The organism is Rhizobium sp. R711 (assembly GCF_002211365.1).
In the GTDB taxonomy this organism is placed as follows: Bacteria; Pseudomonadota; Alphaproteobacteria; order Rhizobiales; family Rhizobiaceae; genus Rhizobium.
The window spans coordinates 56,584-114,254 of the sequence record NZ_LOKZ01000009.1; the positions used below are offsets into that span (position 1 = coordinate 56,584).

Consider the following 57,671-nt stretch of genomic DNA (forward strand, 5'->3'; position numbering starts at 1 on the left):
GTGGCGAGGTGATCCGGCATCTGCTGGTTCCCTGAGCCTGGGCAAGGAGCGCAAATTTGACCGACTGGAAAGTCCTGGCGATACATTACGGCACTGCGGTTCGGCCCGTTGGCGAACTCGGCCTGGAAGCTGGAGATCCCCACGACGCCCAAGGCAGGATCGAGTATTTTGTTTGGTTGATCCGCCATGGGGAACGTCTGATCCTGGTTGACACCGGGTTTAGCCCGCAAGAGGCCGAAGGGCGCGGGAGGACCATGTTGATCCATCCGGTCGAAGCACTTGGCCGGGTCGGGATTTCCGCATCGTCCATTACCGACGTCGTCATCACGCATCTTCACTATGATCACGCGGGAAACCTTGCGGACTTCCCCGAAGCCCTGTTCCACTTGCAGGATCGGGAGATGGCCTACGGTACAGGACGATGCATGTGCCATGATCGTCTTCGGCGTCCCTTTGCTGTGGACGCCGTCGTCGATGCGGTCCGCCTGACCTTTTCCGGCAGGATGCGCTTCCACGACGGGAACGGCGAGATCATCGAGGGGCTCACCATCCATCTCGTCGGCGGCCATTCCCGAGGCCTTCAGGTCGTGAGGCTGGACGATGGCGATGAAGTCGTCGTTATCGCGTCGGACGCACTCCATTTTCAACGCTATCTGGAGCATGACGACGTCTTTCCGCTTTTCGCCGATTACGCTGACGTGCTGGAAGGATACCGAACTCTACGTGAGCTTTCAGGACCGTCCGGAATACTCGTTCCAGGCCACGATCCCGCAGTCCTGACTGGTTTTCCACCGCTGTCGCCCGATCTCGCTTTTGCAAGGGTTCTACGGTAATGGGGGAAGCAAGGAATGTCCGGTAAGAGACCAGGCTAGGGTGTTCTTCGCTTTCGTCAGACAATCGGGTTGTCTCATCGGGATAACCCACCATATAGTACCATGACTCGCGCGGCCGGTTCCGGCCTTGGTAGAACGGACTTTTGGATCCGATGGGTGATATGGATTTACAGATTGCACGACAGAGTGCGACATTGCGCACTCAGGTAGAAGATAAACTGCGGCAGGCGATTTCCAGCGGCCGTTTCAAGCCGGGTCAGCGCCTCGTTGAGCGAGAACTGTGCGAGTCGATCGGTGTCGGACGGACATCGATCCGCGAGGCGCTTCGACAACTCGAGGCCGAGGGCCTCATTACCAGCTATCCGCACCGCGGTCCCGTCGTCAGCACTATCACGTACGAAGAAGCCGCTCAGCTCTACAGCGTCAGGGCTTTGCTCGAGAGCTACGCCGGAAAGGAATTCGCTGAAAACGGAACCGCCCAGGATATCCATACACTCAATGAGGCGGTTGCTGAGTTCGCCGAAGCCGCGGCAAACGGCGGCGGGAGCAGGCTCATCAAAGCGAAAACCGCGTTTTACGACTGCCTGATGCAAGGGAGTGGAAACGTCTTCGTCAAGCAAATGCTGACATCGCTCCACAATAGGGTGACGCTCCTGCGCATGACGTCGATGACACAGCCGGGGCGCTTGAACCACAGCGTGGAGGAGATAAAGGAGATCGCTGCGGCCATTACCGACCGAAACGGACCGAAAGCCGCCGCAGCCTGCAAGTACCACATCGATATGGCGGCTAAGGTCGCGCTGGACTACCTGCGTAAAACCTCCGAAAACGACGGCGATTGAAGAAGCGGCACCCAGCCGCTATTGACAGATTGTCTGATAATCTGCTTATTCGAATCCATGGCGCTGCCGACGCGAGCGGCTTGGCGCTCGTTCGAACAGGGAGGTTGCTTTGGGCACTTTTGATGAATTGCGGTCCCGCATGTCGGGGGCTCTCGGGGATCAGGAATTGCCCCGGCTCACTCCAGACCTAACGATGAGCATCGCCTTCTACATTGGCGATCAGGTGATCGCCCTCAATTTCGCTGAAGGCGGGGCGGCGATCTCGGGGGAAAGCGATGACCCCCAGGTGATAGTGAGGGCCACTCCGGACGCCTGGGAGCAGGTTCTGATGACGCCGCCGCCGGCGACCTTTCACTCCTTCACGGCGTTGCAGCTTGCAAACCCTCTCTTCGAGATCGCCGGCTCACCGCTCGCCCTCGCGAAAGCACGCCCGGCCCTGGAACGGGTGTTCGAGCTCGTCGTCACGTCCCCCGAGATGAAAGCGGAGCGTGCGCAACGCGACCCGCGTCAAATCCGGGGGCAGTATGCCGTCGTGGATATCGATGACGTCCCCCATGAAATATATTACGAAGAAGCAGGCGAGGGGGTGCCGGTCCTGTTTCTTCACACCGCCGGAGCAGATAGCCGCCAATTCATGCCTCAGCTGGCGGACACCGAGCTTGCGAAAAACTACAGGCTGATCGCGGTTGACTTACCATTCCACGGTCGGTCCATGCCGCCGGTGACATGGGACGGAGCACGCTACAAGCTCACGGCATCGCTCTACCTGAAATGGTGCACGGCCATACTCGCACAGGTCGTTCGCGAAAAGGCGATTGTCGCAGGTGGGTCCATGGGCGCAGCAATGTCGCTGGTTCTCGCCGCGGAACGACCGGAGCATGTCCTCGGAATCGTGGCGATCGAGCCACCTTTCCGCTCCAAGGGACGCCGGAACCCATACCAGCACAACGTAAACGTACACGGCTCACTTCATAACTCGGCGTATGTCAGAGGAATCATGAGCCCACTCAGCCCCGCAGGGGAGCGCAGGAGGTCAAGCTGGATCTATTCGCAGGGAGCACCCGGAGTTTACCCAGGCGATCTTTCCTTCTACAGCGACGAGTTCGACGGAGCAGTGACAGCTCCCCGTATTGACCCATCACGCACCCCGGTGGCGCTGCTCTCGGGCGACTACGACTACTCAGCCACGCCGGCGGATGGGGCCAGGCTCGCCGAACTTATTCCGGGATGCCTCCACCTCGTCATGGGCGGTCTGGGTCATTTCCCCATGTGCGAACACCCGAATTTCTTTCGGAGCTATCTTGTAAAAGGGCTCGAGTTCGTACGGCAAGCCGCGCGCTAAGCGGTCGCACGGACTCAGGTCGCTCGGTGCGACACGCCGGGCGATCAAATGCGAAAGTGGGCGGGCGCATACCGAGGCTTCGCAATTGGCGTCCCGGCGATGACACAGCCGGCATCGCAGGCGGCATCCCTCACGCGCTCCCGAGAAATTCCGGTATAACATTGGGAAAATTCCCGCGATATCTGAGTGAAGGGTCGGGCGCGGCGATGCTATAAAGCGCCGTAGCGGCGTCTCATCGCAGGGCCCTGATCACGCAGCCTTGCGCGTGATCTCTATCTTTTCCCACCGCGGGTCTCTGTGTTTCCGACACGTAGTGCCACAGTAAAGGTGCCTCCCGTGGGTCAAGAAGGAAGGAGGCACCCGTCAGCACCTATGTGCTTTAGCGCACCAAGTGGTTCCCGATCGACGATCCTCCGTCGACGGTGAGAATGCTTCCGGTCGCAAACCGCGAGCGGTCCGAGGCGAGAAAAAGCATCGCCTCGGCGATTTCTTCCGGGTTGCCCATCCGGTGCAGGGCTGCACGGGCGTTGAAGTCTTCCCGCAGGGCTTGCGGGTCTGCCGCTTCGGCGAAAATCTTGGTGAAATAGGGCGAGTCGATCGTTCCGGGGGCGACAGCGTTGACGCGGATACCGTCTTTTGCGTGGTCCAGTGCCATGGCTCTCGTGAGTGCCGAGATCGCGCCTTTCGACGCCACGTAGGCCGTGCGGTTAGCGATGGCTGACACGGCGGTGTATGAGGTCGTGTTAATAATCGATCCGCTGCCTTGTTCCGCCATAATCGGAACCACGTATTTCGAGCAGAGGAAGATCCCCTTCACGTTCACCGCCATGATCCGGTCCCAGTCGGATTCGGCGATGGTCGTGACGTTTCCCGTCATTCCGAACCCCGCGTTGTTGACGAGAACGTCAATACGCCCCCATTTTTCCTTAACTGACCTGACCAACGCCTCGACGTCGGCGGACGAAGACACATCGGCTTTTAACGCGATCGCATCTGTCCCGATTTGTCGGGCGACGTCTTGTGCGGCATCGATGTTAACGTCGACAACGCCAACCTTAGCGCCCTGACGCGCAAACAGTTCAGCTGTTGCGCGCCCGATCCCGCTGCCAGCCCCGGTCACCACACAGACTTTCGTTTCCAGATCCATAATCGTCTCCTCTTTCGCTGTATCGAGAAAACATTTTCGCAGACAATCTGTCAATGACGAATAAAACGTGTTGACAGATTGTCTGCTAATCTGCTTATCTTGAGCAACGAGACGATCTTGGGGGAGGTAACCATGGCTGGTGCTGAAATAGCAGCGCAAGCGGCGTTCAAGACCGCTTTACGCCGGTTCACATCGACAATTTGCCTGATCACAACGGAATGGAAAGGTGCCCGTTACGGCATGGCCGCAACCGCCGTCCAGTCGGTGACGGCTGACCCGCCGACCCTCCTGGTTTGCATCAACCAATCTGCTTCGATCAGCGGCCCGCTCAAGCTTACGGGAAAATTCGCGGTCAACATGCTGCATCTTAGCCATGCGCCTTTGGTTCCGCTGTTCAGTGGAAAACTGAAGGGGGAAGAGAGGTTCGCTCACGGTGAGTGGATCACGGCTGGCGGAGTTCCCATCCTCGGCGACGCCCAGGCCGCATTCGTCTGCAGCCTCAACTCTGCCGTTACCGTCGGCACCCATGACGTCGTTCTCGGCGAAGTCATCGAGGCCCGGTTTATCGAGAATATTGCCCCGCTCCTCTACGAGGACGGGAAATTGGTTCGATCGGCAGCGCTGATCGATGCTGCCGCCTGAAACGTTTGGCCGAGCATTTTCGGCCTTTGACATCCACCAAATGCCTTTCGGCCGATAATGAGGAGTTTGATCCGTGACTATTGCCACCGATGTGAAATCGCAAGTGAATGGGCGTCCCGTCAGTGAACGGTTCGAAAAGGGTCTGCAGACCCGTCGGGAGGTTCTCGGCGGTGCATATGTCGACGCTTCGGTAAACAAGGCGACCGAGTTCAACTGGCCGATGCAGGAGCTTGTCACCGAGTATTGCTGGAACGAGATCTGGAACAGGCCCGGCCTCGACCGCCGTTCGCGCAGCCTTCTCAATCTTGGCATGATTTCCGCCCTTAACCGCCCCCACGAGTTGAAGCTGCATGTTCGCGGCGCGATCAATAACGGCCTCAGCAAGGACGAGCTTCGCGAGGTCTTCCTACAGGTCGCGATCTATTGCGGCGTGCCGGCGGCGATCGACAGCTTCCGCGTCGCGCAGGAAGTCTTCGAGGACATGGGCATCTAATCGGTACCCCGGCTTTCGGGTCGGGAACATACCAACTCTGTGGAGGAGACTTCAATATGACGACCAGCGATGATTTCCGCGCCGCCGGAAACCCTATGTTTAACGGCAACAAGCTGAAACTTGGCGTATTCGGAACGAATTGTTCGAGCGCTTGCGCCATCACCACCGCGGAATCAACGTTCGAACCGACTTTCGAACACAATGTCGAAATTGCCAAAAAGCTCGAAGCGGCCGGGTGGGAATGCATGGTGCCGATCGCCCGGTGGCGCGGTTTCGGCGGGCCGACGAACTTCAACGGCGTGAACATGGACACGTTCACCTGGGCCGCGGCCCTGGCCGCCGTGACGACGAAACTGCAGTTTTTCTCGACGACGCATATCCCGACCCTGAACCCGATCGTCGCGACGAAGATGGCGACGACGATCGACAATATTTCGAAGGGCAGATACGGCCTGAACCTGGTGACGGGTTGGTTTACCCCGGAAATGGAGATGTTCGGCGTTCCTATGATGGAGCACGACACCCGTTACGAATATGCCACCGAATGGATGGAAATCGTTGACACCCTGTGGAAGAAGAACGGCGTCACCTATGACGGCCAGTTCCTGAAGGTGAAAGACGCGTTCAGCGAGCCGAAGCCCTACAACAAGGAAACGGGTCGCCCGGTCCTCATCTGCGCCGGTTCCTCGGGCAAGGGCCTGCACTTCACCGCCAAGTTCTGCGACTTCAATTTCGGCTTCATGCAGGACATGGAATCGGGCGCAGCCTGGGTGAAGAAGGTAAAGGAATTGGCTCGCGAGGAATACAAGCGCGAACTGGGAACCTTCACCGCATGCCCGGTCGTCGTTCGCGAGACCGAAAAGGAAGCCCGGGACTACTACGACTACTATGTGAACAAAAAGGGCGATTGGGAAGCCTGCGAAAACATCTGCGAGGTTCTTCAGGTTCAGTCACAGAACCACTCGGCGGAGATGTACCAGAAGTTCAAGGAGCGCTTTATCGCCGGCTGGGGCGGCTACCCGATCGTCGGAACGCCGGAACAAGTCGCCGACAAGCTCGTCGCATTGAGCAATACCGGCGTCGACGGCGCGCTTCTCACGATGGTCGACTACAACGAAGAGCTGCCGTTCTTCAACGACCGCGTGATGCCCCTGCTGAAACAGGCCGGCCTCAGGAACTGACCGTTCCGCGGGCGGCGCAAGCCGCCCGCCACCAATCCGAAATCGAAACACGTTTCACCAAATCCCTGGCTCGACGCGAACGGCGTCGACTGCTGTAGCGGATGCAAAGAGGGGAGGAGACCCTACACATGCTGAAGAAGGTTTACACCGCATTGAGCGTGATCATCGGGCTAGGCCTGATGACCACCGCCGCATTCGCGGACGGCTTAGACTCGCTACCACCGGACCAGAAGCAGCTTTACCAGCTCGTGGACCCGGCAATTCCCCTCGGCGGTACGCCGCTCAAGGATTTTGTTGCCAAGCGGCCGCCGCCGTGGAAAATCGGCTACGCGTCCACTTATGCCGGCAACACGTGGCGTGCCCAGATCCTCACTGAAATGAACGAGGTTCTGCTTCCGAAATACAAGGAGGCTGGACTGGTATCTGACCTTGTCGTCACGCAGTCCGACCTGAAGGACGCGACGCAAATCCAGCAGATGCGCCAGATGGTCGACGACGGCGTCGATGCCATCATCATCTGCTGCTCGAACGTGACGGCCATCAACCAGACCATCGAATACGCGCATTCTAAGGGCGTTCCGGTTTTCTCCTTCTCGGGTTACGTCACATCGCCGTACGCGATCAATGCGACCGAAAACAACACCCAGGGCGGCTACACGGCCGCGAAATGGCTGGCGGAGGAAATCGGCGGCAAGGGCAACGTGCTGACGGTCTCGGGCATTCCGGGCTTCGCATCGTCCGACAGCTTCAATGTCGGTGCCAAGAAGGCGTTCGACGAGTACAAGGACATCACCGTCGTGGGCGATGTCGCTGGCAAGTGGACCGATCAGGTCGCCCAGGTCGAAGTCCAGAAATTCCTCGCGACGAACCCTACCGAAATCGCAGGTATCCTCGTCCAGTCGGCGTCCGAAAACGGTGTGGTCAACGCGGTCCAGCAGTCGGGCCGCGACATGATGCCAATCGTTCTCGGCGGCGAGGCGTCGGCGGCGTGCTACTGGCGCAACAATCCCGACTTCATCAGCAAGAGCTTCCACTTCTGGCCGCCGCGGGCCGACGCCCGCCTGGTGTGGGACGTGATGATGCGGACGCTCCAAGGCCAGGGGCCGAAGATCCAGTCGATCCTGCGACCGGCTCTTCCCTACACGATCGACGATGTGAAGGAAGCAATTCCGGAAGATTGCGATCCGAACTCCACGGCGTGGATCGAGCCCAAGGGCGATGCATGGTGGCCCGCGGACGTAGCAGCACAGTATTTCGAGCGCCCGGAAGATCCGCTGGCCTGGCGGCCGAAGAAGTAATCGACGACCTCCCAAGTTGTCCCGCGACCTCCGCGCCGGCTTCATCCGTCGGCGCGGAGGACCTACGATAAGGAACCAGAAGTTGGAATTCCACAAGATACAGCGTTTGCCCCCTTACGTCTTCGACCAGGTGAACCGTCTCAAGTCCAGCGCGCGCGCGGCCGGAACCGACATCATCGATCTTGGAATGGGCAATCCCGATCTTCCCACGCCAAGCTGGGTTGTGGACAAGCTATGCGAAGCGGTGCAGCACCCGCGCACGCACCGCTATTCGGCTTCCAAGGGCATTATCGGGCTTCGCCGCGCCAAGGCTGCGTATTACGCCCGCCGGTTCAATGTGAAGCTTGATCCGGATACCCAGGTTGTTGCGACGCTCGGGTCCAAAGAGGGGTTTGCGAACATGGCACAGGCCATAACCGCCCCCGGGGATGTCATTCTCTGTCCGAACCCTTCCTATCCGATCCATACGTTCGGTTTTCTCATGGCAGGGGGCGTGATAAGGTCGGTACCGGTCGAGCCGGATGAGACCTTCTTCCAAGCTCTCGAAATGGCGGTGCGGCATTCGGTACCGAAGCCTCTGGCGCTCATCATAAGCTACCCGTCGAACCCCACCGCTCGCGTCGCGACGCTCGACTTCTATAAGGACGTCATCGCCTTCGCGAAGAAGCACGATCTCATCGTTCTGTCGGACATCGCCTACGCTGAAATCTATTTCGACGGTCCGCCGCCGCCGTCTGTTCTCGAAGTCCCCGGCGCGATCGACGTGGCCGTCGAGTTCTCCTCGATGTCGAAGACATTCTCTATGCCCGGTTGGCGCGTTGGGTTTGCGGTGGGCAACGAACGGCTCATCCGAGCGTTGACGCGCGTGAAATCGTACCTCGACTACGGAGCATTTACGCCGATACAGGTCGCCGCCGCTCATGCCCTAAACTCGGACGGGGAGGACGCCGCGCGGGCCCGAGACATCTACAAGACGCGCAGAGATACACTGATCAAGACCTTTGCCGATGCCGGGTTCGACGTTCCAGCTCCTGCGGCGACGATGTTCGCATGGGCGAAGATACCCCCGGATTTCCGACACCTTGGCTCGCTGGAGTTTTCGAAACTCGTGCTCGAGAAGGCACAGGTCGCGATTTCGCCTGGCATCGGTTTCGGCGAGATGGGTGACGAATACGTACGGCTGGCGTTCGTGGAGAACGAAGACAGAATCCGGCAGGCTGCACGGAACTTGAAGCGGTGGCTTTCTCCGAGCGCGCGACTGCCACAACACGATAGAGCGATGGAAGGATTTTGAACATGCCGATCCTCGGATCTTGCCAATGTAAAGCGGTCCAGTACGAAGTGTCGGAACTGGACGGCCCGATGTGGAACTGCTTTTGCCAGACGTGCAGAAAGTCCCATGCGGCCGATCACAACACTGCCGCCAAGGTGAAGAGTGAGAACTTCAAGCTGATTTCCGGCGAGGACGTCCTTCGCAGCTTTGAGTCGACCCCGGGAAAACTGAGGTGGTTCTGCTCACGCTGTGGTTCGCACGTTTATGCAGAACGGCCTGCCAACCCGGAGATGAAGGTGCTGCGGGCAGGCACCTTTGACACTGATCCTGGTTCGGTTCCTATGTCCAACGTCTGGCTGTCGCACGCCAGACCGTGGCTTGCTCACGACCCCGCGAAGGAAAACTTCGAAGAGTTCCCGTGATCCTTTCACGGTTGCGCGCGGCTCGGGGCTGATCGAGAATGAGTTCGATCTGCCCCCAGCGTGGAAGGGCTGGATGATCGAGTGGCACTTGCCGCGTTCGACGCGTGGAGGTTGGGATGTTCCGTATGCCCCAATCGAAACGGTCGCCTTCATCAGAGTGGGTGCGGATGGTCATTCCGATTACCGGACACCTTCAATAGCGCTTTGGTCCTGGCTTGATGGCGAAGGCCGCCAGATCGTAGAACCTCTGACCGACCTCAGGCGTGTGACGTGCGTTTACAACTTCAGGGCGTCGAGCAACCAACCCATTTCATCGAAACCAACTCGACATCCCGATAAGGGCATGGCGGCTCTATTGACAGATTAGCAGACAATCTGTCATTCTATAGTTCACCGAGTGAATTCTCGGAGCGTTCAAAACGGCAGTCACAATCCAGCAAGAGGCCCGGGCATTCGGATGCCCTGGCGCGGTTTGCTGCTGCCTAAAGGGAGGATGGGCATGACGAATGACGTCGCCGTAAGCATGACGGCCGTTGCCAAATCGTTTGGCGAAACGAAGGCTTTGAAGACATGCGATTTTGTCGCCCGGGCAGGAGAGGTGCACGCGATCGTTGGCGAGAATGGCAGCGGCAAGAGCACCATGGCGAAGATCATGTCCGGCGTTATCGCTGCCGATGCAGGATCTGTCCTGATCCTTGGTAAGACTATCAATTCGCCAGTCGATGCCAAAGGGGTTGGTCTCGCTACAATCTTCCAGGAAGTCCTTGTCGCCGATGAGGCGAGTGTCCTCGACAACCTTTTCGTGGGAAGCGAGGACATGTTCTCGTTTCGGAAGTCCTCCAAAGAACGTGAAAGCGTTGCGCAAAGCCTTCTGCACCGTCTGGTCGGAAAGCATGTCGATCTCAGGCAGAACGTCGGCGATCTTCCGCTCAGCATCAAGCAATGGATCGTGATTGCCCGAGCCGTTTTGAGGAAACCCAAGGTCCTGATCCTGGACGAGTCCTCGGCTGCACTCGATCTGGACGCGACTGTCCGGCTCCACGAAGAGATCGATCGGCTCCGGTCCGAAGGATGCGCGGTTATCATCGTCACGCACCGCATCGCCGAGCTCGTCCGTATAGCCGATCGGGCGACAATACTGAGAGACGGTTTCACTGTCGGTGTCCTTGAGAAATCCGAGATCACCGAGGCCAACCTCCTGCGCATGATGACCCCTCAAGACCGCCAGATTTCCGCCGCTGCTTCAAAATCTGCACGGGGCCTGTCAGGTGATCGCAAGGAGGTTCTATCCGTGCGTGACGCGCGCCCCCAAGAGGCATCGCAACCGTTCGACTTCGTCCTTCCGCAGGGATCCATCGTAGGCGTTGCAGGACTGGACGGCCAGGGCCAAGACGCCTTCGTGCGACTGGTCGCAAGGATCATGTCACCGTTCGGAGGAGCGGTCCGGATCCTGAACAGGGAAAGCACCGGTCTCGTCGAAGTCAACACGCTCGACGACGCCGCGAACAAGGGCATTGTGTATGTATCCGGCGACCGGAAGAGGGAAGGAATTTTCCCACAGCAAAGCATTTTCGAGAACCTCGCCATCGGTATCTACCAAAAGAACCTGGGGCCGTTCGGTGTCATCAGGCGGAAAAAGCTGAAGCAGACGTTTGCCCGGGAGGTCGAGCGGCTCCGCGTCAAGATCGGGCACCCGGACAACCGGATTACATCCCTTTCCGGTGGTAACCAGCAGAAGGTCCTGATCGGTCGTGCCTTCGCCAATGATCCCAGAGTGATCGTTCTTAACGACCCTGCTCGGGGCGTGGACCTCAACACCAAGCGCGACCTGTATCGCGAGCTTCGGCTGTTTGCCGAAGGTGGCGGCTCGGTAATCTACCTTTCGAGCGAGATCGAGGAGTTTCTCGGTTTCGCCGATCGCGTCGATGTCTTTCACAAAGGGAGCATCCATCGCTCCCTCGACGGCACCGACATCAACGAAGAAACCATTCTCGCTGCAATGTTCGGCCGCTCGGTTGCCGAAACTACGGAATTCTCCAAAGAGAGAAAGGCACACTGATGTCGCAACGTTTTGTTCCTCCGCTCGACAGGTCGCTGACCGTACCGCTCGTTCTTTTCGGAGTGTTGCTCGTCGCCGCAGCCGTGCTCTCGCCGCGGCTGTTCACCGCAACCGGAATGGGCGGAGCAATCATCGTCGCAGCACCTTTGATCCTCACGACGCTGGCCCTGACACCGATCGTGATGGCAGGCCGCGGTTCGGTCGACCTTTCCGTTGGCCCACTGATGGGTTTCGTGAACGTCACCCTGATCGGCTGGCTCTCGGCAAGTGGTTACACGTCTCCGCTCGCGGTGATTTGCTGGGTGGTGGCAGTCGGCGCACTGTACCAGTTGCTGCAGGCGCTCATCATCATTTACGTCCGGGTCGCCCCCATCATCGTCACGCTTTCCAGCTTCCTCGTCCTTTCAGGCGTGAACCTCATGGTCATGTCAAGGCCGGGCGGCGTCGCGCCGGACTGGATGATGACGTGGGGAGCAGGAACCACGATTTTATCTCCGGTGCTGATCATCGTCCTGGCGGCGTTCGCTCTTTGGGCCGTTATGCGCCGGACCACCTTTTACTCCCACCTCCGCATGACAGGCGCCGACGAACGGATGGCCTACACGAGCGGAGTGAAAGTCGACACCGTACGCATCTGCGCCCATCTCCTCGGCGGCGTCTTCGTCGGCCTTGCCGCGCTCAGCTATACGGCATTGATCTCTTCGGGCGATCCTACCCAGGGGAGCAGCTACACGCTCCAGGCGATTACCGCCCTGGTGCTCGGTGGCGCAAATTTGGCTGGCGGGAGAGGGGGGGCTTTGGGGTCGACGCTTGGTGCGCTGAACATGTTCCTCATCTCGTACCTGCTTTCCGCCTTCAGTTTCGGAAGCGTGACAGGGTTCGTGACGCAAATGGCTTTCGGCCTGATCCTCGTGGCATCGCTCCTCGTCAACGTATTCATGACGGCCCGGCGCCCGGCTTTCTAGGGAGGACTTGTAATGACTTCACTCGCAACGGAACAGACGATGAGCCAAACAGGACGATCGGTAAAGCTGCAGCGCAGCATAGTGATTGGCTTTGGTCTGCTTGCCGCACTTCTCGTGCTGGGTACGATCCTTGTGCCGGGGTTCATCTCGCCCCGTAACGCGCGTTCGATATTGCTGCTTGCCGCTTTCCTGGGGCTTGCATCGTTGGGACAGACGCTATGTGCCATGGTCGGCGCGCTTGATCTCTCCATTCCCTATGTCATCGGGGGAGCGAACATTCTCTTCCCAAGCCTGTTGGTCACCGGCATGCCTGCCTGGCTGGCCGTGATAGTGGTCGTTCTCCTGGGAGCAGCAATCGGGGTCGCGAACGGCTTTTTGAGCTTCAGGCTGCAGGGCCAGGCTCTCATCATGTCCCTGGGGGTCGGCTTCGCATTTGTCGGTGCGGTACAGCTCTACACCTCCATCGGTTCCGACTACGGCGGCACGGTTTTCGCCCCCGTACCGAACTGGCTCCGGAATTTCGCCGCGTTCAACGGGAAGACCTTCGGGCTATCCCTGCCGCCGGTGGTGCTGGTTTGGCTGCTCATAACGCTTGCGACCATCTGGGCTCTGTACAACACCTGGTTTGGCCGCTCCATCTACGCGGTTGGGGGCAGCAGGACTGCAGCGGCACGGCTTGGAATTTCCGAAACCAAGGTCTGGACCAGCATTCACGGTATCAGTGGGGCCATGTCGGCGCTGACGGGGGTATTGCTGCTCGGGTTTTCCGGCGGCGGCTTCGTTGGCGTCGGAGACCCCTATCTCTTCACCACCGTTGCGGCCGTTGTGATCGGCGGCACGTCGTTGCTTGGAGGCGCAGGCGGATACGGGGCAACCGTTCTCGGGGTACTCGTATTGACGGTAATGACGTCCCTGCTGGTCGGGCTGGGCCTGAGTTTTGCCGCGCAACAGGCGATCGTGGGTCTGCTGATCGTGCCGATGGTGGCCGTCTACGCTCGCACCCCGCATATCCGCAACCAGATCTGATCGGAGGGTCGCCAAAATGAAGATTGTCGCGATAACCGGCAATGTCTCGCGCCCCTCGAAGACGCGGGCGCTCGGGGAATACGCACTCTCGAGCGTCCCGCCCGGCCACACCCGGTATCTGTTTGACCTGGTCGATGTTCTCCCGGTGTTGGGAACCACCCTGTGGCGTTCGGAGGCTCCTATTGGACTCGCGAACGTTCTCGACGCAATCCAGTCTTCAGACGTCCTCATTGTGGGGACGCCGGTTTTTAAGTCCTCGATGACCGGCCTTCTCAAGCATCTTTTCGACCTCTTCGAAATGACAGCCCTGCAGGGCAAACCCGTTTTGATATTCGCAACGGGTAAGGCTGAGGCCCATGGCGAGCATGTCGAGGCCCACCTGCGCTCGTTGATGGGCTTCTTCAAAGCCGAGGTTCGCGGCGACTTCATTTATGCGATGGACGGCGAATTCCCGGATTCGGCGCCGTCTGCGGACCTTCGGGAGCGGGTGGATCGCCACGCACTCTGGGCCATGTTTAGTTCAAGGAGAAGACCATGAAGTTTGCTTCCATCGAGAGCGCGATTAAAGCAATCGCCGCCGGAGAGATGATCATAGTCGTGGACGACGAAGACCGGGAAAACGAAGGCGACATCCTCGTTGCCGCGGACAAGGTGACGAACGATCATGTTGCCTTCATGATGCGCTATGCGCGCGGCCTGATCTGCGTTCCGATGACCGGGGACCGGTTGGACGAACTGGATATCCCGCTCATGGTGGAGCGCAACTCGGATTCCATGCAGACGGCGTTCACGGTCTCAGTGGACCTGATAGACGGCGTATCGACCGGGATTTCCGCAGAAGACCGCGCCAAGACCATCAGGGCGCTCGCTGACGCATCAACGGTGCCGGAGGAACTGTCCCGGCCGGGCCACATATTCCCCCTAAGGGCAAACCCGTCCGGTGTCCTCGGACGCCCCGGCCATACGGAAGCCGCGGTGGATTTCGCGCGGCTGGCCGGGCTCGAGCCAGCGGGTGTCATCTGCGAAATCGCCAACGACGACGGCACTATGGCGCGTCTTCCCGAGCTCAGCGAATTCGCCGAGCGGCATGGCCTCCTCATGGTGACCATCGAAGCCCTGATCGAATATTGCCGCGAGATCGATAAAAGCAGCTTTCGTGCAGATCACGCAGCCGCGGCGGCGATGTCCAACGTTTCGTATCTGACGGGCAGACGTTCCACGTGCCCGCAGAGGGAGAGCGGAACTCCTGAGTTGGTGGCCTCCGATACACCAGACTATCTGACGGCCAGCTCGAGGAACGTGCAATGACGCGGATATTCCCACGCGGATGTTCCCACGAAGACAATTCAGCGGTTGGATCTCGTGGCGCCGACGTTTCGCTTAATACTTCGCGCAGGTGCATGCACGCCGTTCCGCGGGAGCTCATTTTCTCAAACTGTTAGACGTAGAAACCATTGGCCTCTTCCAAGACATTCATCGCGTCGGCTCCCCAAAACCCGGGCCGCCAATCGGATCGAAATCGGGAGGGACCGGGGAACTCCGCACATCCCGGAAACGTTGTGCCGTTACGTCAGGAAGCACTAGAAACGCGCCTGAGACAGGCAAGCAGCCGGCATGATTTTCAGGAATTTTTTGAAGTCCTACTACAGTCATTTAAAATGAGTTTTGGCGCTATAGTGCCTAAAACTACTGGTTGCTTCTCTCCCAGGGCTACGCCAATTGCGACCGCGGGTTCGGCGTCCGGAATTGATCTTCTGGACAAACACCGGAAAGAGCTTTCAGAATGGATCTCCTCAAGCGGTACGATCAATGAACCCGCTCACTGGAATTTTGATGAATACGATGGCAGTCTTTCAGTATCGCTCGAGGCAATCGGCATATGCAGCGGATTAACTTATGCAGACGGAGGGCGACGCTACGTAGTCTTGTTGGGTGGACAGCACTCCACGCTCGTGAGATCCGATTTCAATGAGATCTGCGTTATCCTGTCCCGCGCGATGAATTGTATCGACAGGCTCGGTCTGGCGCTGCCCTCCGGGGTAGCGTTGTCGCCCCGCGAGACGGAGGTGCTTGGCTGGATCTCTGAAGGCAAAAGCTCGGCGGAAGCGGGAATGATTGTTGGGCTCTCTGGCCATACAATCACGGCCTACCTGAATAATGCCATGAGGAAGCTAGACTGCGTGACCCGACCTCAAGTGGTCGCAAAAGCCTTGAGACTAAAGCTCATCGAGTAGGGCTTCCTAAACGATGTCCGCCGTCTCAAAAAGTAAACCGGCGGTCACGCCGAAGGTCGCTGGGGGTAGACCTGCCAACGCCAGAGGAGTGGGAAATCATCTCCCCAACGAAACCATCGCTGGTCGTCTGATAGTCGGTGGAGTCCTTTTCAAGTTGCGCGACGAACTTTTGTGACTGCTGTAGCAGGCATTGAACAAGAACCTTTCCACAAATAACGAAGCGGTACCGAACGAGGTCGCCAATCTTATGAAGGCCGTATCCTGCCCGTCGAGGAAAATGTTGCCCGCCGCTGGGGACAAATGCTCCGACAACCCGAAAACACCGACGGGATGGGGCTTGAGACGGCGTGCAGGTGAATGGGTTGTCATCGTCGCCCGAAAACGTCGCTGACTTTCAGAGGCGCGATGTCAAAATCCTGGATCCGCTCAGGGTGGCTGAAATCTGCGCGCTCCCGAGACGTAGCGTGATGAATTCTACAACGATTTAAGTTATGTTTCAACAGTTTAGCAGACATTAGATAAGGAGAATCGATCTCATGGCTGCAGCAGTACTCCAATCAAAGTGTCGATCGTTGAAATGTACAGGCGATGGGGATTACCTGGAGGAAGATGTCCTGAATCTCCTCCGCGGCGAGACCGTTGTTGATGTTGGCACGGATATGAGGAGACCATAGGATCAAGGAGGTCTTCGAACGTTTTGTTTCAGCCCACGTAAAGGACACGCCAATCGTTGTAGAAAATCTGGAGGGCAAGCGCCGACAACGCTTCAAGAACTGCTCTCGATTGGTTGATGCATGCTCCGTCTCGTTGGCGATCGTGCCTCTTCACAAAAGAAAGGCTACCCAAGTGGTTATAGAGGCGCCTTAATCGTGAAGGTCGTTACCAAGAACCAAGATGGGATGCATCATCCATCCAGTGAGGACTTCGTCGAGGAACGCTGCCCAAGTCAGAGGCGCAAAGTATTGCAGTCGTGGACGGATGGACGCCTTCCGGAGGGGGTGGCGCAGTGAGAACATTGTCCTGCTTCGTGAGGGGTGTGGCTGGGGAGGATCAGTAATAGCGCAGGAGAGTATGTCCAGCATCCGGGGCGGCTCCGGCCGGGCACATCGTCGTTGGACTGCATCGTTTCTAGAATTCCTTCTGACGCGACCAGCGGCATTTCCCCCACGCCGTCAACCCCGCCCGAGGCCGGGCGGGTAGCGTTTTACCGCCTATACAGCATGTAAGATCAGTTGGTTGGTCTCCAAGAAAGTGGATCTGCTGGATTGTCAAAATATTTGGCGGCCGCGTCAGCAGTCCACCAAGCTGCATCCTTCGGTTCGAGCCAATCTTCACTATTGGGATCGCAATCGGCTGGCCGACCCGCTCTTACATCATCGATCGTGTAAGGAATCGCCGGTCGCAGAATGGACTGTATCTTCGGTCCTTGGCCCTCCAGAGTGCGCATCATCACGTCCCATACGAAACGGGCCTCGGAGCGCGGCGGCCAGAAGTGAAAGCTCCTGCTTACAAATTCAGGATTCTTACGCCAGTAGCATGATGCCGAAGCCTCTCCGCCAAGCACGATCGGCACTATCTCGCGCCCGGACTGGCGGACTGCGTTGATCACACCAGCCTCAGCGCCCGACTGAACAATAATACCGTCAATTCGGCCGGGGTTAGCGGCGAGAAATTTCAGTACTTCTGATTGTGCGACGCTGTCTGTCCATTTCCCGTCGACTTGTCCGACGACGTTGATCTCGGGATAGTACTCCAAGGCTTTTGTGGCGCCGACCTGGAAGCTGTCTGAGGAGGCGAAGCCAGTGATTCCTGATACAAGCAGCACATTGCCGCTGCCTTCGATCTCTTCAGCCAACCACTTTGATGCCTCAAAGCCGCCTTGCATGTTATTCTCTGTCGCATTGATTGCGAACGGCGACGTAACATAACCGGAGTATGAGATAACAGGCACGCCTTTCGAATAGGCGTACTCTATTGTCGGATTGAGCGCTGTAAGGTTGGAGCAGCATATGATTATGGCGTCGACACCGTCGTCTACCATATGCCGCATCTGGCTTATCTGGGCGTTATCATCGAGATTGGACTGTGTGACGACGAGGTCGGATACCAGCCCAGCCTTCTTAAAAGCTGGCAGAAGCTCATTTGTAAACTCATCAAGGATGTTCGCACGCCAAGTGTTGTCAGCGTAGCTCGAGGCATAGCCAATTTTCCACGGTGGCGCCCGCTTTGCTCTGAAATTCCGAAATACAGACTCTCCCGTAGGCAACCGCGGGTCCAATAACTCGTAGGTCTTCCGCTCTTCGCGCGGCAGTTCACTGAGCCCGCCAGCCTTCGCCGTCAGCGGCATGGCTAGAGTTGCGGCGAGATAAAATCCAATTATCAACTCACGTACGAACACTTATAGACACCTTTCATAGTCTGAGCACTGGAAAATAGTTTCTTTGCCTTTAGGTTGACGCGGGCCGTGTTGAGTCCTGCGCAACGGAGAGCGAAAAAGAGCTACTAGAAGGGAGACCGGCGCATCGAAACAAAATCGTGCGCTCGGGTTTGTGACCTTCATTCGACTGGATGGCGGCATGGCCCGCCATCGGACGCTTCGAATCTGACTACGGCTGCTTATGCGGCTAGATTTTGCCGATGAGCCGTCCTGTCATCTGTCAACTTGAACCCAGCAAGCCGTTCGCTGAGTTCGACAGTCTGGTCAGAAAGCGTCTTCGCTGCAGCGTTCGTCTGCTCAGCCATGGCTGCATTCTGTTGCGTCCCCTGATCAAGGACATTGACGTTGTTATTGATCTCAGCCAGCGAATTCGCCTGTTCGCGGCTTGAACTCACGATCTGGTCGATGCGATCAGAAATCTGCACGATTGATGCCGCTATACTGTGCAAAGCCTCGCCGGTCTTGCCGACGTAATCCGAACCGACGGCCACTTCTGACGAAGATTCTGAAATCAACTGTCGGATCTCGATCGCTGCGTCTGACGATCTTTGGGCAAGTTCGCGAACTTCTTGTGCAACTACCGCGAAGCCTTTTCCAGCATCGCCGGCACGAGCTGCTTCAACGCCGGCATTCAGCGCAAGCAAGTTCGTCTGGAATGCAATCGTGTCGATCAATCCTATGATCTGACCGATCTTGTAAGATGCATCCTGAATTCGCCCCATGGCGCTTATAGCATCGGTTACAATGATGGCCGCGCCCTCGGCATGTTCCTTGACTGCTGAAACGAACGCTTGGGTCTTAATCGCTGTCTCCGAGGAATTCCTCACCGTAAGAGTCACCTGCTCGACGGCTGCCGCAGTTTCTTCGAGAGACGCAGCCTGTCGTTCAGTCCGGCGTGACAAATCATCAGAGGCATTGAAAAGTTCATTGGTTCCCCATTTGATTTGTTGAGTGTTTTCCTCGATATGGAACACGGTATCCCTGAGGACGGACAGTGAGTGGTTGAAGTCACGCCGCAGTTGCTCGAGATTGGGATGGAAGTGGCGGTCGATGGTTTGCGAGATGTCTCCTCGCGCCAATCGAGACAGCGCCTCCCCGAGTGTTCGTACAGCGCTGGATACTTCTTTTTCAAGCTGAGCACGTTCAAACTCACGATCCGTCCGCTCCTGATCAGCCATTTTCCGGTCGTTGTCCGCACGGGCTTCAACCTCGAGCTTCGACACCGCATTTCCGCGGAAAACTTCAAGCGCGCGCGCCATGTCGCCGATCTCGTCTTTCCGCTGGCAGCCAACGATGTCTGACTGAAGATCACCGGTTGCCAGCCCCTGCATGCGCTTTGCGATCCGTTCTATTGGCGCGCGCAGTGTCGCCATCAGGCCGGCTCCAGCCAAGAGGGCGACCAAAACACCCGAGACGGTAGCAGCTGCGGACAACAGTCGGGCGAAATCGCTTTCCCGGTGCGCGTCCTGTTCCTGAGTCGACGCGAACGAAACGAGATTTTTCCATATCGACTGGACGGTTTCATCCGCCTCTGCGTAATGCGCCTGCCGCCCTTCCGCGATCTTGATCAACTTCTCGGTATTCTGTTCGATAGCATCCCCCTGCAAGTAGAGGATCTCTTCCATTTTGTGGAAGTTTGGCAGCGCATTGGCTACACCTCCAACCGCTACGGTGTCGCGAGTCAGTTTCGTAAGTTGCTCAACGAGCCGCTTTTGGTTTTCCGTGCTGGCCGCCCGCAACAGATTGTTTATCTCAATCTCAATCGCATCGGCATCCTGGCTTACCGACGCCACTGCCGCAACGAGCGTCTCCGATTCTGCCAATGGCTTATCCAAGGCTCGAATTGCATGGGTTCCCTCGATCATATGTTGTAGGGCGTCATTTCGCAGTCGCGGGGCAAACGCATTAAGATCGAACCCAAGACTGTGAAGGAACGCGCTATCCAGCCCGGTATTAGCGACGACCCGGGAGATTGCCTGTTCCAGGTTTGCGACTGCTTGTCCATCATCGCCGGCAACGACGCGCTTGACAGTTTTCATCGCCTTTTTGATCGTTAGCGCCTGTTGCTGCACCTCAGAGCTTGGCATCGCGCCGGCCGGCAGATTCACCAAATTTTCTGACAACCGCTGCATAATCGACGCCGTGTCAATCGAGCGGGTAGCCTCTCTGAGCATCGTTTTGCCAGAGTTTTCCTGGTTCCGAACCTGCGCCCGGACTTTAACCGAGGCCAGCTCAAGATCAGCCGCAACCTGCTTGATCTCGGTCAAGCTCGCGGCAACGTCACGACGAATGGAGACTTCATCGTTGTGCAGAGACCACATGCTATCCATGCTGTCAGAAATGGCCGACATCGCTGTCCCACTGCTTTCAAGAGCGCGAATGTCACTACCCACGTCAGCCGCGGCCCCCTGAAGCGACAGCATCGTGGCGCCCTGCCTGTTTAGACTTGCCAGGGCCTCATCACGGTTATCCGTCGAACTCTGCGCCAAAAACCGATTCATGCTCTCAGAGACGTCCCGAAATCCGCTCAAAGTCTCAAGAACTTCGCTCGATAGCCGAAGGCGAGATTGCAGCAAACCGGTCGCCTGTAGGCTCACGACACCCACCGCGGCCAGTATCATGACCAGCGGCACCAGTAATAATAAGACTTTCGCTCTTATGCTGAAACCGGATAGCAAGCGATCGACGAACATAAAACCTCCAGATGACTAAAGCGGGTACTGCCACCCATTCCTGGAGTTTTAGTTGTTCGACCTAAACGAAGAGGAAGAATGTTGGACTGTGAGAGAGCAAACTGGTTTACGTCTTGTTAGGATTTTCACGTTGAATTGGCGTTCCAACTATCAACGTTAACGACAAGCTAACGTCTTCGCGCCATTATATTCGCGAAGGACTATCGTCAGGTTTCAGGTCGATGTCCAAGACGTTTCCCGTGAGCTTTCCAGAGAGCTCTGCACTTGCGAGGAATTGGACAGCTTGGACAAGCGTCCTAAGCGTCTCACTTTGAACGTAAGATGTAGAACGCGCATTTCTGGTATGAACAGCGTTTATTCGAAGCCCCGAATCCCGATACTTCTTCGCCATCGCACTCGTCGTAGTTCGTAAGGCCGCTTGGAGCACGGCCTCGCGGTCGACCTCCAGCAGCATCTTCTCGTCAAACCACGCGATATTCACAACAGCGAGTTCTTGTCCCTGGAGCCGGGAGCCGAAAGCACTTGTCACCCTTATTAAATTGGAGACGGCATCAAGCCCGAGATCCGTAGCGGAAAGCGGATCCGCGCATTCACGATGACGAAAGGCTATATTGACGAGAATGTCGACCCGGCTCCAGCGTAGGTAAACTTGGTCGACCATTGAATTGACATACACGTCCCTGTTCAAATTGACCTTAACCGGAAACAAATTCGTCCCCGAGACTGCAGTTAATGAAGTAAAGTCTGAGGGGTCGAGATCGCCCACGGCGACACGGTAGCCAGTTTCGAGGAAAGTCTGCGCAAGACAGAACCCGACCGGGTTTGACGCGCCCACCAATACACAGACTTTGCCAGCATGAGAGCCGGCAGCGGCCTGACCTCCTTCGATAGACCTGGCCGTCGGCGGCGTGCGGCGTGCGTTGGGTGTCTGAGATGCTGGTTTCACGCAGAAAACGGTCCAGGTTGGAAATCGTGAGATCCAGCGACCCGTTCATATCTCAACAGGGAATGCACACCTATCTCCAAATCACGTTGTCTCACGCCTCTCCGATCCCAAACAGCCACGAGCACATGGAGAGGGTAGACGGAAATTTATGGGTCATTTCGATGCCGGGGTTAATGAGGTTGGCGCGTGCGTCGGTTTAGTCTGGCCGTTCCACATTTGGTCCATCGAGGCGCTCAGACCGCGGCAGGAATTAAGCCAAGATTAAAGATTATCAGACAATCTGTCAATCTTTTATTGTGTTCGACAGGCTAAATTCTTTGTAGAAGTTGGCGCGCGACCTTGGCTGTCATGTCGATGTGGGCGCTCCCTGTGATGTGAGTGAAGCATGCGCTCGGGGCCGAAGCATAAGCGTACGGAATGTATGTTCCGCCGAAAGGGACTCGCCAGGACGTTCAGTTCACTAAACGATTTATGCCTTTAAATCAAGCCCTTAGCTAAAATCAGATAAGAGTTATTATGGAACTCATGGCTGCAGGCTCGAAGTGAACGACCGAGTCAATACGGTTGTCAAATTCCGGCTCAGGTCACACCCAAACCACTACTGCAGTTGGGGCAAACTGAGCCGCTCCTTGTAGTGACCAGCTATGCATCTTCTGTTTTCGGCTTGTGCTCCATCGAAAATAGCCGCTTGCTGAGCGACGCTTTATTCCGTTGAACCTCGATACGGTTCATCGGAATCTTTAGGTTTTTCGATACCCACTGTTTGTCTTGGATCGTCATGGGCATGTAGTAGCTGTAGATATGCACGGCCACTCTCATGAGGGCAAGCAAGGAGCTGTGCTCTCCAAACCGTTCGATCGCCGCTTCTATAGCGGGTTTATCAAGCTTTCCATCGCTGTAGAGACGGGCGATCAGCAAGACACTAGTAAAATTGAACGGAATGAACTCGCCAGGTCGAACCTCGTCCGCTTCGTGGAGCTGCGCGAGTTTGTCGAGCGCTCGAATTGAGTGCGGCTGGCTGAGATAGCGAGCTAGGCCGGCTTGAGACATGTAGACCGACCAGAAGGCAAATATCCGCATAACTTTTTGATACTTCTCATCGACGGTGAGCTTCTCGTTCTTGAAGCTCTTTTCAATATCGGCGAGAGATCCTTCCTTGTCGTACATTAGCAGAGCTGCGATGGCGTGGTTTAGCGACGCATAACGGCCACTTGCTTTAACCATTCTCGTTATGCAATCTAAAACAACGTCGGCCCCGTAGGTGCCGGATCGGCCGCTAAGGATCTGGCCCAAGACGGAATGTATCCTGAGCAAGGCGTTGACGCTCTTCATATAAGAGTCGCCGTCGATTTCTTGCCGACTGATCTCATCCACGAACTCAGAGTCAGCAATATGGGCGTCTAAAAATGGCAATGTGTATCGAGCAACGACATCTTCTGCGTTTTCTATGATGTCAGCTATCTTTTCTTTCAAAAGCGTAACACGATTTTCCTCGACGTCTGCACGCGCCTCGATCGTGAGCTTGTCTCCGGTTGAAAGTCCTACGATCATCGACTTGGACTTATCGGAAAGCACCCAGTCGTCGGCTTTCGAAAACAGCATGTCCAGAGTCGACAATAGCGATGAAATAACAAAGTTGTCGTCATTGAAATAGGCAATGTAGATTACGATATTGGCGAAGGTCTTCTGGAAAATGTTTTTTGTGCAATTTTCGACGAAGGCAATGTACTTAGCATGATCATTTTTGCTTAGTGTTTTCGCAACGTATCGTGCGCACAGGAAAAACCAAAGATAGTCCTCTGCGAATTCATAGCCGCCCTGGCATTCTCTGAGAAAAGTGGGTGTCGCCATTTTTCTAAGGTTTCGGCCAGACGACAAAAACTGGGTCTCAAAAATATCAACGCACTCGTCAAATTTCTCCCGTGAGATCTGACCATCGGCGCTCTCGAGATATGCTGTGTAGGCGATAAGCGAGAGAAAATTCTTGTACTCGTCGAAAGCTATCCATTGCTGCCCAGTATTTACGAGGCGGCTTTGAATGAGGGCGTCGTAGCAAGCAGCGAAGGACGATATTGCTATGTCGTTTCCGGAAGCGGAATCAAGCAGTTCAAGGAATGTGATGACCGAATAAGGGGACTTCTCGATCTCTGTTTGCCCGAAAATAAGCTGGATCTTTTCGTAAGCCTCGAGGACATCCTTGTCTGCGGGCAGGAGGCCCTCCTGCAACCCAATACCTTTCCACCGCGCTACAAGCTGGAGGACCTTCTCATTTTGGAAGGGATTGATGTTGAAGGTAGCTGGATTCGGCAGATCGTCAGCTGTGTAAAGAACGGATGGTGCGGACGTGAAAGAGGTCACTATGCACTTTCGATAGGAACTAGAGATCTTTCGAATAATGATCTCTTTGACTCGATCAGGCAGGACACACTCATCAAAGTCGTCGATGATGATCGTGAACCTCGTCTCAGGAAAATGGCTCAGCCCATATTGCCGACTGATCGATCTTCTGACCTCAGCTTCGATATCGACGTTGGATATAGAGGTGCCCTTGAGCAGCACCGCGGGGAAGCCAGCCTGGTCCAATGCAATCTGTAATTTTTTTGCCAGCAGGGATTTCCCAGACCTGTCGTCACCAGTGATTATGGCCGCGGGAGCGACGATCAGCCGTTCAACAAGTTGGGAGAGACTTGTCAGTTGTTGCTTGTCTTGTTCGGAATAAACATCGGGGTCAATGAAAACGGCCAGTTCGTTGAATGGCTGAGCCTGCGGGTGGCGTATAAAATCCACACTGAAGAGATTAGTACGATATGCGGGATCAAGCGGTTGTGGCGTCAACTTTTTTTTTAAGTTGCCTATGACGGTTTTGATACCGTTGATCACCTTCAACCATGCAGCGTCGCGCCGCTCAGCCTCGTCCCGCCCAAGCGCTCCACGTGTAACCGGAATGCCATCAGGAGGAATGGCGTTGAATTTCCGCAGGCCGCCAACGTCCCAATCGCAGTCCCTGACGAGTACGGGCACGAGCTCTGCCTCACCTCGCGAATGTCGTTCTTCCGCGATCTTGTATTCAGTCCCGAAACAGTAGTCTGACGCAATGAAGTCGGTGCTCACGAGCAGGATCACAATGTCGGCCGATCGGATTTTCAAATCGATCTCCGCGTCGATGATCCCGCCGGGAGGTATCAAGCGATCGTGCCACACGTCGATAAGGCCGCTTTTTCTCAAGCCCGCGAAATGCCGCAACAACTCATCCTTGAGCCATTCGTCGGCGTGCGTGTAGGATATAAAGACTTCAAATGGCTTCATTAGTATTCCCCAAGAATCAGGTGCGAAATCTTAACTGGTTGAACGGGCCCTTCGTCAACAAGCAGTGCGGGAATGATCTGAGATTCCGCTCATTTCCGCAGATGAGAACACCGCCACGAACAAAAATGGAGACGCCTGAAAAATCGAACGGGGACGTATACAGGTGATCCTGAACCACCACCAGCACCGCAATCCCGGTTCTTCGAACTACCACTGATCCGCAGCGCAACCACCGGCTCATGCCCCGCCCGTAGCGTGGTCTTGGGGCAATCAGGGCGGGGCGGCCTATTTAATGGAGTTGCGATGCGGCTTTGCGACGGACCTAAGACGTTCTTTTGCTCTTAAATCTCACCGATGCGCTGGAGATGGCCGTCTCATACGTATCGATGCGCATCTGGACCTTGTCGGCGAGGGTCTTTTCACCCGTTTGCTGCACGTCGCCCAGCCCCTTCAGTATGAAATCACGAATAAGGTCGGCTGTGCTCACATCACGCGAAAACGCAAGCCGACGCAGCTCGCGATCGAGGGCAAGTGGCAAATAGACAGTGCGCAGCACCATGCTGTCTTTGGGATCGGGCATCGCGCTTTCTCCAGAGGTGCTCACTATGCGCATCTGACTTCGTTGTGCATCTGACTTCGTAAAGTCAAAGTCAGCACTGCTTCGCCATAGGGGCGGAGATGGCTTCGGATAGCGATCCCAGTACCATCAGCGAATTGGTAGACCGGACCAACGCACTGTGCCTCGATCCGGGCGATAACGCCGGCAGGATCATTGACGTGCCTCGGTTGCTTCGCTTTGCAGACAGTCGATCGTGCTTATCCAGTCGAGCAGATCGACGCCGTTAAATTGGGCCGCGCCGCGGGTCGGTCTGTCCGAGAACACGCGGCGATCGTCGGCCCGAGCTCAATGAGATCGTTGCCACCCTTCTTCAATATATGTTGTTCAGCGCAAATCCTGCCCATGCTGCTAGACCTCGTCTTTCAGCGTCTCCTTCTGGGTAATAAGGCGGGCAGAGTGGTGGCCAGAGGTAAATGCCCAAAGCCAGCTCAGCGCCACTGCCATGCGGCTCCGTGTTCCGATCAAAAAGTAGATGTGAGCAAGGCCCCAGATCCACCAGGCGATGGAGCCCTTCAGCCGCAGCCTGCCGAAATCGATCACCGCCGAGCTTGGTCCTATGGTCGCAAGATTACCAAGATGCCTGTACTTGAAGGCAGCCGGCGCTGGGCGCTGCTTGAGGCGGGCCTTGATCACTTGGGCGACGTATTTTCCCTGTTGCTTTGCGGCAGGCGCGATACCAGGAACCAGCATTCCCTCGCCGGTCTTAACGCTCGCGGTATCGCCGACAACGAAGATGTCCGGGTGTTCGAAGACCGTGAGGTCGGGCTGCACGATAGCACGCCCCGCTCGATCCGTCTCCGCCCCCACCCACCCGGCGGCCTTGGATGCCTGCACACCCGCCGCCCATATGACGGTGCGGCTCGGCACGAACTCGTCCCCAATCGATATTCCTTCCTCGTTGCAGTCGGTTACGGGCCTTCCCGTGCGAACCTCGACGCCCATCGACGAAAGGGAACGCTCGGCGTATTGCGATAGCGCCTTATGGAAAACAGGCAGAATACGCGGCCCTGCCTCTACAAGAAGAATGCGCGCCGAAGTCGTATCAATGTTTCTGAATTCCTCGACAAGCGTCCTTTGAGCCAGTTCGGCGATGATCCCGGCCATTTCGACGCCTGTCGGCCCGGCGCCGATTATCGAGAAGGTCAGCATTGCGGCCCGCGCTTGGGGATCGGTTTCCAGCTCCGCCTTTTCGAACGCCAGGAGAAGGCGACGGCGGATCGTGGTGGCGTCTTCCAACGCCTTCAGTCCGGGCGCGAAGGGCTCCCATTCATCCCGCCCGAAATACGCGTGACGGGCCCCCGTTGCGAGAACAAGGGTATCGTAGGGAATGGCATGACCGCCCTTGAGCGAGACGAACCGCTTCTCGACATCAACGCCCACGACCTCGCCAAGAAGCGTCGTGACATCTTTCCTTCCACGGAATACCGCGCGAATGGGCCAGGCAATCTCAGAGGTCGCCAAGACCGTCGTCGCAACCTGATAGAGCAGCGGCTGGAACAGGTGATGATTGCGTCTGTCGATGATCGTGATCGAGAGGTTTGGGCATTTGAGTTCCTTGGCCAATTGGAGGCCGGCGAAACCGCCTCCCACGATGACAACTCGATGCTCCATTTCGCCCTCCCGCGAGCCTTTGGAAAAACCCGCCTCGGATCGAGCGCGTCTTTCGGTGTTGCATGATCACAAACTCAGTCGCTGATGCGACTGCTCACAATGATGGAAGGGGGGCTTACCAGCAACGGAAGCAGTGGTTCGAGAACACGCTTGACGTTCGCAGATTCTCCGTGACGCGCGGCTGTCTCCTCGTTTGCCCAACCATCGAGAATGAAGAACGTATTGGGCTCGTCGGAGCGCTGGTAGAGATTGTAGTAAAGGCAGCCCTCTTCCTCGCGGGCAGGGCCGACAAACTCCTGGAGCAGTGTGTTGACACGGTCCCGGTTACGCGTCGATGTTTTAAACTCAACAATGAGATGCTGTTCGTCGGACTTGCGGGATGGCATGTGGGAAGCTCCTAGTTGAAGATGATGACGGGCTTGATCACGCGGCCAGCTTCGGCATCGGCGATGGCCTCGTTAATTTTCTCGAACGGATACTTTGTGATCAGCTCCTGGAACGGGAATAAGCCGGCCTGGTTCAGCTCGACCAGTTGGGGAATGAAGAGTTGCGGGATCTGGTCTCCGAGGATGGCACCCTGAATTTTCCGGTTGAAGACCATGAGGTCCAGCGGAATTGGAATGTCCTTGCCGAGCGCGTCGAGCCCGAGGAGGACGATATGGCCCCCTGCCCGCGTGCATTTGATCGTGTTCAGGATGACGGGAATGATACCCACGGCGTCGATTGCAAAATCGGCACCGCCACCCGTCAAGGCGTGGATCTGCTCCACGACGTCTGGGTCCCTGCCGTTGATTGCGTGGGTCGCGCCCAACGTCCTGGCCATGGCCAGACGCTGCTCATTCAGGTCGATGATGATGATCTTTCTGCACCGCCGCACCTTGGCGGCCATCACCGCAGCCATGCCGACTGCTCCCGCGCCGAACACAGCAATGGTTTGTCCGATCTCCGGCTTCATGGCGTTGATGACGGTACCCGCTCCCGTTGCCATGCCGCAACCGAGCGGGGCCGCATTCGTCAGGTCAAAATCGCTGGGAAGCTGCGCGGCGTTGTTTTCAGTCGCCAGGATATGGGTCGCGAAGGATGACTGGCCGACAAAGTTGCTGCCAATGCCGACTTCATCACAGAGCAAGGCCTTTTTGCCGTTCGGACGAAGCCCCGTCAGATTGTATTGGGTGTAGTTCTGGCAGTTCATCGGGTGAGAGCGCCGGCAGTCGCCGCAGAAGCGACATGAACTCTGGCTGAGCGCAACGTGGTCGCCCACCCTTAAACCTAGGACGTCCGCCCCGATGGCCTCGACGATACCAACACCTTCATGTCCCGGTATGACCGGGGCGGGAGGCCCAAATATCCCATCACGGAGCAACAGGTCGGTATGGCAGATGCCCGTGGCGACCGTCCGCACGAGAATTTCATTGCCTTCTGGATCCGCCAGCTCAAGTTCACGAAACTCAAGTGGAGCTTTCGGTTTTACGGCGACGGCCGCTGTTATCTTCACCATTCTTTTCTCCTGCATTCTCCGCGTTGACACCGGGAATGACCTGGTTGGCAGATCCCGTGCGGGCTAGACGCGACCGACGCGTGCTCCGTAAATGATCGCCGCAAGAGCGATGATCCCGCCCTGGACGATAAGCTTGCCGGGCTCCTGGATGCCGAACACCGTCAACATCGCGAAGAGGAAACTGAAGGCGACGACTGCAACGAAAGGCCCGGCGACGCCGCCGCGGTCGACGCCAAACGTCACCCCACCGAGAATCGTCGCAGCGAGAGCGTTCATGAAGGTGTCGAAGCCGGGCTTGATCGTGCCAATGGCCAGCGCCGACACCTGAACCAGCGCGGCGATGCCCGTCAGCGTGCCCGCAAGCGTATGGGAGACAAAAATCGTGCGGGCCAGAGGTATGCCTGTTATCTCTGCCGCCCTCGGATTGTCGCCGACAGCGCGGAAGTAGCGCCCGAGGATCAAGAAGCGGAACGCTAGTGCGACAAGAACGGAAATCCCGATCCAGACGATCACGGAGTAAGACAGGCCGTAGATGTTCCCGCTCGTCAGGACGCGAAGCCAGCTTGGCGTCGAACCCGGTGCACGGCCCGCACTCATATATTGGACGACCCCTATGAGGATCGCCGATACGCTCAGCGTCGCGATGACCGCGGAGGCGCGGACATAGGCCACGAGGGCGCCGTTGATCAGACCGACGACAAGGCCGATGACGACCGGCATCAGGACCGTGACGAAGGGCGGGTAACTATTAAGGAGCCCGGAGCTGGCGAGATAGATCGAAAAAGCAAACACGCCACTGACCGAGAGATCAATAGAACGCACCCGCATGACAAGAGATTGCGCCAGCACAGCGATCCCAAGCGGCGCTGACTGTTTCAGGATCACGAACCAATAGTTCGGATTGATCAGCGTCGCGCTTACCGCGGGGGCCACAGCGATCAGGATTGCGAGCACGTAATATGCCGGGGGCAAGCCGAGCACCCAGGAAAGTATGCGCCTGGCGGTGAGAGTGCGGGATGGCGTCTCAATTTTCGCATCTGTTGTGGTCATCAAGAGGTCCATCTCTTTCAAAGTCCGATCGTTTTGCGACGCTGTGAGACGACGAGTGCTAGCAGCAGAAGGCCCTTCACGACCGACTGGAGGAATGCCGAGACGTTAGCGAGGTTCATCACATTGTTGACGATGCCGAGGATAGCCGCGCCGGCCACAGTGCCGAGGATGCTGCCGATACCGCCAGCCAGGTGAACACCCCCAAGCGCTGCTGCGGTAACGGATTCAATTCCGAATGTGGCGCCCCCCTTGGGATCGCCCGAGGCAAGGCGGCCTGCGAGGAACATCCCGGCAGCGCAAGCAAATAGTGCCGACAGGATGTAGGCTTTGATGACTGTGCGTTCGACCGGGACGCCATTCATGCGGGCATTGAAGTCGTTACCACCCGAGGCGAACAGGTAGAGGCCAAACGGCCTGCGATAAAGCAACCAGGCGGAAACGAAAGTGGCGGCGATCAGCCAGAGCAGCGAATTCGGCACGGGCCCGACCGAACCCGCGACTGACGCCGAAAGCCATTCAGGCACCTTCCCGCCGGGGATGGGGAGAATGATTAGCGCCAGTCCCTGGCCGATACCCATGGTTGCCAGGGTCATGATGATCGGATGGACGTTGAGCCTGGCTACGCCGTATCCATTCGCCAGGCCGAATGCGATCGCAACCGCAATGCAAAGCATGACACGGACAACCTCGGGCACGTCGAGTGTCATGATCGTGGTCGTCACGCTGATGATCGAACCAACGGAAACGTCCAGGCCGCCCGTCAGGATCACAAAGGTCTGGCCCAGCGCAGAAATGACGAGAACAGTAGATTGGGCCAGCAGGTTCGACAGATTCTCAGGCGCCAGAAATTCTGGAAGCAGGATGACCGAGGCGACCACCAGGACGAGTAGCGTGCCGATGGAGAGCCCGATCGCACCCGCCCTGTAAGGTGTCTTCAGGAAGTTTGCGACGGTATTCATGTATCCTCCTCAATGAACAGCGGCGCGCGGATCGTGCGCGGAGTTCGAACCGAGTGCGGTTCCCAGGATGGTTTCCTCTGTGGCATCAAGCGCCGGCATCTGTCCGACGATCTTTTTGTCGTGAACGACTAGGATGTTGTCACAGAGCCCGATCAATTCGGCGTGCTCGCGTGACGAGACGATCACTGCACCGCCACGATCGGCAAAATCGCGAAGCAGCTTGTAGATTTCCGCTTTCGCGCCGACATCGACGCCACGTGTCGGCTCCTCGATGACAAGGATATCGACCCCCGAAAGCAGCCAGCGGCCAAGAAGCACCTTTTGCTGGTTTCCGCCCGAAAGTTTGCCAACGGGAGATGCTGGGTCGGCGGCCGCAACACGAAGCGACTTTATGACATCGTGAACCCTGGAGATGGAACGCCATGCAACGTTCGCCATGTTCCGGTTCAACTGCTTGCCAAGTGCGATGTTGTCGTAGATCGGAAGCCGAAGAAACAGGCCTTCCTGCTTGCGGTCTTCGGGAATGAAACCAATGCCCGCTAAGATCGCACTCGAGAAGCCGGAGGATACGTTCACACCGATCATGCTATCGTCGCGGCGACGCCGGACGGTCACGGCTGCGGCGGTTTCGACGCCGACGACCGCACGCATGATTTCGCGCTGCCCCTGGCCTTCCAGCCCGGCCAGTCCGATGATCTCGCCCATGCGTACGGAAAAATCGACTGACGGGCCATGGTCATTGAGACGAAGCCCTGCCACGTCGAGCATCGGCGATCCAATAGTCTGCGCCCTCGGCGGAAAGAAATTCTGAAGCTCGCGTCCAACCATGGTTGCCACAAGCGTTTGGAGATTGAAGTCTTCCGCCCTGGCTGTCTTTACCCAAGCCCCGTCCTTCATGACGGTGATGGTGTCGCACAGTTCGAACACCTCGTTCATCCGATGCGAGATGTAGACGACAGCCTTGCCTTGCGCCTTGAGATCGCGGATGACCTTGAAGAGATGAGCGACGTCCGTTGAGTTCAATGCCGCGGTCGGTTCGTCGAAAATGAAGACATCGGCATTGGATGTCAGACCCTTGGCAATTTCCACTGCCTGCTGCTGGGCAACCGTCAGCGTTTCCACAACCGCCGTCGCGTCCAGTTGAGGGAAAACGTCGGCAAGCAGCTCGCGGGATCGCTCGACGACCTCGACCTTGTCTATCGACCCATCGGCACGCCGGGGCTCGTGCCCAAGAAACATATTTTCGGCGACCGTGAGATTGGGGATCAGGGTGAACTCCTGAAACACCGTCGACACGCCGGCGAGACGCGCTTCCTTGGGGGATCGGAAGATCACCTCTTCTCCTCGCAGACGGACGCGTCCGGCAGTCTGTTGATAGACGCCGGCCAGAATTCGCATCAGCGTGGATTTTCCCGCCCCGTTCTCGCCCATCAATGCGTGGACAGAGCCGCGTTCAAGCGAAAATTGAACATTCGATAGGACTTTGGTCGCGCCAAAGGACTTGTTGATGCCGACCATCTCGACAAGCATACTCATGAACACTTCCATCTGCGAGGGTGAAGAGGGCGCGCTTTGTCCGCGCCCTCCATGCGTCAGGCCTTGAAGTACTCGAGGAGCTTCTCATTCGGCATTTCTGTCGGGGCCCAGTAAGCGTCCGTGAGATCGGGGCGGTAAAACTGTGCAAGATTGTCGTCGACGATCGGCTTGGGCCGGTTGGTCCAGTTGCGCTGGATCGGCTTGCCTTCGAGAAGCGCGAAGGCCGCACGCAGGGCTGCCGTCGAAAGAGCCGGAGGGCAAATTGGCCCAATCGAAGAAAGCTTTTCGTCATTCCAACGACGCATCCAACCGTTCAGGGCCTCTCCCGTGATCGGTGGAATGGTGGAGGCCCCGGCTTCCTGCAGCGCGTCCAAGACGCCGAGCGACATGTTTGCGCCGTCAGTCCAGACCCCGGCGACATCGGGATCAGAGAGATAGAGGCTTTCGGCGATCTTCTTTGAGTCCTCGTAGGACCAGCTGCCGTGCTGGGTTGAGGTGATTTGGAGACCGGATTTGCTAAAGACTTCCATCGCCCCAGCGTAACGATCAGCATCGATCGGATGTCCGGCGACGCCGCGCAGCACCCAAACTTTGCCCTGGTTGCCGAGCTTATCGACGAGAAACTGCGCCATCACCCGGCCGAAGTAGAAGTCGTCGCCCTGAACCTGCACCGTGAATTCGTCGGTGTCGACGCGACCGAGATAGACGACCGTCGGTATGCCGGCGGCCTTCGCCTTCCTGATGCCTTCGACGGCGGAGCCTGTTGTAAGCGGCGCAATGATGATTGCATCTACCTTTTGTGCGATCAGATCCTCGATGTCGGCGACCTGTTTTGAGGCGTTGAGGTCGGCGCTTCGGAATTGATAGTCGGCGACACGCGCCTTGTTCCTGCTGATCTCGTATTCGGCCTCGAATGCGGTTTGATAGGTGTGCGTCGAACCGGCCAGGCCATAGTGGCTGTGACCAATCTTCCAGGGACCTGACTTGGCAAACTTACCAGCGTCGACGACGGGGTTTTCCCCTTCGGACGGCCAAGTGTCGGGTAGCAGGGTGATCGTATCCTCTGCCCGCAGGATGCCCGGTATTCCGAACGCGCCAGCTGCAATCAAGGCACTGCCCGTCTGTAGGAATGTACGTCTTTTCATCGAAATTCTCCTCCTCTTGCCACCCAGCGCGGCCATTTTGTCTGCGTCCTGGAGCGCCGTTATACTCCAGCCGCCGCCGGATTCTCCCCTAAACGACAGATCGCATCATTATAAATAAGCAGACAATCTGTCAATAACCTATAAAGACTGCGCCTTCTTGGACAAAGATTCAGGCATTATCATACTGATATGAAAACGTTTTTTGTCCACATTTGGCCAAATCTGGCAATAAGACAACATCGCGGCCATTTCCCCTCGCACCGAGCGCATCAACAACCAACAGACGGGCTCGCGCCTCGGCACGATGAGGTTCATTGAAATGAGGTTTCGAGAGGTTACCGCCGCTATCTTGGCGAAAAGCGGGCCCGCTGAGGCATGAAGAACAAGGTCGGTACATTCAGCTGGATGACCGCCTATAAGGGTCAGTCAATCTGTCAAGACTATCCCATTTCCTTACAGGCGGCTATGCAAGCTAATATGGAGATCAGCCGCACACCCCGCCGCAGCCATTGATAAGACGGCGTTTTTGTTTCCTTGCCTATCCGCGTAGTGCCGGCATTGCCTCAGCGAGCATTTCGTTCGGAGAACATAATTGACTGATTGTCTGCTAACGCCTACAAGTGTCATCCGCGGGCGAGCGCGCATTGAAGGAGTCATTTTATGAAAGAAGCATACGCGGCAATTTCGCGCGAAAAGGCCAAGCCTCTTGTTCTGGAATGCATCGGTATTGATCAACCTCGCCCCGACGAAATCCTCGTCCGGATCGTGGCGAGCGGTGTCTGCCACACCGACATGGTTGTTCGCGACCAAGGATATGACGTACCGCAGCCCGTGGTTCTAGGCCATGAAGGCTCCGGCGTCGTGGAAGTGGTCGGGGCCGATGTAAAAGGGCTTTCGCCCGGCGACCACGTGGCTCTAAGCTACGCATATTGCGGGAAATGCGAGAAGTGCCGGGCAGGCACGCCTTATTATTGTGAGGACTTTTTCGGCAGAAATTTCCGTGGCACCCGGCCGGATGGCAGCTGCCCGCTCCATGATTCACACGGTACCCAGATCAGCGGGTGCTTCTTCGAGCAGTCTTCTTTCGCCACCTACGCCATCGCCAGCGAGCGCAATGCGGTCAAGGTTTCCAAAGATGTTCCCCTCGAACTCATGGGACCGCTGGGCTGCGGGCTGCAAACGGGCGCCGGTGCGGTTCTCAACTGCCTCAAGCCCAAACCAGGATCTTCCATTGCAGTGTTCGGCGCGGGTGCAGTCGGCATGGCAGCCGTCATGGCGGCGAAGATCGCCGGATGCTCGACCATCATCGTGATCGATCTCAACGACGAACGTCTCGAACTGGCGATTGAACTCGGTGCGACCCAGATCATAAACGCCCGCAATGGGGATAGCGTCAGGGCGATCAGGGAAATCATTCCCGAAGGCGCAGACTTCAGTCTCGAATGCACGAGCTCGCCGAAGGTGTTTCGCCAGGCGGTCGATTGCCTCGGCACGCCAGGAACCTGCGGACTGGTCGGATCGTCCGCGCTCGGAACGGAAGGGATCGTCGACATCGGCAACTTTCTGTTCGGCCGGACGCTCGTCGGTGTGGTCGAAGGCCAGAGCATTCCCTCCAAATTCATACCTGAACTCATCGAATACTGGCAGCAAGGACGGTTCCCATTCGACAAACTCGTCCAGTTCTACGATCTCGACCAGATCAACGAGGCAATGGCCGATTCCGAGAGCGGCAAGGTCATCAAGCCGATCCTGCGAATGAAGCACTAAGCTCTCGCGGCAAACATTGTCCAGACGTCAGCCTCCCAGGGCAACGTCCGGGCGGGGCCGTGGTCGTCACGGTCTCGCCCGGACACTCTGCAACGCAGGTGTGAGGCGCAACCCAGTTTCATCATTGCAACGCGACCAGGTCGCGGTAACGATAGTGGGCTCTTCCAGGTCAAACTATTAGTCTGCGACGGCGCAATTTCTCGGCGATCCGTGAGCGCCGCATCAGGGCCTTGCGGCAGTTGACGACCGCACGTCATTGCAGAATCTGCAAACGTGAAGTGAGGTTCAACTGATGCTGCCCTTGAGCCATAGGAGCACTCGGGCCGGCAGGCCGAGCGTCCCGACACGTGCGCCTTGCGTCGACGTGCCACCAGCAAAATGCCAGACAACCGGCGATGATCTTGCCAGCGAGTGGCCGGTGGCGCGCTTTCTCCGTCCCGTCGAAAAACATCAACGAAACTGTCGAGATGGGTCATCGGGCGTTGGGCCAACGGAAGCCTTAAGCAGACAGACCCACGACAAAGGCGAGTCTAGCCCCTGCCTCTCTCCGCACGTTCCGACGTTCCATGGCCGTTCTGCCCTCGACGTTCGCCTGGGCAGCGTGATCGGCCGGGTCCTGCTCGCGGTCGACCGCCTCGTTTTGAAGGCTGCCGGCGCGGTCTTGAGCAAGAGTTTCCCCGCCTTCAGCAAAATGTGTCATCGGGCCTCCGTGACCAGTTCAAACATTGCGGGTGGCGAGCCTTAAGACCCGCCACCAGCCGTTGGACTACGACTGTATGCCGCCCATGCAGACGTATTTCATGGAAAGGAAGTCATCCATGCCGTATTTTGAGCCCTCGCGGCCGAACCCCGACTGCTTGACGCCGCCGAACGGTGCAACCTCTGTCGAGATCAGGCCCGTGTTGACGCCGACCATCCCGTACTCCAGGGCCTCCGTCACCTTCCAGACGTTTCGAAGGTCGTTGGCGTAGAAGTAGGCAGCGAGACCGAACTCGGTGTCGTTGGCCAGTTCAATTACCTCGTCCGTCGTTTCGAACCTGAAGACCGGGGCGAGCGGCGCAAAGGTCTCCTCTCGTGCGACCTTCATTTCCTTTGTGGCTTCCGAGAGAAGCGTCGGCTGGACGAAGGTGCCACCACGCTCGTCCCTTGCGCCGCCGACAACGACCTTCGCACCCTTACCGACCGCGTCGTCGATGTGGCTATAGAGCTTCGCCACTGCATCCTCGTTGATCAGCGGACCGATGGTGGCTCCATCCTCGAACCCGTCAAGAACCTTGAGGGCGGAAACCCGCGCCGCCAGTTTTTCTATGAAGCGGTCGTAGACCCCGCTCTGGACATAGAGACGGTTGGCGCAAACGCAGGTCTGGCCGGCATTGCGGAACTTGGACAGCATCGCTCCTTCCACAGCCTCGTCGAGGTCGGCATCGTCGAAGACGATGAAGGGAGCGTTGCCGCCGAGTTCGAGGCTAAGCTTCATGATCTTTTGTGCGCCCTGCGCCATCAGGATGCGGCCGACCTCGGTAGACCCTGTGAAGGTCAGCTTCTTGACGACGGGGTTGGAGCAGACTTCTTCACCGAACATCCGGGCGTTGTCTGTCGGCAGGACGCTGAACAGGCCGCCGGGTATTCCGGCGCGCTCAGCCAGGATAGCAAGAGCAACGGCCGACAACGGGGTTTCGGCGGCCGGCTTGAAGATGATGGCGCAGCCGGATGCCAGCGCCGGGGCGATCTTGCGGCAGACCATGGCTGAAGGGAAGTTCCACGGGGCGATAGCCGCCACCACGCCGACGGGCTGTTTGATCACGATCAGGCGCTTGTCGGCCTGATGCCCCGGAATGGTGTCACCGTAAACGCGCTTCGCTTCTTCCCCGAACCATTCGATGTAAGAAGCCCCGTAGGCGACCTCGCCGCGTGCCTCGGCCAGAGGCTTGCCCATCTCAGACGTCAGGATGATCGCGAGGTCCTCGGTGTTGGTCGTGACGAGGTCGAAGAATTTCCGCATGACGCCGGCACGTTCCTTGCCCGATCGTGCGGCCCACTTCTTCTGGGCGAATTTGGCGACGTCGATGGCGTCGCGGACGTCCTGAAGTCCTGCGCTCGGGAGGCTCGCGATCACGTCCCCGGTAGAGGGATTGTGGACGTGGATCGTCTTGCCGCTCGCGCCCTCTTTTCGCCAGTTGCCTCCTACCAGCATTTCCTCGCGTACCAGGGAGGGGTCCTTCAGGCGATCAAGTAGAGCACTGGAGATAGCCATTGGTATTCCTTTCGATGCAACGTTCAAATCTGATTACGGATGTGCGGTGAGCGGGCGTAGATCGCGACCATGGGGACGATCAGCAGCCCTACGACGGCCTGTTGTGCCGGGAAACTCAGTCCCAGGCCAACGAGAAGCGAGGTAAGTACAGTAAGGACGAGGACGCCGAGGACCGTCGCCCCATAACCACCGGCACCGCCTAGAAGAGATGTTCCGCCGATAACGACCGCCGCAACGGTGGTGAACAGGTAGGGGTCACCGACACCGACGAAACCGCCGCCGGAAAAACCGAGGAGCAGCATTCCGGTGAGTGCCGACATCGCACCGCTGACACTGTGGATCACCGTCCAGACCTTGAATTCCGAAATTCCGAGGCGGGCGGCGGCTGTGCGGCTCCCGCCAACAGCATAGAGGCTACGGCCGAACCACGTGTTGTGCATGATCCAGCCCAGAGCGACGGCAATGACAGCCCATATGACGATAACCGGTGGAAACGGGAGACCGAAGAATTTGCCGTTGAACGCCGAGAGGTTGCGAAGCCATCCGGGGACGGGCACAAAGACGGTACCGCCGAACTGCGATCCGAGCGAGGTGTAGATCTGGACCGCCCCGACGGCCGCGAAACCAAGGCCGAGCGACATGATCAGCGCCTGACCCTGCAGCCGGAAGCTGAGGGCGCCGTTGCAAGCCCCGACCAAAGTGCCAAGGACGAGCACGACGATCATGGCGACGGGCGCCGGAAGACCCGCCACCATGAGGCTTGGAAGCAGGATATTCGCGCCACCGATGATGTATGGGATGGAAAGATCCAGCGCTCCAACGAGCGCGCAAAGCGTCTGCCCGACAGAAGCCAGCCCAAGGAAGGCGGCGAGCAGGAGGATCGATCGGGCGTTCTGCGGCGACACGAAGCCCGGCACGAGCAGGGCTCCAAGAATGAGCAGACACGCAAGGAGACAGAAGCCGATCGAAATACTCTTGTGCTTGCGCAGAGCGCTGGAACCCCCAGCCGCGCCGATTTCTGTGTTCAAGACAGTGGAGATCATTTCCTTACTCCCTCACGCGACAGTGCGGCGGCTGATGACGAAGACGTTCACGAGAAGCGATCCAACGAGGATCAGGCCAAAGGCCATTTGCGTGACGAAGCCGGAAACCGTACCGAAGTTGAAAGTGGACAGAAGATACGAGATGAGGAACATGTTGATCGCGCCGAGCGTCGAGCCGAGCGCGCCGCCGCGGCCCCCAGAGAGACTGGCGCCGCCAAGGACCAGCGCGGTGACCGCTTGCAGCGTGTAAGTGCTGCCTTGAGTCGGGTCCCCGGACGAGATCAGCGCGGTGTAGCTCAATGCGGCCAGCCCGGCAAAAACGCCCCCGACCATATGGGCGATGATGCGCACAACATCGACCTGCACACCGCTGGTATAGGCCATCCGCTCGTCGGCGCCTGTCATCCGCAGGTTGCGGTAAAACATCGTGCCCCTCAGGACGCCCCAGATTGCGAAAGCGCCGAGCAAGAGCAACAAGACAGGCGAAAACACGCTCGTTCCCGCGCCCCAGCTTAGCATCCAGTCTGGCGCGACACCGCCGGGACGCGACATGACCATAAGGTTGACGCCCGACAGAACGAGGAAACCGGAGAGCGTGACGATGATGGGCGCGACGCGCACATAGATGATCACGAGCGCTTGCACGAGCTGGAAGGCCGCTCCCAATCCCACCGCCCAGGCAATGATGGCCACAGGGTGCGTGATGCCGTTGCCGACCAGCCACGTAATGAGCGTGACGTTGACGAAGCCCATCAGCGGGCCGACGGAAAGGTCCACGGCTCCGCGGCCCGCCATGACGATCGGTGTTATCGCGAGCGCGGTCAGGATCAGCGGCGTTGCAACCAGAATTGCTCCGGCCAGACCATTGTTCGTGAACAGACCTTGGCCCCGGAAGGCGACGGCGCAAAGGAGGACAAGGAAAAGCCCGGCCGGAACGAACAGCGAGCGGTCCTGCGTGACTTGACGGAAAGCGGTTGCGGACATCATGCGGTCCTTTCCAGATGGAAATCAACGGAAGCGTCCCTGGATTTCCCGAACATAGCGGCGAGGATTGGTGCCTCGGCGATTTCCTCGTCGGTCAGGGACCGAAACAACGTTCCCCCGAAGAACACGTCGACGCGATCGGCAAACCCGATGAACTCCTCGATCTCACTCGACAGGTAGATGACACTACCGCCTTTTTCAGCAAACAGGCGGAGTTCGCGGTAGAGATCGCGCTTGGTGCCGAGATCGACGCCGCGGGCGGGGTCATTCAGGAGGATGACTTGGGGATCGTTTGCGAAAGCGCGCCCGATGAGCACCTTCTGTTGGTTGCCACCCGACAGTGAGGTGATCCTGTTGGACGGGCTGCCGATCTTGATGCGCAGTCGATCCACTTCGCGCTTGAACATTGGTTTCAGCGTGAGCTTGCGGATCACGCCCAGGGGGCCGAGCTTCTTCCTGTAGACACCGATGGCGAGGTTTTCGAAGATGCTTTGCTGCGGGAAGATACCCTCGCGCTTGCGGTCCCCGGAGACGTAGGAAACACCGAGGTTCGCAGCATCGTCGAGCGATCGCAGCGGGACCATCTTGTCCGTATCCACCGAGCGGACCTTCACCTCGCCACCGAACGGCTGGATGATGCCGGCCAAGGCGCGAATAAAAGCATCCTGCCCCTGCCCATCAAGCCCGGCTACGCCGACGATGCTCCCCTTGTGAAGGTCGAAATCGAACATGCGCGCCGACCGGTGCGCCGCGAGACCAGTCGCGGTTAATATGAGAGGGGCCGAGAGCGCCTTCTTTCGGGAGGCGTATTCTGTCGCATCGCTGGCGCGCCGATCTGCCGGCGTCATCATGGACAGCAGGTTTTCCTCGGTAATCTCGTCTTTTCCGAGCGTACCGACAGTTATCCCATCACGCAGGATCGTCGCACGGTCGGCGATACGCACGAGTTCAGCGATCCGGTGGGTGACGATGAGGATCGTCGCACCCTCGGCACGTAGGCGGTCGATTTCCGCATGGAGCCGGAGGGTCGAGTCGAGGTCGAGCGCGGCCGAAGATTCGTCGAGGATCAGCACCTGCGGCATGCGAAGGATAGCCCTTGCGATGACGATCCACTGTTTGATGCTGAGCGGGAGGCTGCCTGCCAGCTGATCGAGGTCTACGGATTTTCCGACGAGCCGCGCCAGGATTTCAGCCGCTTCGGTTCGCCGATCGCCGGTCGACTGCGAACGAAAGACACCGTCACGACCGACATAGAGGTTCTCGAACACGCTGGCCTCGTCGGCAACCAGGACTTCCTGGAAGATGGTGGTCAGGCCGACCCGCTTGGCGTCGACGGGCGAGGCAACCTTTTCACCCAAGACCGTGACCTCCCCTGCGTCCGGGTGCAAAACGCCCGACATGATCTTGGCCATCGTGCTCTTGCCGCTGCCGTTCTCGCCGACGATGGCGTGTACCTCCCCGGCGCGGGCCTCGAAGTCGCACTTCTTGAGTGCCCTCGTCTCCCCGAACGCCTTGGCGACATCTACCATTCTGACTGTTATCTCGCTGCCCATCGCAGACCTCCCACCCGCAACGTCCGCCAAGGCGGCTTTTACGATCTTCCAACGGTCAGCCCGGCAGTTAAGCCACCGGGCGGATCCGGCTTACTTGGCTACCGGTTTCCAGGGATCGGCAGGACGCTCGAAGTACTGGTCGGCAATCGCACTTGGGAACCATCCGTCCGCCTTCGGTTCGACGAAATCCGTCGAGTTCACATCGCAATCCTCGGGGATCGCCGCGCGAACGTCATCGATGGTGAACGGCAGGACAGGGCGCAGGAAGGATTGTACCTTCGGCCCCTGCCCTTCGAGCGTGCGAAGCATGATCTCCCACATCTGCTGCATCTCGCGGCGCGGCGGCCAGATATGGAAGCCGGCAGCGATCCATTCTGGATTCTGGCGCCAGTAACATGCCGCCGAAGCCTCGCCGCCCAGCGTAATGGGCACCATGTCACGGCCCGACTGGAGCACGGCGTTCAACACGCCGTTCTCCTGCGCGCCCTGTGTCAGAATACCGTCAATCTGGGTGGGGTTCGTCGCCAGAAATTTCTGCACCTCGACCTGTGCTACCTGGTCGGTCCACTTGCCAGCCACTTCGCCGACAATCTTGATGTCGGGATACTTTGCCAGCGCGTCTTTGGCGGCCTTGTCGAAGCTGTCGGATGAGGCGAAGCCAGGGATGCCCGACACGAGAAGCACGTTGCCTTTCTTGCCGATCTTGTCTGCGAGCCAGGTCGCCATCTCGCCGCCGCCCTGCGCGTGATTGGCAGCGCCGTTGATCGCGTAAGGCGACGTCACGTATCCCGAAAACGAGAAGACAGGAACGCCTGCCTTATAGGCGTACTCGATCGTCTGGTTGAGAGCGGTGACGTTCGAGCAGCAGATGATGATGGCATCAACACCATCATCAACCATCTGGCGCATCTGCTGAATCTGGACGGCGTCCTTGAGGTCGGACTGAGTGACCACGACTTCAGATACGAGCCCCGCTTCCTTGGAGCGCGGCAAGAGGTCATTCATGACGGCATCGAGGGCCGCTGCGCGCCACGTGTTGCCGGCATAGCTACTGGCGTAGCCGATCTTCCAGGGCGGTCCCTTCTTTGGTTTGAAGTCCCTATAGGCACTCGCTCCGAGCGGGACCTGCGGGTCGACAACCTCGTAGATTTTCCTCTCGTTGGCGGGGAGCTGGTCGACGCCGTCAGCCCACGTCGTGGTCGTCAGGGCGCCGACCGCGATCAGCGCCCCCATGGTTGCGGTTAAACGACGTCTCATTGGATGCTCCTCCCAAGAGATTGTTTCAGGCGACTTTCGCCCTGGTTGCGGATGCCTGCTGGATTTCCTCGAGGATCGGCAGCAGGTATTTTCTGAACTCGGTGTAGTCTTCAGTGACCGGGAAATGTCCGAGCTTCTCCATCGTCAAGAACTTGCTGCCCTTGACGAGATCGGCGGCGATCTTGGTGTCGGCCGGGGAGGTATTCGGATCGTATTCGCCCGTCAGGAAGTACAGCATGCACTTCGACGTATCGATCTTGCTCGCCTCTTCGGGCGAGACATTGTGGTCGTAATAGTAGTAATAGAGGTCACCTGCGAAGACGCCCGGACCGCCGCAGCTATATTCCCACTGGATTTCGCGGACATTGGCTTCTGGTGAGTAGGGCGAGATATTGAGCAACATGGCCGCACCGATGGAGGTGCGGTTCACGTTTGGGTTGTCGAATTCTTTCCGAATGCCTGCCATTCCGACATCGACGTATTCCGCAGCCGAACGCAGCGCGCCTTCGACAGAGATAGTGGCGCGGAAGTTGTCGGGGTAATTCGACGCCAGATCGATAGCAAGATGTCCGCCCATCGAGCTACCCATATAAACGGGGCGGTCCAGACCAAGGGCCTTGGAGAGTTCCAGTTGGAAATCCATCATGAACTTCTTGGTCATGTTGTACTCCTTCTCCCACCAGCGAACGCCGTGGGGAGGAAGAGACTTCCCGTGATAGGGCAAGTCGAACGCGATGACGCGGAAGTTCTTCGTCACGTCTTCGTCGCAGAGCGTGTGGCGGTACTGGCGGCCGTCGGAGCCCGCCGTGTGACCGACAAGCAACGGAATGCCCTGTCCGGCTTCCTCGTAATAGACGCGGTATTCAATGCCTTCGATCGTCAGGTAGACGTAACGGCCAGTGATCGGATCATGCTTGGTCATGCTGCTACTCCTTCCGGACGGGCCTCGCGCATCAAGTTCGTCATGCGATTGAGCGCAGGGAGATATGCGAAGGTTTCGTTATTGTTGCTGAGGTGCAGACCGTGTTTGATGTTTGACGACTGCAGGCACTGATAAAACGGCCGAGGCTTCTTCTGGAGAAGCGCGTCCCACTGTTCACCCGTGCCCCGGATGACGATCTTGCACTTCTCGTCGTCGTAGGCGGCTTCTTCGACCTTCACCATCTTGCCGTCTTCGAAGTGGAGTGCGACGCTGCGGGTCGGAAAATCGCATTTGATGATGCCGTTGAGATAACGGGTTTCGCGCTTGAACTCGAAGTCCTCCAGCGCCAATTTTTTGAACTTCTCGAGATCGATGGCCAAGTTCGGCTCCTCCCTAGTTAAAACGGCGCGGCCGATCCACGCCTTTCAAAATTTTCCGCCACGCCCGGCGGCGGCGGCTTCAGATGCCCATTTCGTTAAAGACGTCCTGGGCGTTTCTGAAGCTGTCAATGCCCGCCGGTACGCCAGCGTAGATCGCGACCTGCAGGAAAATCTCCTGGATTTCCTCCTTGGTGAGGCCGTTGTTGATCGCGCCGCGCACGTGGCCTTTGAGCTCATGCGGACGATTGAGGACAGAGATCATGCCAAGGTTCAAAATGGACCGCGCGCGCCTGTCGAGGCCTGGTCGGTTCCAGATCTCGTTCCAGCAATACTCAGTGACGAGCTGCTGCATAGGCCAAGTGAAGTCGGTCGCCTTACCGAGTGCTGCGTCGACATAGGCATCGCCCATGACTTCACGACGCGTCGCTAGCCCTTGAGCGAACTGTTCCGAAGGGACAGGCCGCTCCTTGCCGTGTGTTTTCACTTTCGCTTCTTTCGTTGCGGTCATTCGACAACGCTCCTAGCTTTCCGGTTTTCCGGCGAAATAAACTGATTTTCAGACAATCTGTCTATTTCGCTGTATTCGCGAGTTTCCGAGGCTAATTGTGATCTTCGACGTATCGGATGATGCGGGTGTGGTCTTCGGAAGGGCCTAGCGCCTTCTGCGCAGCATCCCAGGCGTCTGCCGTGCTGGCGAGAGCGTCGAGGCGAAGACCAAGCGTCTTGGCGAGATCGGCGGCGATACGGATATCCTTGGCCATTAGGCCAATGGCAAATCCCGACCCGAACGTCTCAGAGAGGATGAACTGCTTCATCTTCACTTCGGTAGCATTGTTCTTTCCAGACGACGAGTTGAGAATATCGACGATCGTCGCCGGCTCCAGGCCGAAGGCACGTCCCAGAAGGACACCCTCGATCGCCGCGAGCACACCTGCACCGGATACGAAGTTGTTAATCGCTTTCATCGCGTGACCCGAGCCAACCGGCCCCGTCCGGAACACCTGTTGTCCCACTGCCTTCAGCAGCGGCTCGGCTTCCTCGATATCAGCATCCTCCCCACCGGCCATGATTGTCAAGGTGCCAGAAACGGCGCGCTTTACGCCTCCGGAGACCGGGGCGTCAACCAGCCGAAGGCCCCGAGAAGCAAGTTCGAGACCGAGTTCCCTTGTGTCATTTGGAGCAGACGAACTCATGTCTATGACCACGGCATTCTGCTTCAGGCCGCCACAGGCGTTTTCGCCCAGCAGCGCCTCGCGCACGATTTTGCCATTAGGAAGCACGGTGATCACGAAACTGGCCCCGACCATGGCGTCAGAAATCGTTTCGGCGGCTCGCCCGCCCGCATCAGCGAGCTTTGTCCTGGCCTCTTTCGAGAGGTCGAAACCGACGACATCGAAGCCTGCCGAAATGAGATGTTGAGCCATAGGTTGGCCCATCGCGCCCAGCCCTATAAAGGCCACGCGCGTTGCGTTGAGTGTCGATGACATTTTTTCCTCCGGACGCGTGCGAGCAATGAAGCCCGCCTTCCTTCAGAGAGGATTAAAAAGATTATCAGACAATCTGTCAATCGAAATTTTAAGATTCTGGCGCTACGTTCTTCCGCAGGTATTCAAGTGCGACCTTGGCAGCCTGGTCAATATGGAATTTGCAGGCCGCCGCCGCCAACGGCCCGTTGCGATTCTGGATTGCGTTCGCAATATCCTTAATTTCGGCAATGCTGTGCGCAAGGCGTCCCGGTTGCGTCATGGTTGTCATTCGAAGGAGATTGATCCGATTGTGCAGAGCTGTCAGCATTTGCCTTACGAACACGTTTTTGCTGCCGTCCATCAAACAGTTGTAAAACGCGTTTTTCGCATCTATGAGCCGCGCACCGACGCCACTTTCGGCAGCGGCTTCGAATTCGACCACCGCGGCTTGAAGTGTCGCTATGTCGGCTGCAGTGCCATGCTCAGCGAACTGCTGGCCCGCGAATCCTTCAAGAAGAGCCCGAACAGTATAGAGTTGCTGCGCTTCCTCGTAGGTGATCGTACTGACGACCGGTCCCTTATGGGGATAGCTTGTGATGATGCCTTCAGCTTCGAGCTGTCGCATGGCCTCGCGAACCGAGGTCCTGCCGACGCCCAGCATTTCGCAAAGTTCGCGCTCTACCAGTCGCTGGCCGGGCTTAAATCGCCCACTGGCTATCGCGTGACGTAGAGTCTCCTCAACTTTCACGCGCAAAGTCGCACTCTGCCTGGATATCTGTAGGTCCGTCTGCATCGCCCGCCAACACCTGTAATCGGCTCTCGCCGCGCTAAATCATTCTCTACATATGGAGGCATTCGCTCTTAATATCAATCCAGATTGTCTGAGAGCTGCCAGTCTCAGTTGATCCCATCGCGACAGCTTTGCCTGCTCGTGTGTATAGTCAATTAGAAGAGACAAAAAACGGGTGCAGAGGATCGGCTCGTCGCGTTAGACAGCCGTAGACTTGCAGACCTATAAGGTCGCGGATGGCGTGGCCCGGAGAGGGATCCGACGCGCTCCTAAAGCTGCGGCTTTGAAATCAGCGCAGACACTTATGATGAAGGGCTGAAGACGGCGCATATCGCGCCCGGTGGCCGCTCGCCTCAGCGATCACAAAAACTTCGAGAAAATTGCGAGGCATGGCTAAGATCGAAAGTTGGGCATCACGCATATTGCTGTCCCGGCGTTTCAAAGGACGCCGGGATCTTGCTGCCCGTCATAGGTTCGATCAGCATCGCGCCCGCATTTCAGCCGAGGCAGCGTCTTCAAGCCATACATTTTCCAGCCATTGCTTGAACGCGTTGACTTTTCCCGACCTGAGCCGCGAGCGGACATATGTGAGCGTGTGGCAACGGAGGTTGGGGCCCGTCATCCCCAACGGAAGGACGAGGTTACCTCTTTCCACATCCCGTTGAAGAAGCCGGTAGCTCTCGAGGCACACGCCGCGTCCTTCGACAGCGGTTGCGATCGCCATAAACGCGTCGCGAAATCGAGAGCCGCGATTGACGTCAATCGCCAAGCCGTGGTCCTTCGCCCATTGCTGCCAGCTGTAAAGCGTCTGCTCCGACTTGATAAGGGTTTGGCCCACTAGGTCGGATGGCTTGCGTATGGGCCGCTCGCCATTAGCGACCTCGGGAGAGCAGGCTACGACGATTGTCTCAAGAGGAAACTCCTCCGCCGCGATAGAGCCCAGTCGAGGAACGCTACCGTAGCAGATATCGACATCGACCGAGCCATCGGACAATTTTGCAGGGTCCGATGTCGAAAGAAGCCTGATTTCGATCGAGGGATACAACTCCTCGAACCGAGGCAATCTTGGCATAAGCCATAGCGAAGCCAGGCTTGAAGCGCAGCCAACGCTCAGGACGTCGACGCTGTTGCGCCGGCAAACCTCATCGGTCGCCTGCTCAATCATCGAAAGCGCTTCTGAAAGATCACGGTGGTATCGCTCGCCAATCTCGGTGAGAGACACGGTTCTTCCAATGCGGTGAAAGAGCTTTTCCCCAAGGTCTTCTTCCATCAGTCTGATCTGGTGGCTGATCGCCGACGGCGTAAGCTGCAACTGGGCAGCCGCCTCCAGAAATGACGCCTTTCGGCCGGCTGCGACGAACGACTGTATTGCACGAATGGATGGAAGTGACGTCATAACGTCCTCGATCCAAAGCCATCTGATCCGAGAGCGCATCGGGTCATAGCAATGCCACCTTCCGCGCGGAACGGTGGCCAAACTCGGATCGAATACTCTCACCTGCAGCAATCCGCTTGATGTCTCCGAGAACTTGCGAGAAGTCTGCGAGGCTTGAGGTGCCAAAGCCCATATAGACCTGCTTGAACAGCTGGTAGAGGGTCTGATAACGTCCGCGCGTGCTCGGATCGGGCTCAAACTTTCTGTAGCCCACGCACATAGCTGCCTGAGCGCTCTCGATCGATCCATGATCTTTGGACGCAAGAGCGGCGAATATTCCCGAACCGAGACCCGTCGGGATACCGTCAGGGACCAATATCGGCTTCCCTATGACATTGGCATAGATCTGATTGAGGATGTCGTTCCTTTGCGGGATACCTCCCCCATTGATGACGCGGTTGACCGGAACGCCATGTTGCTCCATCCGCTCCAGGATAACCCGTGTGTGGAAAGCCGTTCCTTCAATCGCGGCGTACAGTTCGTCCTGTGCGGTATGGCCGAGATGCCAGCCAAGCGTCATTCCACCAAGATCGGAGCGGACGAGCACCGTCCGGTCCCCATTGTCCCAGGGGAGACGCATCAGACCGGTCTTTCCGCCTTCGATGCTTTCGAGGCCTTCAGCGAGTTTGGACACCGTTGTGGCCGCACGTCGTGCAATTGCATCGAACAGGTCGCCGGTCGCAGACAGACCCGCCTCAACTCCTACAAGGTCTGGATGGGCACTCCCTGGGACGACGCCGCAAACACCAGGGATGAGTCTCACACGTTCACTCACGGCAATGATACAGGTCGACGTACCGATGACATTGACGACGTCCCCCAGACGGCAGCCAGCGCCAATTGCATCCCAATGGGCATCAAACGCCCCCGTGGGAACCGGAATTCCGGGGGTTAGCCCAAGGCGTTCGCCCCAGTATGGGCTGAGCCCGCCTGCGATTGACGCGGAGGTCTGATATGTTCCGCCAATCTTCTCGCGCACGCCGTCGAAAAGCGGATCGACGCGGGACAAGAAAGCCTGCGAGGGCAAGCCACCCCATTTCGGGTTCCACATCCACTTGTGTCCCATGGCGCAGACGCTGCGCACCATGCGAGCCGTGTCGGTCACCCCGGTGAGGACCGCGGCCGCCATGTCGCAATGTTCAACGGCGGTCCCGAAGCGTTCGCGCTGGTCGGGGTTGTGGCGCATCCAGTGGAGAAGCTTGGCAAAGCCCCACTCGTGGGAATAGGTTCCACCACACCATTCGATCGCCTCGATGTGCATGTCGTGCGCCATGGCCGTTATTTCTTCGGCTTCCGCTTTGGCGCGGTGGTCACACCAGAGGTAGTAGTCCCCAAGAGGCTGCATATTTTTGTCAACAGGCAACACCGAGGACCCCGTCGTGTCGACCGCAATCGCACGGACTGCCTTGGAATCTACGCCACATTCAACGGTTACTCGATTCATGGCGAGCACAAGCGCTTCCATATGATCGAAGTGGGACTGGGTTGCCAGGTCGGGATCGGAACGCCGCCGCTCGAGAGGATATTCCGCGACGCAGGTTCCCAGAGAACCCTTCTCAGAATCAGCCAGCGTTACCCGCACGCTCAAGGTTCCGAAATCAACACCTGCTACAATCGACATGATAATCCTACTTGGAACTGTCTGGCTGGCCGTAGGTCGCCGACTGGCCGTGCTTGCGTTGATAGTGGCGGTCCAGCAACGCGCCGGAAATTTCTGGATCGTCCTGGTTCAACTGCCGGGAGTGGAAGGCAATCTTGGCGACAGCCTCGAGCATCTCCGCGTTATGAACGGCGTCGGCTGCGTCCTTGCCCCAGCAGAAGGGACCGTGATCGTTAACCAGGGCTGCGGGGACGGAGAGCGGGTCATTGTTTCCGAGTGCCTCAACGATGACCTTGCCCGTGTTGAGAACGTAACCGTCTTTGATTTCGTCGTCGCGCAGCTTGCGAGTGACGGGGATCGTACCGTTGAAATAGTCCGCATGGGTCGTTCCCATGGCAGGAATTCCCCGGCCGGATTGGGCCCACACCGTCGCGAACAACGAGTGCGTGTGGACCACGGCACCGATAGACTTGAAGCTCTTGTAGAGTTCCAGGTGCGTATCGAGATCAGACGATGGCCGCAGCGTGCTCTCTAGGATATTGCCGTCGAGGTCGGTCACAACGATGTCTGCGACCTGCATTGCCTTGTAGGAAAGGCCACTCGGCTTGATGGCGACAACTCCCTTCTCGCGGTCGATGGCGCTGACGTTACCGAACGTCGAGATGACAAGGCCGCTATCGTAGAGTGCGGCGTTTGCATCAAGGACGGACTTGCGGAGCTCGGAATATTTCATCGTCGTCTCCTCAGGCCTTTTGGCGGCGACTGAAACGATCGGCTGCCACGGCGATCAGGATGATCGTGCCGATGACGACCTGGTGCCAGAAGGTGTTCACGTTGAGCAGATTGAGCGCGTTGCGGACGGCCGCCATCAAAACGGCACCCACGGCGGTTCCAAAAAGAGTGGCGCGTCCGCCAGACAAACCCGTTCCGCCGATAACGACGGCGGCGATGACATCTAGCTCGTACCCCTGGCCGGCTTCAGGCATGGCGGCTTCAAGGCGCGAGGTGAGCAGAACGCCCGCGAAGGCCGACAAAACCCCGACCAGTACGTAAACGGCGATCTTGATCTTGTCCGTGGGGATGCCGACCAGCCGGGCAGCGTCCGGATTGCTGCCGATCGAGAGAACGAAACGGCCGAAACGCGTGTAATAGAGAAGGTAGAAGGCGATCGCGAAGACGATGGCAGTCAGAATTACCGGAACCGGAACACCGCCGGCATAGCTCTGGCCGATCATTCGGAAGGCGGGGTCGGAGGCGCCGACGATCGGAATACCCTGAGTGTAGACCATCACGATACCGCGGCTGATGACCATGATGGCCATTGTGGCGATAAAGTCGGTGACCCCGACCTTGGTGATCAGGATCCCGTTCACCAGTCCGATCACCGCACCGACCGCAATCCCCCCTGCGCATGCCAAGGGAACGGGATAGCCAAGCACAATCAGGTTTGCGGTCACAAGACCGCTTAGCGCGAGTGTCGAACCGACGGAGAGGTCGATGCCCCGCATCCCGATCACAAAGGTTGCTCCAAAAGCGATCACGGCAATGGGGACAGCCTGACGAAGAACGTCAGTCAAATTGCCGAAGGTGAAAAACCGCGGAGCGGCAAAGCCGAGCGCCACCAGAAGAACGACGAAGGCCAGATAAACGCCGGCATTGCCGCCGCTGCGAGCGAGCGTAAGGGGCGAGCGCGGGCGTGTAGCTGCAATATCAGCCATGGGTACCTCCCTGAATATGATGGCCTTGCGGCGGCCTTACCGAATGAAGAGCGAGAGTTTCTTCCTTGGAGGTAGCCGCATCGACGACCGCCGAGATCCGTCCTTCGAACATGACTGCGACCCGGTGACACAGTCCAAGCAGTTCCGCGTTGTCGGCGGACACCACAATGACAGCACAGCCGTCTTTCGCAGCGGCCTGGATAAGGGTGTAGACCTCGGCTTTGGCGCGCACGTCGACGCCACGCGTTGGCTCCTCAAGCATGAGCACTTTTGGTCGGGTGAGCAGCCAGCGAGCAAGCATGACTTTTTGCTGGTTACCGCCGCTCAGCGATGTGATGTCGGCAGCGGGGCCATCGCATTTCACGCCGAGCTTCGCGATGTAGCCGGAGGCAATCTCGCGCTCCTTTTTCGGCATCAACGTGATTTTGCCGAGCGTTCGAAGGTTGGCGATCGAGAGGTTCCAGCCGACATTCTGCTGTGGGAAAATCCCCTCGGTTTTACGTTCGGCGGGCAAGAAGGCGACGTGTTGACGGATAGCGTCCGTGGGGTCCGAAATTGCCGATTGCTTTCCGTCGATCAGAATCGAGCCGGCATCGTGAGGGATCTGCCCGAAAATCGCCCGCAGGAGCGCACTCTTGCCTGATCCTTCCAGGCCCGTGACGCCGAGGATTTCACCCTTGGCTACCGAGAAGGTGACGTCTTCGAAGACACCCCTTTTCGTCAAACCGCGAACGTCCAACGAGGGATCGGACCTTGCCGGGACGCGGGGAGGAAACTGTTTTGCGAGTGAGCCGCCGATCATCGCACTGACGACCTTGTCTACATCGAGATCCTGTACGGGCAGGTCTGCGACGGTGCTGCCATCGCGCACGACCATCACGCGGCTGACGATGCCGAGGAGTTCCTGGATCCGGTGAGACACATATATGAGAGCTTTACCGGCCTGTTGAAGCTTCTTGATGATGGCGAACAGCTGTTTGCGTTCGACCTCCTCCAGCGCTTCGGTCGGCTCGTCCATGATGATGATGTCGGCATTGCTGCTAATGGCTTTGGCGATCTCGATCATCTGCCGATGCGAGAGGCTAAGCTCTCGAACTGGCCTGTCGAGAGGTACCTCCACGCCTAACTCGCCCTTCAGGATACGCGAGGCGGCTGCCCGCATGGCTGAATGGTCAAGCGGTGATGCACTTGCGCGCCCGCGGCGCAGCTCCCTGCCCGCGAATATGTTTTCGGCGGCGTCAAAGTCCGGAAACAGGCTCAGCTCCTGGTAGATGATCGCGATGCCTGCCCTGGACCCGTCTTTGGGATTGTTCAGATCGACCACCTTACCTCTGACAGCAATGGTGCCTTCGTCGCGTGCATATGCACCAGAGAGGATTTTCATCAGCGTCGACTTGCCTGCGCCGTTCTCGCCGACCAGGCCGAGAACCTCGCCGGGATTGAGTACGAGGTCGATGCCATCAAGCGCCTTCGTGTTGCCGAAGCGTTTGGCGATGCCTTTCATCTCGAGCAGCGGAGCGTTTGTCATTCAGGTCGCCCTTTTTGAGTGGGCGGCCCCGCGCGAGGCGGGGCCGCGTACCGTCACATCTACTTCTGCTGGACGTAGACGTAGTCGTTCTGATCGAAGGTCTTGATGTTCTTCGCATCGTAGGTTTTGGGCGTCACGAAGATCTTCTTCGGCAGGGCGTTGCCCTTCATCACGAACTCATCCACCGCTCGAATGATGTTGCGACCTTCTTCCTTGGCCCCGGTGTCGACCGTTGCTGCGAAGTCGCCAGTGAGGATCGCGTCGTTGGCTTCCTTCATATTTTCGTAGCCGACGATCGCCACCTTGCCGTTCAGCCCCTTGGCCTTGAGAGCCTGCAGGCCGCCAAGGGCCATCTCGTCGTAGAGCGCGACGAGGACTTCGATGTCAGGGTTGGCGGTGAACATGTTTTCGGTCACCGACAGGCCCTGGGCACGAACCCAGCCCGCCGGCTGCTGAGCGACGATTTTGAAGTTGGGGTGCTTCGAGATGACCTCGTTGAAGCCCTTCATGCGCTGGCTCGTATGCGGACCGGGCAGGCCCTCCAGTATCCCGAGCTTGACCTCCTTGTCGCCATAGGTGTCAACCAGCCACTGCGCCTGCGCACGACCGCCGTCACTCTGGTCGTAGCCAATATCGCTGACATAATATGGATTATCGGCGACGGGTGAGTTGAAGAGGAAGATCGGAATGCCCGCCTCGGTGGCGCGCCGGATCGAGGGGAGCAATGCGCCTTCGTTGTATAAGGCAACGGCGATTGCATCGACACCGTCGTTGATCCAGGCTTCCATGGTCCTGATCTGGTCATCCGTGGCAGACTGGCTGCTCGGAGCCTGCACGAGCAGCTGGATAGCGCCGTCGCCACCGCGCTTGTCGATTTCTTCTTTCACGCCGGCCAGAACACGCTGATAGTAGGTGTCCATCGCCGTCGGCAGGAAGCCGACCTTGAGCGGGCGGTTATCCTTTTTACCGGGTTTGACTTCCTGGCCTGTGGGCTTGATGTCCTTGTCCATCAAGATGCCAGGAAACACCTTCGAATAATCCGACTGCTGTGCAAGCGCTGGGCTGAAGGAAAGCGAAGCGGTGAGCCCGAGAGCAGCACCGAATATTAACGTCCGTCTGAAAATTGTCACATGATCCTCCCTGGTGGTGACAAGACAAAGCTTTCCCATCCGCGGGACGGGCCCGCGGCGAAACTTGGCAAACTGAGATTCAAATCTTCGGCTTACAGTCCTGGTGCGATCGTGAAGACCACCCGGATCGGGTTGGAGCCGTAGTTTAAGCACTGGTAGCTGATGCCGCCCGGCAGGAAGAAAGACTCCCCGTCACGGATGTGAAAGGTTTCGTCGGTATCCGCCAAATAGAAGGTCGCGGGGCCTTGCAGGACGTAGAAGACTGCGTCCCCTTCATGGCTGTCGGGTTCGCTCGCGCGCGGTCCAACGCCACCCACAGGGATAGTCAGTTCTCCGACGTGCATGTAATCGTTGCTGACGCAGAACTGGATAAGAACGGGATGATCGCGACCGGAGACGATGTTCAGACGATCGCTTTTTGCGACCTTCACCAGGTCGCCCCTCTTGCGCGCCTGTGCGCCGTCTACCGGATAGGTTCCGAGTTTCTCAAGGCTCATCACGCTCTCCCTTCGTGCTTATAGAGGCGCGTCGGCCCGTCATAACCGGTCGGAGGGCCGTTCTCGTCCCAGATACGTGGTGCGATGCAAAACAGGATAACTGCAGCCTTGTCGCTGAAGTTATAGCCGCGATGCGGAGCGCCTTTGGGGATAAGCACCGCGTCACCGGGTCCGAGTTCCTCTGTCTGCCCGGTTTCGGGGTTTAGGAGATGCACAACACCTTCGAGGACATAGTACACCTCGTCACCCGCGTGAATGTCGGCCGGGTCGAAGTTGCTTCCCGGCGCGAGCTGATAGATGCCAGTCGTCTGCTGGTCCGTGCTGGCGAGCAGGTAGTTGAGGTCGCTCGAATACGGCTTCGTCCCCGTATAGATGAACATCTTGTAGCTATCGCGCGTCAGATGGACCGGCTTCTTTTCGCTGGGCGGATGTGGGAAATTGCCGAAGTAGCTTGGCAGTTTTGGCATTTTAGTACCTTAGGTCCGGAGTTCGCGGAGCAGCGACTTGAGAAGCCGCCAGGTCGAATCGACTGTCGTGTGGTTGAGGCGCTCGCGCGTGGTGTGGACGTCGAACGCTTCCGGTCCGATCGACAGCATGTCAATGTCAGGAACCTTCTTTCGGAAAAGGCCGAGCTCGAGACTGGAGTGAGAGACTTCCACATGTGGCTGCTCGCCGAACTCGCGCTCGTAAGCGGCTTTGGCGGCGTTGAGCATTCGCGAATGAGGATTGTATGGCCATTCCGGGCAATCCGCGAATGTCTCCACGCTCGCGCCGTTGCCGATGAGTTCTGACAGCTGCCGGATTTTGTCGACGATGTTGTAGCGACGGGAGCTGACGGCGCTTGGAACCGTATTGACGATTTCGATGGCCTCTTCATCGCTTGAAAGCAACGCCACGGTGTTGGAGCTCTCGACGAGGCCCTCAACCTGAAGGCTCTTGCTCTGGACGCCGTTGGGAAGCAGGTTCAGGGCATCGACCAGCGCCCGGGCGGACTGAGCCGCGAAGACTTCAGTAATCTGTCTCCCGGACTCGCTGACTGTGACCTTGAGGTTGGGATCGCATGCTTTGTACTCGAGGGCAATCGAAGCCGCTTCCGCTTCAATTCTCTGTCTGAGATCGGCGATCCGCGAAGCATCGATCGAAATGATCGCCTCCGCCTCACCCGGGATAACGTAACGGTTCACGCCACCCTTGACTTCGGCTACGCTGGCCCCAGCATCCCGGATGGCAATCCGGAGCAGCCGTCCGAGCTGGACGATCGCGTTAGCGCGTTCAAGATGGATGTCGAATTCGGAATGACCGCTGCTCAGGCCGGAGATCCGCAGCGAAAGGGCGGTCTGCCCCGAAACGCGCGGTTCCCACTGAACCGGAATCTTGAAGCGCACTGAAATATCGCCGGCGCAGCCTGCGAAAACCGACTTAGGATCGTGCCAGTTCATGTCGAGAAGGCGCTTACCGCTAAGCTTTGTGCCGTCGAAGTGTTGCGCGCCGCCCTTGCCGACTTCTTCTTGAACCGTCAAGACGACTTCGAGCGGCGGATGTGGGACATCGTCGGATGCCAGCAACGACATTGCGAAGGCCACACCAACGGTGTTGTCCGCCCCAAGGGTTGTCCCCGTACCATGGATGAAATCGCCGATAACCTGAAGTTTGATGCCTTCGTTTTTAAAGTCGTGGTCAACACCCTCATCGCTCTCGCAGACAATGTCGGTATGCCCGTGAAGAATGACGGTCGGAGAGTTTTCGTAGCCGGGTGTGCCCGGCTTCTTAATGAGGAGATTGTAGATCTCGTCCTGGTAAACCTCGAAGCCGCGTGCCCGGGCAAAATCGGCGATGTGATCGCTAACCTGCTTCTCGTTGTAAGAACCACGCGGGATCGCGCTTAGCTCTTCGAAAAAGCCAAAGAAGATCGCCGGCTCGAGACCAGCAAGAATAAAATTGTCGCGTTTATCTACAGTTTTTCCAGCGGGGAAACTCATTCGGCCCTCCTCCTAATACGGCATCTGAGCAATACTTCTTCCCTCGCCAAACATAGTCCGGCGACCTCGTAAACCGTATTGCATCTCATCTTACGCGCTAAGGCGATCCAGCTTCAGATGCCCTCCACGCATCGAACCATCTCCGCTTTCAGCTCCTAATTCAAACGCAATATTTCTTAAAATAGATGAGCTTTTTTCATCTGAATTCGGTATGATAACGTATCCATTGAAGCGCAAGCCGCGGCAAGAATGGAACTCCGCGAGTTTCCACTACCCTGTAGGCACCTGCTGTAAATTTAGAGGGGGTCTCGCACCGCCGGTACAACAACTCAAGAAGCGTCTGGCTTACCCAACTTGTTGCCGCCATAGCGATCGAGAGCTTCGAGGCGTTCTGAGACTTTCTGTCGGGAACTCGAACTTCCGCCCGCTGAGACTTCCCGTCGAGCCGTCACTTCAATCGTCCGAAAGCGGCGCCTTAAGGTGGTCACGAAACGTCCGGAGCGCGGACGGCACCTGTCGGTGCGAAGCGTAATATGCATGAAAACCCGGCCCAGTAGACGACCAGTCCGGCAGCACCACTTCGAGCAGACCAGCCGCGAGTTTGTCCTCGACGCGTGCGCGCAGGCAGTAAAAGAGACCGCCTCCCTCCTCCGCCATGCGGATGGATAGTTCTGAATCCCCGAGCGTGAGCAGTCCCGGAACGTCTAGGGCAACCATGCGGTCTCCGTCGCCAAGTTCCCATTTGCAGACGTGGTCTGTACCGGTTCGGATCCGGATGCACTCGTGCGTCAAGAGATCTTCCGGCCGCTCCGGCCGCCCTCGTTCGTTGAGATAGGTTGGAGAACCGACGACGATCCATTCAAGTTCGGCAGTCAGACGCGACGCGATCATCCCCTCGGGAACTGGCCGATGACATGATCCTGAACCGGCCGGCGCTTTCACGCTGGCACCCCGACTGGGTGGATAAATTCGCAGCCTAGTTGAAGGCAGGCCACTGACGGTGAAATGTTTGTAGAGGAGCGTGTAGTCCAATGCCTAGACCCCATGTAATCTGTCACATGATGTCGCCTCTGGACGGCCGATTGATCGTCAATGATTGGGCCGAGGCAACCGGCCATTCGGTCGATGAGCTCGTGAAGATCTATGACGACCTGCATGAGAAGATCGGCGCCGACGCCTGGCTTTCCGGAAGAGCGACGGGAGAAGAGTTCGCGGACGCCGTCGACCATCCCTACAAGCAACCGGCACGGCCGCGCGACCGATCCATATCGCCAACCCGGATGCCGACGAGCTCGCTGTTATCGTTGATAAGGACGGTCGGCTACGCTGGGACAAGAACGACATTGAGGGGGCTCACCTTTTCGTCCTGACAGGATCTGACGTGAATGATGCTTACCTAGCGGGCCTCACCCAGGCTGGCGTTTCCTATATCGTAGCCGAGAAAGAGGGCGTCGATCTGAAAAACGCGCTCGCCGTTCTCGGAACCGAGTTCGGTGTGAAGCGCTTGATGCTGGAAGGCGGGGCGCAAACCAATGGCAATTTCTTGAATGCGGGTCTTGTTGACGAGGTCAGCCTAGTCATCTTCCCTGCGATCGGAGGCAAGTCGAATACACCGGCCATATTCGAGGGCGGCGAGGATGGGCTTGCCGGCGGGGCGAGGCTCACGTTTATCAGCGCCGAAGCCGCTGGCCTCGGCTCCGTCCATCTGAGATATCGCGTTGAACGTCCATAGGGGAAGATTGTGGAAGGGCTCCCCCCATCGGAGGGCCCAGCTTGAGATTCGGGACAGGTGCCGCCTTGCGCGGCATCTA

53 protein-coding genes (1 of these 53 running past the window's edge) are annotated in these 57,671 nt (G+C 57.8%); 19 read left to right on the forward strand and 34 right to left on the reverse strand.

Features of this window, described 5'->3' with window-relative positions; translation table 11 throughout:
• The 4 genes from ATY80_RS12165 to ATY80_RS12180 all read left to right on the forward strand — a co-directional run.
• A protein-coding gene (locus ATY80_RS12165; protein WP_088692678.1) for a zinc-dependent alcohol dehydrogenase family protein crosses the window boundary here: on the forward strand, nt 1-35 show its final stretch. The gene continues 1,090 nt to the left of window position 1, outside the view; 35 of the gene's 1,125 nt are visible here — the last part of the coding sequence; the start codon falls outside the window, past its left edge; the stop codon is at nt 33-35.
• A 21-nt stretch (nt 36-56) separates the two neighbouring features.
• The gene (locus tag ATY80_RS12170) at nt 57-833 is read left to right on the forward strand and encodes an N-acyl homoserine lactonase family protein (protein ID WP_088692679.1); all 777 of its coding nucleotides are present in this window, start codon (nt 57-59) and stop codon (nt 831-833) included.
• 152 nt (nt 834-985) lie between these two features.
• Nucleotides 986-1,675: a GntR family transcriptional regulator gene (locus ATY80_RS12175; RefSeq protein WP_088692725.1), complete on the forward strand. Its 690-nt coding sequence runs from the start codon at nt 986-988 to the stop codon at nt 1,673-1,675.
• A 109-nt stretch (nt 1,676-1,784) separates the two neighbouring features.
• Nucleotides 1,785-3,017, forward strand: a complete 1,233-nt coding sequence (locus ATY80_RS12180; RefSeq protein ID WP_088692680.1) for an alpha/beta hydrolase — start codon at nt 1,785-1,787, stop codon at nt 3,015-3,017.
• A 379-nt stretch (nt 3,018-3,396) separates the two neighbouring features.
• Here ATY80_RS12180 and ATY80_RS12185 read toward each other — a convergent pair whose 3' ends face one another.
• Nucleotides 3,397-4,164, reverse strand: coding sequence for an SDR family oxidoreductase (locus ATY80_RS12185; RefSeq protein ID WP_088692681.1), 768 nt, complete (start codon nt 4,162-4,164; stop codon nt 3,397-3,399).
• Nucleotides 4,165-4,296: 132 nt separating this feature from the next.
• Between ATY80_RS12185 and ATY80_RS12190 the strand changes: the two genes are divergently transcribed.
• The 12 genes from ATY80_RS12190 to ATY80_RS12245 all read left to right on the forward strand — a co-directional run bounded on the left by ATY80_RS12190 (nt 4,297) and on the right by ATY80_RS12245 (nt 15,757).
• Nucleotides 4,297-4,806 (forward strand): flavin reductase family protein, encoded by a 510-nt coding sequence (locus ATY80_RS12190; protein WP_088692682.1) that lies wholly within the window; start codon nt 4,297-4,299, stop codon nt 4,804-4,806.
• Nucleotides 4,807-4,879: 73 nt separating this feature from the next.
• Nucleotides 4,880-5,299 (forward strand): carboxymuconolactone decarboxylase family protein, encoded by a 420-nt coding sequence (locus ATY80_RS12195; RefSeq protein ID WP_007636445.1) that lies wholly within the window; start codon nt 4,880-4,882, stop codon nt 5,297-5,299.
• Between the two features lie 56 nt (nt 5,300-5,355).
• Nucleotides 5,356-6,480, forward strand: a complete 1,125-nt coding sequence (locus ATY80_RS12200; protein ID WP_088692683.1) for an LLM class flavin-dependent oxidoreductase — start codon at nt 5,356-5,358, stop codon at nt 6,478-6,480.
• A 128-nt stretch (nt 6,481-6,608) separates the two neighbouring features.
• On the forward strand, nt 6,609-7,778 hold the full coding sequence (locus tag ATY80_RS12205) for an ABC transporter substrate-binding protein (protein ID WP_088692684.1): 1,170 nt from the start codon (nt 6,609-6,611) through the stop codon (nt 7,776-7,778).
• 67 nt (nt 7,779-7,845) lie between these two features.
• Nucleotides 7,846-9,072 carry an LL-diaminopimelate aminotransferase gene (locus ATY80_RS12210; protein ID WP_189637140.1) on the forward strand — a complete coding sequence of 409 codons (1,227 nt, stop codon included), beginning with the start codon at nt 7,846-7,848 and terminating at the stop codon, nt 9,070-9,072.
• 2 nt (nt 9,073-9,074) lie between these two features.
• The gene (locus ATY80_RS12215) at nt 9,075-9,473 is read left to right on the forward strand and encodes a GFA family protein (RefSeq protein WP_088692686.1); all 399 of its coding nucleotides are present in this window, start codon (nt 9,075-9,077) and stop codon (nt 9,471-9,473) included.
• Between the two features lie 499 nt (nt 9,474-9,972).
• On the forward strand, nt 9,973-11,532 hold the full coding sequence (locus tag ATY80_RS12220) for a sugar ABC transporter ATP-binding protein (protein ID WP_088692687.1): 1,560 nt from the start codon (nt 9,973-9,975) through the stop codon (nt 11,530-11,532).
• Nucleotides 11,532-12,497 carry an ABC transporter permease gene (locus tag ATY80_RS12225; RefSeq protein WP_088692688.1) on the forward strand — a complete coding sequence of 322 codons (966 nt, stop codon included), beginning with the start codon at nt 11,532-11,534 and terminating at the stop codon, nt 12,495-12,497. The genes ATY80_RS12220 and ATY80_RS12225 overlap by 1 nt, the downstream gene beginning before the upstream one ends.
• A gap of 12 nt (nt 12,498-12,509) precedes the next feature.
• Nucleotides 12,510-13,523: an ABC transporter permease gene (locus ATY80_RS12230; RefSeq protein WP_040114020.1), complete on the forward strand. Its 1,014-nt coding sequence runs from the start codon at nt 12,510-12,512 to the stop codon at nt 13,521-13,523.
• Between the two features lie 16 nt (nt 13,524-13,539).
• The gene (locus tag ATY80_RS12235) at nt 13,540-14,061 is read left to right on the forward strand and encodes an NAD(P)H-dependent oxidoreductase (RefSeq protein ID WP_245306830.1); all 522 of its coding nucleotides are present in this window, start codon (nt 13,540-13,542) and stop codon (nt 14,059-14,061) included.
• Nucleotides 14,058-14,831, forward strand: a complete 774-nt coding sequence (ribB, locus tag ATY80_RS12240; RefSeq protein ID WP_088692689.1) for a 3,4-dihydroxy-2-butanone-4-phosphate synthase — start codon at nt 14,058-14,060, stop codon at nt 14,829-14,831. Before ATY80_RS12235 ends, ribB begins: the two co-directional genes overlap by 4 nt.
• Before the next feature lie 251 nt (nt 14,832-15,082).
• Nucleotides 15,083-15,757: a helix-turn-helix transcriptional regulator gene (locus tag ATY80_RS12245; protein WP_088692690.1), complete on the forward strand. Its 675-nt coding sequence runs from the start codon at nt 15,083-15,085 to the stop codon at nt 15,755-15,757.
• 1,228 nt (nt 15,758-16,985) lie between these two features.
• Here ATY80_RS12245 and ATY80_RS12250 read toward each other — a convergent pair.
• From ATY80_RS12250 to ATY80_RS12305, 12 genes are all read right to left on the reverse strand, one after another.
• Nucleotides 16,986-18,104 (reverse strand): ABC transporter substrate-binding protein, encoded by a 1,119-nt coding sequence (locus ATY80_RS12250; protein ID WP_088692726.1) that lies wholly within the window; start codon nt 18,102-18,104, stop codon nt 16,986-16,988.
• Between the two features lie 269 nt (nt 18,105-18,373).
• On the reverse strand, nt 18,374-20,887 hold the full coding sequence (locus ATY80_RS12255; protein ID WP_088692691.1) for a HAMP domain-containing methyl-accepting chemotaxis protein: 2,514 nt from the start codon (nt 20,885-20,887) through the stop codon (nt 18,374-18,376).
• Between the two features lie 184 nt (nt 20,888-21,071).
• A complete protein-coding gene (locus ATY80_RS12260; RefSeq protein ID WP_245306831.1) occupies nt 21,072-21,833 on the reverse strand; it encodes an SDR family oxidoreductase in 762 nt (253 codons plus the stop codon).
• A 642-nt stretch (nt 21,834-22,475) separates the two neighbouring features.
• Entirely contained in the window at nt 22,476-25,139 is a 2,664-nt protein-coding gene (locus ATY80_RS12265; RefSeq protein WP_088692693.1) for a toll/interleukin-1 receptor domain-containing protein, read from the reverse strand.
• Between the two features lie 322 nt (nt 25,140-25,461).
• Entirely contained in the window at nt 25,462-25,719 is a 258-nt protein-coding gene (locus ATY80_RS12270; protein ID WP_088692694.1) for a hypothetical protein, read from the reverse strand.
• Between the two features lie 387 nt (nt 25,720-26,106).
• Nucleotides 26,107-27,369: an NAD(P)/FAD-dependent oxidoreductase gene (locus ATY80_RS12275; protein ID WP_088692695.1), complete on the reverse strand. Its 1,263-nt coding sequence runs from the start codon at nt 27,367-27,369 to the stop codon at nt 26,107-26,109.
• A 74-nt stretch (nt 27,370-27,443) separates the two neighbouring features.
• On the reverse strand, nt 27,444-27,755 hold the full coding sequence (locus ATY80_RS12280) for an antibiotic biosynthesis monooxygenase (RefSeq protein ID WP_088692696.1): 312 nt from the start codon (nt 27,753-27,755) through the stop codon (nt 27,444-27,446).
• Between the two features lie 11 nt (nt 27,756-27,766).
• Nucleotides 27,767-28,867, reverse strand: a complete 1,101-nt coding sequence (locus tag ATY80_RS12285) for an NAD(P)-dependent alcohol dehydrogenase (protein WP_088692697.1) — start codon at nt 28,865-28,867, stop codon at nt 27,767-27,769.
• A 63-nt stretch (nt 28,868-28,930) separates the two neighbouring features.
• Nucleotides 28,931-29,929 carry an ABC transporter permease gene (locus ATY80_RS12290; protein WP_088692698.1) on the reverse strand — a complete coding sequence of 333 codons (999 nt, stop codon included), beginning with the start codon at nt 29,927-29,929 and terminating at the stop codon, nt 28,931-28,933.
• A gap of 5 nt (nt 29,930-29,934) precedes the next feature.
• Nucleotides 29,935-30,876, reverse strand: a complete 942-nt coding sequence (locus ATY80_RS12295) for an ABC transporter permease (RefSeq protein WP_088692699.1) — start codon at nt 30,874-30,876, stop codon at nt 29,935-29,937.
• A 9-nt stretch (nt 30,877-30,885) separates the two neighbouring features.
• A complete protein-coding gene (locus ATY80_RS12300; RefSeq protein WP_189637136.1) occupies nt 30,886-32,412 on the reverse strand; it encodes a sugar ABC transporter ATP-binding protein in 1,527 nt (508 codons plus the stop codon).
• A gap of 56 nt (nt 32,413-32,468) precedes the next feature.
• A complete protein-coding gene (locus tag ATY80_RS12305) occupies nt 32,469-33,557 on the reverse strand; it encodes a substrate-binding domain-containing protein (RefSeq protein WP_088692701.1) in 1,089 nt (362 codons plus the stop codon).
• Between the two features lie 660 nt (nt 33,558-34,217).
• On the opposite strand from ATY80_RS12305, the gene ATY80_RS12310 reads away from it, so the two are divergent.
• Nucleotides 34,218-35,324, forward strand: a complete 1,107-nt coding sequence (locus ATY80_RS12310; RefSeq protein ID WP_088692702.1) for an NAD(P)-dependent alcohol dehydrogenase — start codon at nt 34,218-34,220, stop codon at nt 35,322-35,324.
• 499 nt (nt 35,325-35,823) lie between these two features.
• On the opposite strand, the gene ATY80_RS12315 is transcribed toward ATY80_RS12310, so the two are convergent.
• From ATY80_RS12315 to ATY80_RS12415, 21 genes are all read right to left on the reverse strand, one after another.
• A complete protein-coding gene (locus ATY80_RS12315) occupies nt 35,824-36,024 on the reverse strand; it encodes a hypothetical protein (protein ID WP_088692703.1) in 201 nt (66 codons plus the stop codon).
• 66 nt (nt 36,025-36,090) lie between these two features.
• Nucleotides 36,091-37,578, reverse strand: coding sequence for an NAD-dependent succinate-semialdehyde dehydrogenase (locus ATY80_RS12320; RefSeq protein ID WP_088692704.1), 1,488 nt, complete (start codon nt 37,576-37,578; stop codon nt 36,091-36,093).
• 23 nt (nt 37,579-37,601) lie between these two features.
• Nucleotides 37,602-38,621 (reverse strand): ABC transporter permease, encoded by a 1,020-nt coding sequence (locus ATY80_RS12325; protein ID WP_088692705.1) that lies wholly within the window; start codon nt 38,619-38,621, stop codon nt 37,602-37,604.
• Between the two features lie 12 nt (nt 38,622-38,633).
• Nucleotides 38,634-39,608, reverse strand: a complete 975-nt coding sequence (locus ATY80_RS12330; protein WP_088692706.1) for an ABC transporter permease — start codon at nt 39,606-39,608, stop codon at nt 38,634-38,636.
• The gene (locus tag ATY80_RS12335; RefSeq protein WP_088692707.1) at nt 39,605-41,158 is read right to left on the reverse strand and encodes a sugar ABC transporter ATP-binding protein; all 1,554 of its coding nucleotides are present in this window, start codon (nt 41,156-41,158) and stop codon (nt 39,605-39,607) included. The genes ATY80_RS12330 and ATY80_RS12335 overlap by 4 nt, the downstream gene beginning before the upstream one ends.
• A 90-nt stretch (nt 41,159-41,248) precedes the next feature.
• Nucleotides 41,249-42,415, reverse strand: coding sequence for an ABC transporter substrate-binding protein (locus ATY80_RS12340; protein WP_088692708.1), 1,167 nt, complete (start codon nt 42,413-42,415; stop codon nt 41,249-41,251).
• A 25-nt stretch (nt 42,416-42,440) separates the two neighbouring features.
• Entirely contained in the window at nt 42,441-43,337 is an 897-nt protein-coding gene (locus tag ATY80_RS12345; protein ID WP_088692709.1) for an alpha/beta hydrolase, read from the reverse strand.
• Nucleotides 43,334-43,717 (reverse strand): hypothetical protein, encoded by a 384-nt coding sequence (locus tag ATY80_RS12350; protein ID WP_088692710.1) that lies wholly within the window; start codon nt 43,715-43,717, stop codon nt 43,334-43,336. The genes ATY80_RS12345 and ATY80_RS12350 overlap by 4 nt, the downstream gene beginning before the upstream one ends.
• A gap of 79 nt (nt 43,718-43,796) precedes the next feature.
• Nucleotides 43,797-44,225 (reverse strand): carboxymuconolactone decarboxylase family protein, encoded by a 429-nt coding sequence (locus ATY80_RS12355; protein ID WP_189637137.1) that lies wholly within the window; start codon nt 44,223-44,225, stop codon nt 43,797-43,799.
• A gap of 91 nt (nt 44,226-44,316) precedes the next feature.
• The gene (locus ATY80_RS12360; RefSeq protein ID WP_088692711.1) at nt 44,317-45,204 is read right to left on the reverse strand and encodes an NAD(P)-dependent oxidoreductase; all 888 of its coding nucleotides are present in this window, start codon (nt 45,202-45,204) and stop codon (nt 44,317-44,319) included.
• An 88-nt stretch (nt 45,205-45,292) separates the two neighbouring features.
• The gene (locus ATY80_RS12365; protein ID WP_088692712.1) at nt 45,293-45,976 is read right to left on the reverse strand and encodes a GntR family transcriptional regulator; all 684 of its coding nucleotides are present in this window, start codon (nt 45,974-45,976) and stop codon (nt 45,293-45,295) included.
• A 475-nt stretch (nt 45,977-46,451) separates the two neighbouring features.
• On the reverse strand, nt 46,452-47,369 hold the full coding sequence (locus ATY80_RS12370) for a LysR substrate-binding domain-containing protein (RefSeq protein WP_088692728.1): 918 nt from the start codon (nt 47,367-47,369) through the stop codon (nt 46,452-46,454).
• A gap of 43 nt (nt 47,370-47,412) precedes the next feature.
• Entirely contained in the window at nt 47,413-49,029 is a 1,617-nt protein-coding gene (locus ATY80_RS12375; protein ID WP_088692713.1) for a ribulokinase, read from the reverse strand.
• 7 nt (nt 49,030-49,036) lie between these two features.
• Nucleotides 49,037-49,741: an L-ribulose-5-phosphate 4-epimerase AraD gene (gene araD, locus ATY80_RS12380; protein ID WP_088692714.1), complete on the reverse strand. Its 705-nt coding sequence runs from the start codon at nt 49,739-49,741 to the stop codon at nt 49,037-49,039.
• 10 nt (nt 49,742-49,751) lie between these two features.
• Nucleotides 49,752-50,726: a ribose ABC transporter permease gene (gene rbsC, locus ATY80_RS12385; RefSeq protein WP_088692715.1), complete on the reverse strand. Its 975-nt coding sequence runs from the start codon at nt 50,724-50,726 to the stop codon at nt 49,752-49,754.
• Nucleotides 50,719-52,254 carry a sugar ABC transporter ATP-binding protein gene (locus ATY80_RS12390; RefSeq protein WP_088692716.1) on the reverse strand — a complete coding sequence of 512 codons (1,536 nt, stop codon included), beginning with the start codon at nt 52,252-52,254 and terminating at the stop codon, nt 50,719-50,721. Before ATY80_RS12390 ends, rbsC begins: the two co-directional genes overlap by 8 nt.
• A gap of 59 nt (nt 52,255-52,313) precedes the next feature.
• Complete coding sequence (locus ATY80_RS12395) at nt 52,314-53,384, reverse strand: sugar ABC transporter substrate-binding protein (RefSeq protein ID WP_189637138.1); 1,071 nt, start codon at nt 53,382-53,384, stop codon at nt 52,314-52,316.
• Between the two features lie 92 nt (nt 53,385-53,476).
• Nucleotides 53,477-53,881 (reverse strand): cupin domain-containing protein, encoded by a 405-nt coding sequence (locus ATY80_RS12400; protein ID WP_088692718.1) that lies wholly within the window; start codon nt 53,879-53,881, stop codon nt 53,477-53,479.
• Nucleotides 53,881-54,348, reverse strand: a complete 468-nt coding sequence (locus ATY80_RS12405; RefSeq protein ID WP_004129736.1) for a cupin domain-containing protein — start codon at nt 54,346-54,348, stop codon at nt 53,881-53,883. Before ATY80_RS12405 ends, ATY80_RS12400 begins: the two co-directional genes overlap by 1 nt.
• A 9-nt stretch (nt 54,349-54,357) precedes the next feature.
• Nucleotides 54,358-55,860 (reverse strand): aminoacyl-histidine dipeptidase, encoded by a 1,503-nt coding sequence (locus tag ATY80_RS12410; RefSeq protein ID WP_088692719.1) that lies wholly within the window; start codon nt 55,858-55,860, stop codon nt 54,358-54,360.
• Between the two features lie 453 nt (nt 55,861-56,313).
• Nucleotides 56,314-56,751 (reverse strand): LysR substrate-binding domain-containing protein, encoded by a 438-nt coding sequence (locus ATY80_RS12415; RefSeq protein ID WP_245306833.1) that lies wholly within the window; start codon nt 56,749-56,751, stop codon nt 56,314-56,316.
• A 140-nt stretch (nt 56,752-56,891) separates the two neighbouring features.
• On the opposite strand from ATY80_RS12415, the gene ATY80_RS29585 reads away from it, so the two are divergent.
• Nucleotides 56,892-57,230 carry a hypothetical protein gene (locus ATY80_RS29585; RefSeq protein ID WP_245306834.1) on the forward strand — a complete coding sequence of 113 codons (339 nt, stop codon included), beginning with the start codon at nt 56,892-56,894 and terminating at the stop codon, nt 57,228-57,230.
• Entirely contained in the window at nt 57,203-57,592 is a 390-nt protein-coding gene (locus tag ATY80_RS29590) for a dihydrofolate reductase family protein (protein ID WP_245306836.1), read from the forward strand. The genes ATY80_RS29585 and ATY80_RS29590 overlap by 28 nt, the downstream gene beginning before the upstream one ends.
• The last annotated feature ends 79 nt before the right edge of the window (nt 57,593-57,671 follow it).

Coding starts and splice junctions, on each gene's coding strand:
- ATY80_RS12175 (WP_088692725.1), top strand. CDS start 986: ATGGGTGATATGGATTTACAGATTGCACGACAGAGTGCGACATTGCGC.
- ATY80_RS12185 (WP_088692681.1), bottom strand. CDS start 4,164: ATGGATCTGGAAACGAAAGTCTGTGTGGTGACCGGGGCTGGCAGCGGG.
- ATY80_RS12190 (WP_088692682.1), top strand. CDS start 4,297: ATGGCTGGTGCTGAAATAGCAGCGCAAGCGGCGTTCAAGACCGCTTTA.
- ATY80_RS12200 (WP_088692683.1), top strand. CDS start 5,356: ATGACGACCAGCGATGATTTCCGCGCCGCCGGAAACCCTATGTTTAAC.
- ATY80_RS12205 (WP_088692684.1), top strand. CDS start 6,609: ATGCTGAAGAAGGTTTACACCGCATTGAGCGTGATCATCGGGCTAGGC.
- ATY80_RS12215 (WP_088692686.1), top strand. CDS start 9,075: ATGCCGATCCTCGGATCTTGCCAATGTAAAGCGGTCCAGTACGAAGTG.
- ATY80_RS12220 (WP_088692687.1), top strand. CDS start 9,973: ATGACGAATGACGTCGCCGTAAGCATGACGGCCGTTGCCAAATCGTTT.
- ATY80_RS12225 (WP_088692688.1), top strand. CDS start 11,532: ATGTCGCAACGTTTTGTTCCTCCGCTCGACAGGTCGCTGACCGTACCG.
- ATY80_RS12230 (WP_040114020.1), top strand. CDS start 12,510: ATGACTTCACTCGCAACGGAACAGACGATGAGCCAAACAGGACGATCG.
- ATY80_RS12235 (WP_245306830.1), top strand. CDS start 13,540: ATGAAGATTGTCGCGATAACCGGCAATGTCTCGCGCCCCTCGAAGACG.
- ribB (WP_088692689.1), top strand. CDS start 14,058: ATGAAGTTTGCTTCCATCGAGAGCGCGATTAAAGCAATCGCCGCCGGA.
- ATY80_RS12250 (WP_088692726.1), bottom strand. CDS start 18,104: ATGCCGCTGACGGCGAAGGCTGGCGGGCTCAGTGAACTGCCGCGCGAA.
- ATY80_RS12255 (WP_088692691.1), bottom strand. CDS start 20,887: ATGTTCGTCGATCGCTTGCTATCCGGTTTCAGCATAAGAGCGAAAGTC.
- ATY80_RS12265 (WP_088692693.1), bottom strand. CDS start 25,139: ATGAAGCCATTTGAAGTCTTTATATCCTACACGCACGCCGACGAATGG.
- ATY80_RS12270 (WP_088692694.1), bottom strand. CDS start 25,719: ATGCCCGATCCCAAAGACAGCATGGTGCTGCGCACTGTCTATTTGCCA.
- ATY80_RS12275 (WP_088692695.1), bottom strand. CDS start 27,369: ATGGAGCATCGAGTTGTCATCGTGGGAGGCGGTTTCGCCGGCCTCCAA.
- ATY80_RS12280 (WP_088692696.1), bottom strand. CDS start 27,755: ATGCCATCCCGCAAGTCCGACGAACAGCATCTCATTGTTGAGTTTAAA.
- ATY80_RS12285 (WP_088692697.1), bottom strand. CDS start 28,867: ATGGTGAAGATAACAGCGGCCGTCGCCGTAAAACCGAAAGCTCCACTT.
- ATY80_RS12290 (WP_088692698.1), bottom strand. CDS start 29,929: ATGGACCTCTTGATGACCACAACAGATGCGAAAATTGAGACGCCATCC.
- ATY80_RS12295 (WP_088692699.1), bottom strand. CDS start 30,876: ATGAATACCGTCGCAAACTTCCTGAAGACACCTTACAGGGCGGGTGCG.
- ATY80_RS12300 (WP_189637136.1), bottom strand. CDS start 32,412: ATGAGTATGCTTGTCGAGATGGTCGGCATCAACAAGTCCTTTGGCGCG.
- ATY80_RS12305 (WP_088692701.1), bottom strand. CDS start 33,557: ATGAAAAGACGTACATTCCTACAGACGGGCAGTGCCTTGATTGCAGCT.
- ATY80_RS12310 (WP_088692702.1), top strand. CDS start 34,218: ATGAAAGAAGCATACGCGGCAATTTCGCGCGAAAAGGCCAAGCCTCTT.
- ATY80_RS12315 (WP_088692703.1), bottom strand. CDS start 36,024: ATGACACATTTTGCTGAAGGCGGGGAAACTCTTGCTCAAGACCGCGCC.
- ATY80_RS12320 (WP_088692704.1), bottom strand. CDS start 37,578: ATGGCTATCTCCAGTGCTCTACTTGATCGCCTGAAGGACCCCTCCCTG.
- ATY80_RS12325 (WP_088692705.1), bottom strand. CDS start 38,621: ATGATCTCCACTGTCTTGAACACAGAAATCGGCGCGGCTGGGGGTTCC.
- ATY80_RS12330 (WP_088692706.1), bottom strand. CDS start 39,608: ATGATGTCCGCAACCGCTTTCCGTCAAGTCACGCAGGACCGCTCGCTG.
- ATY80_RS12335 (WP_088692707.1), bottom strand. CDS start 41,158: ATGGGCAGCGAGATAACAGTCAGAATGGTAGATGTCGCCAAGGCGTTC.
- ATY80_RS12340 (WP_088692708.1), bottom strand. CDS start 42,415: ATGAGACGTCGTTTAACCGCAACCATGGGGGCGCTGATCGCGGTCGGC.
- ATY80_RS12345 (WP_088692709.1), bottom strand. CDS start 43,337: ATGACCAAGCATGATCCGATCACTGGCCGTTACGTCTACCTGACGATC.
- ATY80_RS12355 (WP_189637137.1), bottom strand. CDS start 44,225: ATGACCGCAACGAAAGAAGCGAAAGTGAAAACACACGGCAAGGAGCGG.
- ATY80_RS12360 (WP_088692711.1), bottom strand. CDS start 45,204: ATGTCATCGACACTCAACGCAACGCGCGTGGCCTTTATAGGGCTGGGC.
- ATY80_RS12365 (WP_088692712.1), bottom strand. CDS start 45,976: ATGCAGACGGACCTACAGATATCCAGGCAGAGTGCGACTTTGCGCGTG.
- ATY80_RS12370 (WP_088692728.1), bottom strand. CDS start 47,369: ATGACGTCACTTCCATCCATTCGTGCAATACAGTCGTTCGTCGCAGCC.
- ATY80_RS12375 (WP_088692713.1), bottom strand. CDS start 49,029: ATGTCGATTGTAGCAGGTGTTGATTTCGGAACCTTGAGCGTGCGGGTA.
- araD (WP_088692714.1), bottom strand. CDS start 49,741: ATGAAATATTCCGAGCTCCGCAAGTCCGTCCTTGATGCAAACGCCGCA.
- rbsC (WP_088692715.1), bottom strand. CDS start 50,726: ATGGCTGATATTGCAGCTACACGCCCGCGCTCGCCCCTTACGCTCGCT.
- ATY80_RS12390 (WP_088692716.1), bottom strand. CDS start 52,254: ATGACAAACGCTCCGCTGCTCGAGATGAAAGGCATCGCCAAACGCTTC.
- ATY80_RS12400 (WP_088692718.1), bottom strand. CDS start 53,881: ATGAGCCTTGAGAAACTCGGAACCTATCCGGTAGACGGCGCACAGGCG.
- ATY80_RS12405 (WP_004129736.1), bottom strand. CDS start 54,348: ATGCCAAAACTGCCAAGCTACTTCGGCAATTTCCCACATCCGCCCAGC.
- ATY80_RS12410 (WP_088692719.1), bottom strand. CDS start 55,860: ATGAGTTTCCCCGCTGGAAAAACTGTAGATAAACGCGACAATTTTATT.
- ATY80_RS12415 (WP_245306833.1), bottom strand. CDS start 56,751: ATGATCGCGTCGCGTCTGACTGCCGAACTTGAATGGATCGTCGTCGGT.
- ATY80_RS29585 (WP_245306834.1), top strand. CDS start 56,892: ATGCCTAGACCCCATGTAATCTGTCACATGATGTCGCCTCTGGACGGC.